This is a genomic window from Microcoleus sp. LAD1_D5 (assembly GCF_036702115.1).
In the GTDB taxonomy this organism is placed as follows: domain Bacteria; phylum Cyanobacteriota; class Cyanobacteriia; order Cyanobacteriales; family Microcoleaceae; genus Microcoleus.
In genome coordinates this window covers 5,956-50,806 of the sequence record NZ_JAUBSA010000021.1, presented here as the reverse complement: position 1 = coordinate 50,806, position 44,851 = coordinate 5,956, and the positions used below count along the sequence as shown (strand labels likewise).

The 44,851-nt window shown below is 45.6% G+C and carries 41 protein-coding genes and 2 pseudogenes; 24 read left to right on the top strand and 19 right to left on the bottom strand.

Going from position 1 to position 44,851, the window contains the following annotated elements; translation table 11 throughout:
- Window positions 1–879: tetratricopeptide repeat protein (locus QUA70_RS11640; RefSeq protein WP_333347096.1), on the top strand; the 879-nt coding region annotated here is incomplete at its 5' end.
- A gap of 243 nt (window positions 880–1,122) precedes the next feature.
- On the opposite strand, the gene QUA70_RS11635 is transcribed toward QUA70_RS11640, so the two are convergent.
- Window positions 1,123–1,395 (bottom strand): hypothetical protein, encoded by a 273-nt coding sequence (locus QUA70_RS11635; protein WP_333347094.1) that lies wholly within the window; start codon window positions 1,393–1,395, stop codon window positions 1,123–1,125.
- A gap of 382 nt (window positions 1,396–1,777) precedes the next feature.
- Between QUA70_RS11635 and QUA70_RS11630 the strand changes: the two genes are divergently transcribed.
- Entirely contained in the window at window positions 1,778–2,056 is a 279-nt protein-coding gene (locus tag QUA70_RS11630; RefSeq protein ID WP_333347091.1) for a hypothetical protein, read from the top strand.
- Entirely contained in the window at window positions 2,043–2,201 is a 159-nt protein-coding gene (locus QUA70_RS11625) for a hypothetical protein (RefSeq protein WP_333347088.1), read from the top strand. The genes QUA70_RS11630 and QUA70_RS11625 overlap by 14 nt, the downstream gene beginning before the upstream one ends.
- Before the next feature lie 158 nt (window positions 2,202–2,359).
- On the opposite strand, the gene prfC is transcribed toward QUA70_RS11625, so the two are convergent.
- A complete protein-coding gene (gene prfC / locus QUA70_RS11620; protein ID WP_333347086.1) occupies window positions 2,360–3,988 on the bottom strand; it encodes a peptide chain release factor 3 in 1,629 nt (542 codons plus the stop codon).
- A 102-nt stretch (window positions 3,989–4,090) separates the two neighbouring features.
- On the opposite strand from prfC, the gene QUA70_RS11615 reads away from it, so the two are divergent.
- Window positions 4,091–4,435, top strand: a complete 345-nt coding sequence (locus tag QUA70_RS11615) for a DUF4870 domain-containing protein (protein WP_333301372.1) — start codon at window positions 4,091–4,093, stop codon at window positions 4,433–4,435.
- 758 nt (window positions 4,436–5,193) lie between these two features.
- Here QUA70_RS11615 and QUA70_RS11610 read toward each other — a convergent pair.
- Complete coding sequence (locus QUA70_RS11610; protein ID WP_333347135.1) at window positions 5,194–5,616, bottom strand: DUF2127 domain-containing protein; 423 nt, start codon at window positions 5,614–5,616, stop codon at window positions 5,194–5,196.
- 167 nt (window positions 5,617–5,783) lie between these two features.
- Complete coding sequence (locus QUA70_RS11605; RefSeq protein WP_333347083.1) at window positions 5,784–8,711, bottom strand: CBS domain-containing protein; 2,928 nt, start codon at window positions 8,709–8,711, stop codon at window positions 5,784–5,786.
- A gap of 316 nt (window positions 8,712–9,027) precedes the next feature.
- Between QUA70_RS11605 and psbZ the strand changes: the two genes are divergently transcribed.
- The 7 genes from psbZ to QUA70_RS11570 all read left to right on the top strand — a co-directional run bounded on the left by psbZ (window position 9,028) and on the right by QUA70_RS11570 (window position 16,247).
- The gene (psbZ, locus tag QUA70_RS11600) at window positions 9,028–9,219 is read left to right on the top strand and encodes a photosystem II reaction center protein PsbZ (RefSeq protein WP_190735314.1); all 192 of its coding nucleotides are present in this window, start codon (window positions 9,028–9,030) and stop codon (window positions 9,217–9,219) included.
- Between the two features lie 220 nt (window positions 9,220–9,439).
- A complete protein-coding gene (gene ribH / locus QUA70_RS11595) occupies window positions 9,440–10,030 on the top strand; it encodes a 6,7-dimethyl-8-ribityllumazine synthase (RefSeq protein WP_333347080.1) in 591 nt (196 codons plus the stop codon).
- 561 nt (window positions 10,031–10,591) lie between these two features.
- On the top strand, window positions 10,592–11,020 hold the full coding sequence (locus QUA70_RS11590) for a hypothetical protein (protein WP_333325591.1): 429 nt from the start codon (window positions 10,592–10,594) through the stop codon (window positions 11,018–11,020).
- A gap of 12 nt (window positions 11,021–11,032) precedes the next feature.
- Window positions 11,033–12,172, top strand: a complete 1,140-nt coding sequence (locus QUA70_RS11585; RefSeq protein ID WP_333325594.1) for a pentapeptide repeat-containing protein — start codon at window positions 11,033–11,035, stop codon at window positions 12,170–12,172.
- 134 nt (window positions 12,173–12,306) lie between these two features.
- Window positions 12,307–12,546 carry a hypothetical protein gene (locus tag QUA70_RS11580; RefSeq protein WP_333325598.1) on the top strand — a complete coding sequence of 80 codons (240 nt, stop codon included), beginning with the start codon at window positions 12,307–12,309 and terminating at the stop codon, window positions 12,544–12,546.
- Between the two features lie 127 nt (window positions 12,547–12,673).
- Window positions 12,674–13,984, top strand: a complete 1,311-nt coding sequence (gene rimO / locus QUA70_RS11575) for a 30S ribosomal protein S12 methylthiotransferase RimO (protein WP_333325601.1) — start codon at window positions 12,674–12,676, stop codon at window positions 13,982–13,984.
- 778 nt (window positions 13,985–14,762) lie between these two features.
- Window positions 14,763–16,247, top strand: coding sequence for a DEAD/DEAH box helicase (locus QUA70_RS11570; protein ID WP_333325604.1), 1,485 nt, complete (start codon window positions 14,763–14,765; stop codon window positions 16,245–16,247).
- Window positions 16,248–16,810: 563 nt separating this feature from the next.
- On the opposite strand, the gene QUA70_RS11565 is transcribed toward QUA70_RS11570, so the two are convergent.
- Window positions 16,811–17,371, bottom strand: coding sequence for a hypothetical protein (locus tag QUA70_RS11565; RefSeq protein ID WP_333325607.1), 561 nt, complete (start codon window positions 17,369–17,371; stop codon window positions 16,811–16,813).
- 318 nt (window positions 17,372–17,689) lie between these two features.
- Between QUA70_RS11565 and QUA70_RS11560 the strand changes: the two genes are divergently transcribed.
- The 4 genes from QUA70_RS11560 (at window position 17,690) to QUA70_RS11545 (ending at window position 21,751) form a co-directional block, all read left to right on the top strand.
- Entirely contained in the window at window positions 17,690–18,892 is a 1,203-nt protein-coding gene (locus tag QUA70_RS11560; protein ID WP_333325610.1) for a Coenzyme F420 hydrogenase/dehydrogenase, beta subunit C-terminal domain, read from the top strand.
- A 98-nt stretch (window positions 18,893–18,990) separates the two neighbouring features.
- Window positions 18,991–20,025: a M28 family peptidase gene (locus QUA70_RS11555; RefSeq protein WP_333347071.1), complete on the top strand. Its 1,035-nt coding sequence runs from the start codon at window positions 18,991–18,993 to the stop codon at window positions 20,023–20,025.
- A 211-nt stretch (window positions 20,026–20,236) separates the two neighbouring features.
- Window positions 20,237–21,214: a leucine-rich repeat domain-containing protein gene (locus QUA70_RS11550; RefSeq protein ID WP_333347068.1), complete on the top strand. Its 978-nt coding sequence runs from the start codon at window positions 20,237–20,239 to the stop codon at window positions 21,212–21,214.
- Window positions 21,215–21,262: 48 nt separating this feature from the next.
- On the top strand, window positions 21,263–21,751 hold the full coding sequence (locus tag QUA70_RS11545; RefSeq protein ID WP_333347065.1) for a leucine-rich repeat domain-containing protein: 489 nt from the start codon (window positions 21,263–21,265) through the stop codon (window positions 21,749–21,751).
- 141 nt (window positions 21,752–21,892) lie between these two features.
- On the opposite strand, the gene QUA70_RS11540 is transcribed toward QUA70_RS11545, so the two are convergent.
- From QUA70_RS11540 to QUA70_RS11525, 4 genes and pseudogenes are all read right to left on the bottom strand, one after another.
- Window positions 21,893–24,085: an alkaline phosphatase D family protein gene (locus tag QUA70_RS11540; protein WP_333347062.1), complete on the bottom strand. Its 2,193-nt coding sequence runs from the start codon at window positions 24,083–24,085 to the stop codon at window positions 21,893–21,895.
- A 373-nt stretch (window positions 24,086–24,458) separates the two neighbouring features.
- Window positions 24,459–24,710: pseudogene (locus QUA70_RS11535) on the bottom strand (ABC transporter ATP-binding protein); the annotation flags it as partial.
- A gap of 116 nt (window positions 24,711–24,826) precedes the next feature.
- Window positions 24,827–25,198 carry a DUF2237 domain-containing protein gene (locus tag QUA70_RS11530; RefSeq protein ID WP_333347059.1) on the bottom strand — a complete coding sequence of 124 codons (372 nt, stop codon included), beginning with the start codon at window positions 25,196–25,198 and terminating at the stop codon, window positions 24,827–24,829.
- A 33-nt stretch (window positions 25,199–25,231) separates the two neighbouring features.
- The gene (locus QUA70_RS11525; RefSeq protein WP_333347057.1) at window positions 25,232–25,708 is read right to left on the bottom strand and encodes a GNAT family N-acetyltransferase; all 477 of its coding nucleotides are present in this window, start codon (window positions 25,706–25,708) and stop codon (window positions 25,232–25,234) included.
- A 320-nt stretch (window positions 25,709–26,028) separates the two neighbouring features.
- On the opposite strand from QUA70_RS11525, the gene QUA70_RS11520 reads away from it, so the two are divergent.
- From QUA70_RS11520 to QUA70_RS11495, 6 genes are all read left to right on the top strand, one after another.
- Window positions 26,029–26,610: a TetR/AcrR family transcriptional regulator gene (locus tag QUA70_RS11520; RefSeq protein WP_333347054.1), complete on the top strand. Its 582-nt coding sequence runs from the start codon at window positions 26,029–26,031 to the stop codon at window positions 26,608–26,610.
- A gap of 9 nt (window positions 26,611–26,619) precedes the next feature.
- A complete protein-coding gene (locus QUA70_RS11515; protein WP_333347051.1) occupies window positions 26,620–28,125 on the top strand; it encodes an HlyD family efflux transporter periplasmic adaptor subunit in 1,506 nt (501 codons plus the stop codon).
- Window positions 28,126–28,159: 34 nt separating this feature from the next.
- Window positions 28,160–28,792, top strand: coding sequence for a Vat family streptogramin A O-acetyltransferase (locus tag QUA70_RS11510; RefSeq protein WP_333347048.1), 633 nt, complete (start codon window positions 28,160–28,162; stop codon window positions 28,790–28,792).
- 46 nt (window positions 28,793–28,838) lie between these two features.
- Window positions 28,839–29,174, top strand: coding sequence for a DUF2834 domain-containing protein (locus QUA70_RS11505; protein ID WP_333347045.1), 336 nt, complete (start codon window positions 28,839–28,841; stop codon window positions 29,172–29,174).
- Between the two features lie 34 nt (window positions 29,175–29,208).
- On the top strand, window positions 29,209–30,363 hold the full coding sequence (devC, locus tag QUA70_RS11500) for an ABC transporter permease DevC (RefSeq protein ID WP_333347042.1): 1,155 nt from the start codon (window positions 29,209–29,211) through the stop codon (window positions 30,361–30,363).
- 61 nt (window positions 30,364–30,424) lie between these two features.
- Entirely contained in the window at window positions 30,425–31,162 is a 738-nt protein-coding gene (locus QUA70_RS11495; protein ID WP_333347040.1) for a DevA family ABC transporter ATP-binding protein, read from the top strand.
- Here QUA70_RS11495 and QUA70_RS11490 read toward each other — a convergent pair.
- A complete protein-coding gene (locus QUA70_RS11490) occupies window positions 31,152–32,399 on the bottom strand; it encodes an aminotransferase class I/II-fold pyridoxal phosphate-dependent enzyme (RefSeq protein WP_333347037.1) in 1,248 nt (415 codons plus the stop codon). The genes QUA70_RS11495 and QUA70_RS11490 overlap by 11 nt on opposite strands.
- An 80-nt stretch (window positions 32,400–32,479) precedes the next feature.
- Here QUA70_RS11490 and QUA70_RS11485 point away from each other — a divergent pair, with 80 nt between their 5' ends.
- Window positions 32,480–33,292: an acyl-CoA desaturase gene (locus tag QUA70_RS11485; RefSeq protein WP_333325639.1), complete on the top strand. Its 813-nt coding sequence runs from the start codon at window positions 32,480–32,482 to the stop codon at window positions 33,290–33,292.
- A gap of 357 nt (window positions 33,293–33,649) precedes the next feature.
- Window positions 33,650–34,468, top strand: coding sequence for a fatty acid desaturase (locus QUA70_RS11480; protein WP_333347034.1), 819 nt, complete (start codon window positions 33,650–33,652; stop codon window positions 34,466–34,468).
- Window positions 34,469–34,617: 149 nt separating this feature from the next.
- Here QUA70_RS11480 and QUA70_RS11475 read toward each other — a convergent pair whose 3' ends face one another.
- The 4 genes from QUA70_RS11475 to QUA70_RS11460 all read right to left on the bottom strand — a co-directional run bounded on the left by QUA70_RS11475 (window position 34,618) and on the right by QUA70_RS11460 (window position 39,092).
- Window positions 34,618–35,463 (bottom strand): ABC transporter permease, encoded by an 846-nt coding sequence (locus QUA70_RS11475; protein WP_333347031.1) that lies wholly within the window; start codon window positions 35,461–35,463, stop codon window positions 34,618–34,620.
- 84 nt (window positions 35,464–35,547) lie between these two features.
- Complete coding sequence (locus QUA70_RS11470) at window positions 35,548–36,459, bottom strand: ABC transporter permease (protein WP_333347029.1); 912 nt, start codon at window positions 36,457–36,459, stop codon at window positions 35,548–35,550.
- A 155-nt stretch (window positions 36,460–36,614) separates the two neighbouring features.
- Window positions 36,615–37,745: a spermidine/putrescine ABC transporter substrate-binding protein gene (locus tag QUA70_RS11465; protein WP_333325651.1), complete on the bottom strand. Its 1,131-nt coding sequence runs from the start codon at window positions 37,743–37,745 to the stop codon at window positions 36,615–36,617.
- 216 nt (window positions 37,746–37,961) lie between these two features.
- On the bottom strand, window positions 37,962–39,092 hold the full coding sequence (locus tag QUA70_RS11460; RefSeq protein ID WP_333347026.1) for an ABC transporter ATP-binding protein: 1,131 nt from the start codon (window positions 39,090–39,092) through the stop codon (window positions 37,962–37,964).
- A gap of 77 nt (window positions 39,093–39,169) precedes the next feature.
- Between QUA70_RS11460 and QUA70_RS11455 the strand changes: the two genes are divergently transcribed.
- The gene (locus QUA70_RS11455) at window positions 39,170–39,505 is read left to right on the top strand and encodes a hypothetical protein (RefSeq protein WP_333410418.1); all 336 of its coding nucleotides are present in this window, start codon (window positions 39,170–39,172) and stop codon (window positions 39,503–39,505) included.
- Here the strand turns inward: QUA70_RS11455 and QUA70_RS11450 are convergent.
- The 5 genes and pseudogenes from QUA70_RS11450 to QUA70_RS11430 form a co-directional block, all read right to left on the bottom strand.
- On the bottom strand, window positions 39,480–40,145 hold the full coding sequence (locus QUA70_RS11450; RefSeq protein ID WP_333347023.1) for a DUF4340 domain-containing protein: 666 nt from the start codon (window positions 40,143–40,145) through the stop codon (window positions 39,480–39,482). The two genes, QUA70_RS11455 and QUA70_RS11450, sit on opposite strands and share 26 nt — an antisense overlap.
- 142 nt (window positions 40,146–40,287) lie before the next feature.
- Window positions 40,288–42,282 (bottom strand): Gldg family protein, encoded by a 1,995-nt coding sequence (locus tag QUA70_RS11445; protein ID WP_333325662.1) that lies wholly within the window; start codon window positions 42,280–42,282, stop codon window positions 40,288–40,290.
- 44 nt (window positions 42,283–42,326) lie between these two features.
- Window positions 42,327–43,229, bottom strand: a complete 903-nt coding sequence (locus QUA70_RS11440) for an Rpn family recombination-promoting nuclease/putative transposase (protein ID WP_333325665.1) — start codon at window positions 43,227–43,229, stop codon at window positions 42,327–42,329.
- A gap of 115 nt (window positions 43,230–43,344) precedes the next feature.
- Complete coding sequence (locus QUA70_RS11435) at window positions 43,345–44,136, bottom strand: ABC transporter permease (protein WP_333325668.1); 792 nt, start codon at window positions 44,134–44,136, stop codon at window positions 43,345–43,347.
- Window positions 44,137–44,389: 253 nt separating this feature from the next.
- Window positions 44,390–44,851: pseudogene (locus QUA70_RS11430) on the bottom strand (ATP-binding cassette domain-containing protein); the annotation flags it as partial.

Here is a 44,851-nt window from a genome sequence, read left to right as displayed (position 1 = left end):
CTAAGTGAATTTGAGGCAGCAAAACAGTCTTACTCAGAGGCGATCGCAGCCTTTAATTCTGCTTTACTTATTGCACCGAATTCTATCGCTGCTCTCAACAACAAAGGGATTGCGCTGCAAAGTCTGGGTGATTTGCAAGCACGGCTAAGTGAATTTGAGGCAGCAAAACAGTCTTACTCAGAGGCGATCGCAGCCTTTAATTCTGCTTTACTTATTGCACCCGATTCTACCGCTGCTCTCAACAACAAAGGGAATGCGCTGCGAAGTCTGGGTGAATTGCAAGCACAGCTAAGTGAATTTGAGGCGGCAAAACAGTCTTACTCTGATGCGATCGTAGCCTTTAATTCTGCTTTACTTATTGCACCGGATTATAACTATGCTCTCAACAACAAAGGGACGGCGCTGCAAAGTCTGGGTGCTTTGCAAGCAGGGCTAAGTGAATTTGAGGCGGCAAAACAGTCTTACTCTGATGCGATCGCAGCCTTTAATTCTGCTTTACTTATTGCACCGGATTATAACTATGCTCTCAACAACAAAGGGATGGCGCTGGGAAGTCTGGGTGCTTTGCAAGCAGGGCTAAGTGAATTTGAGGCGGCAAAACTATCTTACTCTGATGCGATCGCAGCCTTTAATTCTGCTTTACTTATTGCACCGGATTCTCTCGCTGCTCTCAACAACAAAGGGACTGCGCTGCGATGTCTGGGTAATTTGCAAGCAAAATTATCTAATCAACAGGAAGCACTCAAAAATTGGCAAGAGGGGCTGGAAATGTGGAATCGATGTTTGGCCATTGCTCCTAACAACCATCGCCTTCGCAATTTTCGTGATTCGCTGCAACAATATGTCGATAATTTGGGTGACGATACTGCCAGCAGTTAGCTCGATCGAAATCAGTAAAGACGCGACTTTAAGGAGGAAGACGTGTCGAGTTAACTTAAACCGAAAGGCCGCCAGGGAATGAATTTCACGGGGCTAATAGCAAAAGTTCTCGATCAAGGACTGAAGAATTCATTAGTCCTCATAGCGAGGACTTTAGCTTTGAGGCAGGGGTTTCAACCCCTGCCGGACTAAGGGCTGAGCGTTAAAGGCCCGCCCTCGAATTTAGCTACTTAACCTTGCAGCTTACCGCCCAGATTGTCTCGGCGATGTACCGTCAGCCGATCGCGAACGACGGATCAGCACGCTCATCACCTGCTTCGGATTCGCTGCACGCTGTGGGGGACTCCAATCGCCCACTTCTGCAAATCCCAGCCGGTACAAAGTGAGTATGGTTTCCCGGACACCTTTGGGCGAACCGACAACCGTTAACAGCACCACTTCCTGTTCGCATACTGCTGCTGAGTCGTCATTTGGGCGATCGAATTTGTTGTCGTCAGGCACGAATTCCTGTGACATAATATGTTCTCCTGGTTTTGGGTTTTCTAGAAAAACCCAAAAACCCAGCCGCCCCGCATTTCAAGACATAGCAGGGCGGCTACAGAGGATGTTAAAATGCTCCGTTAGCCTCCAGACTGCTGATTCCAGTTTGGCGGTTATGCTGTCCATTGCTGTTAGCGCAGCTTTGGGCAGTGCAACTAGATTTTTGGGCGACGCGGGCTGCCTCCTCTACAAGCAAGCAACCTCTCACTTCAAAGCGTAGCCGCACAGGGGGGCCGCCGTCAATCGATTTTGGATTTTAGATTTTGGATTTTGGATTGAAGATCGGGATTGGGAGGTTTTGCGCGATCGGGCTGAGGATTTAGCGTTATAACTAGACAAAGAGAGCCCCAGGATAATTATGCTGCACGATCTTCAGCAATCTCACCAACAAGACATACAGACTATTACTCAGGTTTTGGCAAAAATCACCAACCGCACGCCGGCTCAGATTAAACCATTACTAGAGGCGATGCTCAAACGGCTAATAGAACCTCAACAACCTCCCTTTTACGAAACAGCTACCCCAACAGAATGGTCAATAGCATTTCAAGAATGGGTTGACAGTCATAGTACCCTAAATCTCCCCACTCTTTCAGATGAAGCTATTAGCCGAGAGAGCATTTATGGAGACAACTGATACTGAAGTTAAACTCAGATTTGGCGATCGCAAAGGTTCGGCCAAGCGACTCAGAGGGCTAGCAAAAACTGATATGCCACCTCCAACAGATGCGGAAGTTGCACTCATGTTAGAAAAGCGTTTGGTGGATAAATACTTAAAATGATTGAACCGCGAAGACGCGAAGCACACGAAGGAAGAATTAGGAAGAAGATTAACAGGAGTTACGCACTCCGACAAAGAAACCGGGTTTTTTACCGAATTTACGGTATGTAATGCGTCTTCTCGTAAAAAAACCCGGTTTCTGGGCGCCATGCGTAAGCCCTACTCCTCGCTAACAGCCAAACCCGAAACCACAGGGGCGATCGCATTTAACTTCAACACAGGATGCTCTCCTTCCACCTGTCGGCAATTCCACTCATTTCTAAACAGCAAAACCGGCCTTCCCCAAGTATCTTTCACTGTCACCGTATTAAACAGCCGCCCAACTTTTTCCAGCGCCTCCCAACCGCCGTCAACCCAACGAGCTACACTGTAAGGCAACATATCGATCGTCGTTTCCACATTATATTCCGACTGCATTCTGAACTGCACAACTTCAAATTGCAACTGTCCGACAGCCGCCAAAATAGGCTCGCGTTTCGACTCATCAACCGAGTACATAATTTGCACTGCGCCTTCTTCCTGCAACTCAGAAACGCCCTTGCGGAACTGCTTAAACTTAGAAGGATTGGGATTTCTCAAAAAAGCAAAAAGTTCAGGAGAAAAACAGGGAATCCCTTCATATTCCAGTTTTTGGCCGGTGTAAATAGTATCCCCGATCGCAAATACTCCCGGATTGTTCAAACCGATCACATCGCCCGGATACGCAACCTCGATCGACTCACGATCCTGAGCAAATAACTTTTGAGGTCTTGACAAACGCACCGTTTTACCAGTGCGAGCGTGAGTCACGTTCATGTCCTTTTCAAACTTGCCCGTACAAACCCGAATAAACGCCACCCGATCGCGGTGTCTTGGGTCCATATTCGCTTGCAATTTAAACACAAACCCGGTAAAGTCTTCATAAGTTGGCGGCAAGTCTCCGGCGCTGCTCTTGCGGGCGATCGGCTTCATAGCGTAATCTAAAAACGCATCTAAAAACAGTTCTACCCCAAAATTGCTCATCGCGCTGCCAAAGAAAACAGGCGTCATTTTTCCAGCCCGAACTAAATCTAAATCGAGTTCAGTTCCCAACTCATCAAGCAGTTCTAACTCTTCTTTGAGCTGATAGTAAAGGTCTTGTTCCAACAAATCTTCAATGCGCGGATCGCCCAATTCAATGACGGTATCCACAGCAGCACGAGAACCGTGTTTAGCCCGCTCGAATAAGTGAATTTTGCGCGCCCTGCGATCGAAAACACCTTTAAAGCGATCGCCCGTACCTATCGGCCAATTTACCGGATAAGTCTGCAATCCCAATTCCTTCTCAATTTCGTCCAATAAATCCAAAGGTTCTCTGCTAGGGCGATCGAGCTTATTAAAGAAAGTAAAAATAGGCAAACTTCGCAGCTTACAAACTTCAAATAACTTCCGAGTTTGCGGTTCCAAACCCTTAGCAGCATCCTCAAGCATCACCGCATTGTCAGCCGCCGCCAGAGTTCGATAAGTATCTTCGCTAAAATCTTGGTGTCCCGGAGTATCGAGCAGATTAATGTGATATTTTTTATACTCAAACTGCAAAACAGTAGAAGTAATAGAAATTCCCCGCTGCTGTTCCATCGCCATCCAGTCAGAGGTAGCGTGTCGCTGAGCCCGCCGCGCTTTCACAGAACCTGCTTCGTGAATTGCACCTCCGTACAGCAGCAGCTTTTCTGTCAAAGTAGTTTTTCCCGCGTCAGGGTGCGAGATAATAGCAAAGTTGCGCCGGCGCTCAACAGCAGTTAGCAGTTCAGTTTCGAGTTCTGTTGTCATCACAAATTAGGTAGGGGAATCATCACCCGATCGCCATTATAGCCTGTGCTACAGTTGCTATTAAAGGTAAAATTATCACTAAAGTCAAGGAAGAAAAATAATATGTACGACTCTGACAAGCGAAAGCTGCTATCACTGGTGTGCCACGGGGCGATTTTTTTCAGTACATTAGTGTTCTCGATCGGAGCGCCGATCGCTGTATTGTTAGTATCAGATGACCCCGTTGTCAAAGAAAACGCCACAGAAGCCATCAATTTTCACCTTAATGTATGGCTTTACAGCACCGTGATTGTGGTGTTAACTGTCGTCACTTTCGGTCTTGCTGGCTTTATCCTAGTGCCAATAGGTTATCTGCTGCATTGGGGACTGACAATAATGGCTATCCTCCACGTTTTGCAAGATCCTAACCAACCTTACCGCTACCCTTTTATTTTCCGAATAGTTTAGACAGAAAATCGCGCTTCACCATCGATTTCAACAACCCGATTTCTTCAAGAAGAAACCGGGTTTTTAATTGTTTTCTAACTCACATTCCTTACCCCCAACTGGCAAATACACCGCTTAAGTGACAAAGAGGGTTGATTATCGGAGACAAGATTCAGTAAAAAAACTTAAAAGTTTGTGAAAGTAAGCATCATCCAGTTGGGGCTTCCAGAAAATTGACCTAACATCATGCGTGAAATATTGTTAATCCATAAGACTTCAAAAATTAGAGCACAATCAACTATTAATTATGGTGTCTTCGCCCTGTTGCAGCGCTGTTATGAACGCTAAGTTGAGCTTCCATTGATGCCGTTTCCCACAACATACTAACGCCTTTGGGTTATTTCGCAGAGTTAGGGCAGATGTTCGCTCGCTCCGAACCATCGTTTTTGCTTTAGCTGTGCTATTTTTGCATCGGGCGATAGTTTTATTGGAATATTCCACCAATTCTATCTCTACCAGGTGTATTAAAACTTAATACAATATTTTTCCAATAAAAATCCCGCTCTTGTGGAACGGGAAAGCCATCAGGGTGCATCTATATATATGTCACTATAACTCATAGGGGGTATAACCCCTCGTAGCTTTATCGAATCTTTACAATCACAAAATTTTTGTAAAGATTGAGGTTTTTATTTGACTGATCAGCCGTTTTATGAAATTAAAATGGAAAATGCGGACATTTATAAAATCAAGTGAGTTTCCTCTGAATAATCAAAACTTTAAGCTCCTTTACCATGCTTCGGCCAATGGTGGAGCAAATACCATAAGATGGCTACATTTGTGATAAATACCGCTACCTTAAGTACCGTGACCCCCTGAACTAATTCATATATTTCAGGGGGTATACTGATGCCTACCAACACTAAAACTAAGATTGTTGCCCAGTCTTTTTCGTACCACAAACCAACGGCTTCAACAGCAGTTAAAGTTGCATAAAGTGCTGCGGCAAGTCCGCCAAAAAATAAGTTGTGAGGGTTCAGAATTAGAAGTTTTTCTAATGTGAATTTACTGATTTTTAGTTGGCTTTCTAACAAATAAGATTGCGAAAATTCTTCTAAAATTTGATGATTTTTTAAGGCAAAAAGCAAAGCAATCGAAGTTACTGTCAAGAGCGAAGCCACAAATGTTTTGTAAAGGACAATTGCGATTAAAGCAGGAGCGTGATGTTTTTTAACCTTAATTCTCGAAATATCAATAATGTGCGATCGCCTGGTTAGCCTGTTTAGGATTTAAAACTTAAAATTTGTACATTGCGTCAGCAATTAGCTAATCAATTATATAAAAAATAACGCGCTGCTGACGCACCTTACTAAGCTTGAGGATAACGTTGTGCTAAGAAAGAGATAGCAGCAGCCCGATCGCCCAAATCGCCATCCAACCTCGCCGCCAACAAATCATCCAACATTCGTTTAAACCCAGGCCCCGGCTTATAACCCAAAGCCTTCAAATCGTTGCCATTCAAAGGCGGCTCAACATTCGCCCATTTGGTGAGATATTCCCAGATTTGGCGGCGTGCACTTCGCGGGCTTTGTAGGGCGATCGCAATTAACACCGGCAATTCATAATTCCTCAATAGCAACACCAATTGACTCGGCAACTCGCACTTAGGCAAATTCTCTGCTAACTGGTTCTTTCCGGCTTCCAAAACTTCCAACCGCTTAATGCTGTCAGCAGGTAACTGAAGATTTGCAGCTACCTTGCCGCGATATTCCGGTGCTAAATAAGCTATCAAAACTTCCAGCCGCATCTGCCAATCGGGAATATTGATAATTGGAAATGGGGAATGGGGAATGGGGAATGGGGAATGGGGAATGGGGAATAGGGAATTATCTCTTCCTTCTTCCTTCTTCCTTCTTGTCTCTTCCTTCTTCCTTCTTCCTTCTTCCTTCTTCCTGACATCCGTTACATCCGTTACATCCGTTACAGAATCCGTTGCCGAACTTCCTTCTTCCTTCTTCCTTCCTTGCAAACACCGATCGAGCAAACGCAGTTGCCGCCACAACTCCCGATCCAACTCCAAAGTAGGATGAATGCAGCGCAAAGCCTGCAAATCTCCCAGCATTTGCAAAGCAACTTTCCAGTAAGGAGCTTGCAAAATGTATTTCAATTCGCTTTTGAGCCGAGTTTCCAAAGCCGGAGCTCGGCCGTTTTCCCCCTGAATTCGGTAATAAATCCCGCTGGCCAAAGCGTGGCGGATGTATCCTTCCGTCTGCGGCTCAATTTCAAATCCCAACCGCACCGCAAACCGCACAGCGCGATAAATTCGCGTCGGATCTTCGATAAAACTATTGGCGTGCAAAACTCGAATTTGCTTCGATTCCAAGTCCAGCAAACCGCAAAAAAAATCTAACAATTCGCCACTGCGAGGAACACCCAACCGCACAGCCAGCGCATTAATTGTAAAATCCCTGCGGTACAAATCTTGGCGAATTGAACTTGCTTCAACTTCAGGATTTGCAGCCGGATAAGGGTAAAATTCAGTGCGAGCCGTAGCGATATCCACCCACAGCGAGCCGAAAGCAGAGTCTTTGTGCCACAAAAGCGCGGCGGTTTGAAATTGACCGTGAACGTCCAAACGCGATTCTGGGTAAAGTTTTTGCAGCGATGAAGCTAACTCGACACCAGCACCGGAATCGTCGGAACCGCACTTTCCATCCACAACCAAATCGATATCTGTTAGCGCCAGTGTATCATCCGTGGTTAAGAGTAAATCCCGGACTGCTCCACCCACAATATAAAGTTGCCAGCCGCGGTTTTGGGCAATATTGGCAGCGATCGACAATAATTGCCATAATTCGGGACTGATGCGCGATCGCAACAACTGCTCAACCGATTCGGGCACAGGACAATTAGAAAATTCTGCATTACTTCCCCTGTCCCGCGCTTTTTGCTGGTGCAATTCCCGCAACACATCAGTCCGGGTAACAATTCCCACCAGTTGACCGTTTTCCAATACTGGCAAGCGCCCGATATCGTATGTCACCATTAAAGATTCAATTTCCGGCAGCAAGGTATCTGGGGCGATCGTTTTTAACTGCGGACTCATGTAACCCTTGACGGGGGCGTGGCTGAAACCGTGGTGCAGGGCAATGTCAATGTCGCGGCGCGAGATAATGCCAGCCAGTCGATCGTCCGCATCAACCACAGAAAGCCCCGAATGTCCGTAACGTAGGAGGATACGGTGAGCTTCCCCCACCGATGTTTCCGGGCGAATACTCCGCACTGGAGACGACATTAACTCGCGCGCTGTCGGAGGGTGGGGAATTTGAGCTTTGAGTTCGTCAGCTAACTGATTTAAAGTCAGCAGGGGGTCAACATCGCGGGTGGCGAGGGAAGCGGCGCGGGCGTGGCCTCCGCCGCCGAAGGGTTTGAACAATTCGCTGAGGTTTGTGCCTTCGATGCGCGATCGACCGATAATAGTTAATCGATTGGAAACTGGCGATTGGGGATCGATGTTGCGGTTGTTTTCGTTTTCGCCAAATTTATAAACATTGCCTAACAGCAGAGCATCGGTTTCAGTCAAATCGAGCAAGCGAGAAGCCAGCGAAGAAAGTCCCGGAACATAAGCTTCAGTAGATAGCAGCACCCACGCGACGCTGTAACCGTGCAAAGTTTCCGATCGCAAATTATTCAGCGCTTCTCTCAGCAAATCTTGCAATTGAGGAGACAAACCCGGTTCTACATATTCAGCTATTACCCGCAAACTCGCTCCCTGTTCCATCAACCACGCTAAAGCTATGGCATCTCGCGCAGTTGCGCCCTCAAAGGTGAGGGAACCTGTATCGACGTGGATGCCGAGGGCCATTACTGTTGCTTCCGAAGGCAGAAGGCGAAATTCTGGATCGCTCTTTTCCCTGAGCTTTTCGACAATTAATGTCGTGCTGGCTCCGACTGCTTCGATTTGGGTGACAGTTGCGGGGATGTCCAAATCAGCTTGTAGGTGATGGTCAAAAACCGCTATTTCGTTGAGGTGTGGCAAATCCAGCCACTCGGCGGCTTTTCCCAAACGATCGCGCTGTGAGGCATCAACTATACTAATCGATCGAATTTGTTGCGGATTGACCGATCGGCGTTCAATCAGTGGGTACTCGTCGCGGTGTAGCGCCAAAAAATCCCGCACCGTCGGATGACACCCGCCCGTCAATACGATCCTGCTACCGGGGCGCAGCACGCAAAGTCCCACCGCCGCCCCCAAGGCGTCAAAATCTGCTGTTGTGTGGCACAAAACTAAGTCCATAGCCGAAAATCCCGCATCTCTAACTCAAACAGTAGCAATTTCTCGCCCTCTGAAACCGGATGTGTCGATCGGGCTTTAAGTTAACCTTTCCAGTTTTCTGTGCTGTAGCGAACAATGATAAAATTGATAAAAATCTTAAGAGCCGCTGACGCCTGTTCGCGCAACGCCCGAATTTGCCTGGGTTCTTTCGTATCAATCAACCGACAATTTCTCGATCAAGTATCGGGAAACTGTCAAAAACTAGAATTTGGAAAAATTTTTTCGGTTCTGGGAAACTATTTCTGATCAACGCACGGTTATATCGAAAGGAGAAAAGATGTTATCAATTCTGTTTCAAGTGGTTTTACTGGGTCTGGTACTGCTGTCTTTTGTGATGGTCGTTGGCGTGCCAGTTGCTTATGCCTCTCCCCAAAACTGGAATCAGTCTAAATCCCTGATTTATGTCGGGTCTGGTCTCTGGTTTTTGCTGGTTATTGCAGTGGGTGTATTGAACTTTTTAGTCGTTTAATTTCACCCAAGTCTATCGAATACAGAAGGTAAAAGATAGAAGGATGAAGGCATTCACCAGGGATTGAAAGGCATTCGACAGAAGCTAGGAAATTTCCAGACCGCGCGATCCTGTATGTTTTTGCACTTGAGATTCAGATGAGATGCTGCTGCTTTCTGACTTTTGCCTTCTCAAAAACAAAAATCTAAAATCTAAAACCTAAAATCTAAACTAGAGCAATATGACTGTTTTCGAGGGAACTTTTACTCACACCGAATCTTTGCGATTTGCGATTGTCATCGGTCGTTTTAACGATTTGGTGGTTAACAAACTTTTGGAGGGATGTCAAGATTGTTTGAAACGCCACGGGGTTGATATTAATCCTCATGGCTCTCAGGTGGACTTTTTTTGGGTTCCGGGAAGTTTTGAGATTCCTTTGGTGGCGCGCCAAGCTGCTCTTTCTCACCGCTACGATGCGGTAATTTGTCTGGGTGCGGTAATTCGGGGCCAAACTCCTCATTTCGATTTTGTGGCTGGTGAGGTTGCTAAGGGAATTGCTGCGGCTGCTTTTCAAACAGGGGTGCCGGTGATTTTTGGGGTGGTGACGACTGACACGATGCAGCAAGCTTTGGAAAGGGCTGGAATTAAAAGCAATTTGGGCTGGAATTATGCGATGAGTGCTTTGGAAATGGGCACTTTGATGCGCCAAGTTAAGGGTTTGGGCGGAAATTCTTACGATCGATTAGCTAGTGGATCTGCTGGTAAAGTGCTTTCGGGCGAAGGAAATTTGGCGATAGCCCCGGATGTATCGTCGGATCAAATCCCCTCGTAAGTTCGGCTAGCAGTATTTTTAAGAAGCTAAAAAAACATCAAGATTTGCATCGGGAAAAATCTTAAGACTCTTGTGGGGTGGTGATTATGCCCGCCCCCAAGGTAAGAATTCCACTCGGGGCAGATCGACAAATTAGACCCATATTTTGCCAATTGGAAATGAAAACTTTGATGCCTCAAGTTCATGCTTTGGGCGGAAATTATGACGATCCATTACCTGCGTCTGCTGCTGTTCAAGTGCTGTCGGGCGATCGGGATTGATGTATGTTCCCAAAAAATTTCGTAATCTAAAATCCAGGTTCATTATTCCCTTTATGAACTCGGTATTAATCGGCTGATTGGATATTTAATTTGGTTGATAATCAACTGGAAATACACAGCGAACCTTATAAAAAACAGACAAGGTGATTTCAATTATCGCTCGCAACGAGTAGTTCTGTCCGATGAGACTGTCGTAATTCCGGGTTGCCCCGATTTATCTCTGGAGCTATCTTTGGTGTTTCCAGCCTAATCTAAAAGTGCGATATAATCGAGATCTATAATAAATTTATACCGTGCCGTAATGACTGCGCCACCGCCTCCGACACCGACACCGACACCACCCCCATCGAGTCCAACTCCTGTAGAGCCATCTCCTCCAGTAACTACGCGATCGGGTACATTCACGAAAAAGGTCGTGATGAATGTTTTGGAGTTTGTCGATCAGGTGTTCTATGCGTTAATGGGTCAACTTGGAAGAACAGTTTATGGGTCAATTCAGGATGCCCTCGCACTGGGTATTCTTTTAAAACTTCCCAGTTTAATCGGTGAAATTATTATCGGTAAAGATTTCTCAAGTTTCGATATTTGTCTAAAAGAAAGCCCTTTCGGTGCATCTCGTTATGCTTGTTTCATTATTGTAGCTTCTGATTTTTTGTTGTGGATAGTTCTCGCAGGTCGAATTATTGCTCGGTTTTGGGCAGATTTAAAAGATTTGAAAAACAATCCGTAGGAGATATCTGATATGACTTTAGTCAACCGCAAACAAATTAGTCTTTATGAAGAAGCTGAATCTGGATTAAATTCTTTAGTCAAGCAAACGGCTCAAGTTGGTGTTGGTTTGTTGGGGATGCTGTTGCTGACAGGGGGAAATCCGCCAGCTTTGACAGTAGGCTTAAGTGTAGTTGGGGGAATTGCTTTTGTTGCTTGGAGCGAAGAAAAGCGACTCACTAAATTTTATGCGCGACAATCGCAACTCAAACACGATCCTGTCATTGCGAGTGAAACGTTAGCGGAGCGATCCGAAGGAAAGCAATCGCCACCTCTTAACTCTAGTGAGTCTGAATCGCTTAATAACATTAAGCAAATTCTTGAATTAGATACAAATAATTTATCTGAATTGGTAAAACAGGCTGGTTTAAATCCGTATGAAGATTTAGCAGGAGCTGATTTAAGTGGTGTTAAAGGAGTTGGCGGCAAATTGAGCAGATTCAATCTCAGCGGTGCAGACTTAGATGGTGCTGATTTAAGTCGTGCCGATCTGAGTTTTGCTAACTTAAGCAATGCTAAACTGAGCGATGCCAACCTGAGCGATGCCAACCTGAGCCATGCCAACCTGAGCCATGCCAACCTGAGCCATGCCAAACTGAGCGGTGCCGACCTGAGCGCTGCCCACCTGAGCAGTGCCGATTTGAGTTTTGCCAACCTGAGCGGTGCAAAACTGAGCAGTATCAACCTGAGTCATGCCAACCTGAGTCATGCCAACCTGAGCGGTGCCAACCTGACCGGTGCCAACCTGAGCGGTGCCGATTTGAGTTTTGCCAACCTGAGCAGTGCCAACCTGATCTTTGCCAACCTGAGCGGTGCTAAACTGAACGGTGCCAAATTGAGTGATGCAGACTTGTGGAGTGCCCAATTGAGCGATGCAGACTTGTGGAGTGCCGAATTGAGCAATGCCAATTTAAGCAGTGCCAATTTAAGCAATGCCAATTTAAGCAATGCCAATTTAAGCAATGCTAATTTGACAGCAACAAACCTGAACACTGCAAAAGTAGAAAGTGCTCGATTTGGTAAAAATGCCGGACTGTCTGAAGATGCAAAGTATGAGCTGAAAAAGCGAGGTGCAATCTTCCCACAAGATGAACGGATCGCAGCAGTGCTGTAAAATTTTTGTTGAGACGGTAAAACATCGGTCAAGTTATAGAGTTTCCGTCATCTGTATTGAGTCGCTTAAGGAAAATGTGTCTTCAATACGAGCTATAATAGTTGGGTAACGTTGGGGTAAGTAAAAAAACTAACATGAATCAAACTTCTACAGTTACGATCGGCAACACATTTTATAAAATCCTCGCAGAAATCTCCGCAAGCTCTGGAAAATCACTCCAAGCAGTTCTCGAACAAGCCATCGAACCATACCGAAGACAACAGTTTTTAGAAGCAGCAAACCAAGCTTATATTGCTCTACGCAATAACTCCGAGGCTTGGCAAGAAGAACTTGAAGAACGATCGCTCTGGGATATCGCTTTAGTTGACAGTTGACAGTAAAAACCCGGTTTCTTTGGTTTTGATGCTGAATTCCCGGTTCAAATCCACCCAACCTTGCAATTTTTGAAATTGTGTGATACCATAAAACGTTCTCAAAAAGCGCAACACTAACTATTACTGCATGGCAACGAAGCCAACGATCGCATTTACTCACCTCGGCTGCGAAAAAAATCGCATCGATACCGAACACATGATTGGCTTGCTGGCTCAAGCGGGCTATCAAGTGGATTCTAATGAAGAATTAGCTGATTATGTTGTAGTCAATACTTGCAGTTTTATCCAAGCTGCGCGAGAAGAGTCAGTCCGCACCTTGGTAGAATTGGCAGAAGCTAATAAAAAAGTAGTGATCACGGGCTGCATGGCACAGCATTTTCAGCAGGAATTGCTGGACGAATTGCCCGAAGCAGTCGCAATTGTCGGCACTGGCGACTATCACAAAATAGTCAATGTTATGCAGCAGGTCGAAAAGGGCGATCGAGTTTCCCTCGTCTCTTCAGAACCTACTTACATCGCTGACGAAACTACTCCCCGCTACCGCACCACATCGGAAGGTGTCGCGTATCTGCGTATAGCAGAAGGCTGCGACTACCGCTGTGCATTTTGCATTATCCCGCACTTGCGCGGAAATCAAAGGTCGCGGACGATCGAGTCTATCGTCGCCGAAGCTAAGCAATTAGCCTCCGAAGGGGTAAAGGAAATTATCTTAATTTCTCAAATTACCACCAACTACGGCAAAGATATTTATGGCGAACCGAAACTAGCCGAATTGCTTCGCGCTTTGGGTGAAGTAGATGTACCTTGGATTCGGATGCACTACGCCTATCCTACAGGTTTGACTCCGCAAGTTGTCGAGGCAATCCGGGAAACACCAAACGTTTTGCCGTATTTGGATTTACCCCTGCAACACTCGCACCCGGAAATTCTGCGGGCGATGAATCGGCCTTTTCAAGCTGGGATTAATGATGCCATAGTCGATCAACTCAAAGCAGCACTTCCGGGCGCCGTAATGCGAACAACTTTTATTGTTGGGTTCCCCGGCGAAACCGATGAACACGCAGCACACTTGCTGGAATTTGTCAAGCGCCACGAATTCGATCACGTAGGAGTTTTTGTATTTTCGCCAGAAGAAGGAACCCCAGCCTTCAGCTTGCCCCAGCAAATACCTGCAGAAATAATGGAAATGCGGCGCAATTCGGTAATGGCGGCACAACAACCTATATCATTGAAGAAGAATCAAGAGTCTGTCGGTCAGGTAGTTGATGTCCTGATAGAACAAGAACAACCAGAGACAGGCGAGTTGATTGGTAGATCCGCTCGGTTTTCCCCAGAAGTAGATGGACTCGTCTATGTGACAGGAGAAGCGCGACTGGGTTCGATCGTATCTGTGAAAATTACTGGTGCAGATGTCTACGACCTCTACGGTCAAGTGTAAGTATTGCTGGAACTGTTGCCTGAGACGGTGCGGCGAACAAAAACCGGACACGAACCAAAAATGATTAGTAGATTGTGCAGAAAAAGTAACGTTTAGTACACAATTGTGCAAAGATATGTAGCAAAGGGGTTCTAAATTTTTTTAGCCCCTATCTGGCAATCGACCCTCCCCGTCGGGGTGTGGTAATCTCTACAGAACATCGGAAAATTTTAACGAATTTAATGTTTTGTTTCTGAATGTAAAGAGTTATGATGATAACAAGCCAGAAATAAGCGGGGATAATTTGAGATTGCTTCGCCGTCCGCCCTACACCACAACGGTATCCCGAAAGAGTGTTGAGATGGATAGGCGGTAACGGTCGCCCCATCCCCTGCTCAATCCCGCAGGCGACGGATTGCGGGATAGCGCCTGAACCAAACAACCTGTTACTACTATTTATGTAGTGAAGTGGGGCTGGTCATGATCCTCACTATAAAATGCCTAAGAGGGAAAGCTTGCAAGTACCTCAAAGGAAGTCCAATGTCCTGTTTTAAGAATGTTGGAAGCCTATAACCCGACCCCTGGCGGTTGGTATCGGTGATGTCACAAAATCAAAGACGGCTGTCGAATTGGTAAATTTAGTCACCATCGACGGAGCTGCCCTATACTCGATTGCTATTTAAGAAGGTGCGCGCAGGCGCAGCACCATAAAGAACTCTTATGAGTTCCTGCCCTAGAGCAGAAATCCGCATCCGAGTTGGGCAACTTAGAAGGCTAAGACTCGTTATTAGGAGCATTAATGAATTTATTGTTTGAAGGCTTAGGTCTTTCGGAAGAACTCGTTCTCCATCTGGAAACACTAGGCTTTACAGAACCTACTCCCATCCAAGTACAAGCAATTCCGCACCTGTTAGCAGGTCGCGACGTTGTGGGTCAAGCCCAAACAGGGACAGGCAAAACGGCAGCATTCTCGTTGCCCATCTTGGAGCGGATTGATTTAGATCTGACTGCGGTGCAAGCACTGGTGCTGACGCCGACTCGCGAATTGGCGATGCAAGTAACTGAAGCCATCCGTGATTTGAGCGGCATCAGCAGCGACGGCCCGGTAAAAGTGGGTCGCTCTCTGCAAGTTCTGACAGTGTACGGCGGTCAATCGATCGATCGTCAAATGCAGCGTTTGAAGCGCGGCGTTCACGTCGTTGTCGGTACACCCGGACGCATATTGGATATGCTGAGCCGCGGCAGCCTGAAACTAGACAAGGTAAAGTGGCTGGTTTTGGATGAAGCTGACGAAATGCTGAGCATGGGCTTTATCCAAGATGTGGAAAAAATCTTGGATGCTGCACCAAAAGAACGTCAAACGGCATTTTTCTCGGCGACGATGGAAGCTTCCATTCGGAAATTGGTGGCGCGGCATTTGCGTAACCCAGTCAACGTCACCGTAGAACAGCCAAAAGCAACGCCGAAGCGCATCAGCCAAGGCGTGTACATGATTCCCCGTGGCTGGTCGAAGGCAAGAGCTCTACAGCCAATCCTAGAAATGGAAGACCCGGAATCTGCACTGATTTTTGTGCGGACTCGGCAGTCGGCGGCAGAACTCACCAGCCAACTGCAAGCAGCAGGTCACAGCGTTGATGAGTATCACGGTAATTTGAATCAGGCACAACGGGAACGTTTGTTGCATCGGTTCCGCCAATGTCAGGTGCGCTGGGTAGTGGCGACTGATATTGCGGCGCGGGGTTTGGACGTGGATCACTTGACTCACGTGATTAACTACGATTTGCCCGACAGTGTGGAAAGTTACGTTCACCGGATCGGACGCACGGGCCGGGCTGGTCGCGAAGGAACGGCGATTACGCTGATTCAACCGGTCGATCGCCGCAAACTGCGCTTGATTGAACGCCACGTGCGATCGAGCTTGACGGTGCGAAACATTCCGACACGGGCGCAAATTGAAGCTCGTCAGTTGGAAAAGATGCAAGGTAAAGTTCGCGAAGCTTTGGCTGGCGAACGGATGGCATCTTTCTTGCCTCTGGTGTCTCAGTTATCCGAGGAGTACGACTCCCACGCGATCGCCGCTGCTGCTTTGCAAATGGCTTTCGATCAAAGCCGTCCTGCTTGGATGGGCGCGGATTACGCTCAACAAGAAGATCCCCCGATTGGTGGAGAAAACAGCGTCAAGCCAATCTTGATCAAAAAGCGGGCTAAGACTGGTGCGCCAAGTAATTCTGTAGCGCCGACTTTTTCTGGAGCGCCGAGTGCTCCTGTTCCCCAGAACAGCTAATTGGTAGGGTGCACAATGTGCACCTTATTTAGAATTTTTGTAGAGGTGCGATCGATCGCACCTCTACTTTTTTTTAGGGGTGTGATCCCAAATCCGAGCTCGGCGGTTGAAACCGCGAACAAACTTTCGTCCACTCCTAGCGGACTGAGAATTGGATAAGTAAAGATGCAAGGAAAGCGATCGGACAATTTCTGTAACTAATTCTACGCTGAGAACGTTAATTGATGAATTGGGTACTGAGTGTCAAAATGTGATTACTTTAATCCATCAGCTTCAGTTGCTTGATTTAAGCGATCGACAAAAAGCTGAAATTATAGCAGAGTTCCTTCCTCTCTGCAATCCATCTCAAAGTTCACTGCGGAGAGGATTTTCAGACATTAATTCCTGAGGAAATGACAAAATTGTCGGATGATGATGAAGAGGATTAAAGAGACGCGGGCGATCGTACATCAGGAAAAAGCCCTCCAGTCAACTTACAGAAAGGCTAAAAATCCTCATAAATAAGGAAGAAAGTCCTGACTACAAACTGGTGAACCGGGACTTTTGCACTGTTGTTTAATATTTCAGTTTAGCTGCGTGCCCACAATAATTTTTTGCACGCGATCGCCCTTAATTTCCCCAATCAAATTAGAAGCCTTTTGGTCATTGCTGTAAGTCAACCGAGTCACTCCACCCTGCACAGATTGCGACCCATAACCGTAAGTTTTAACAACTTTTTGGCTGTTATCTCCTACCTTCACACCATCAATTGTCAGAAACTTGGGATTGGTAGTATAAATTAAATAAACTTTGCCCTCCCATGCTGCTACCGTCAATCCTGAGTAGGTTAGCGTGCGAATCTTGCCGCCGATGCCAGACGCAGCAGGTTTAGTTTCATCGCGCTGCGGTTTTCCCAACTTACGTTTTGCCTCTTCTACAGACATCCCCAACCGAACGCCGCCAATCCCCAGGCGCGAATAGTTCAGCGCCGCCGGCTTTTGTGTCGCGCTGAGCATTCTTTCTAGAGTCGCAACAGTTTGATTCATAGCGGGAACAGGGCGAAGTAAAGCAGCAAATCCTAAGCTAGAAATTGCGAGATTCATCATGATGCCAGCGACGGCTGTTGTCACAAATATTTTTACCATTTTTTTATAGCTTTATTTGGCAATGTATTCGCGCGATCGCCGGCTCGATCCGGATCTATACTAATAATCCCCGGTGTAGAAAATTCACTCCTACACAAGCAAAATCCGCCTGGGCGGACTAAAAGAGTAAAGATATTGATCCCCAAAAATATAACGCCTAGAAACTCGGTTTCTGTAGAAGCAGTGCCAAGATATCTCGCCATGACGGATTTCTGAATACCAAACAAAGTTTTACGTTTAATTAAAGCGACTACTTAATAACCGGAATTGCTGTGATATCCTAACAAAAGCCATATCTGCATAAAATAAGTAATTTAGATGACCGCAACAGATTCTACTAAACACCAAAAATCCAAAGCCCTGAAACCGGGTAGCCGCCGCCCCGCTAAAGAACTTTGCAGCGAGTGCGGTTTGTGCGATACATATTACATCCATTATGTCAAGGAATCTTGTGCTTTCTTAACACAGCATATCGCGGAACTGGAAGAAGAGATTCACGGGCGATCGCGCAATCTCGACAATGCCGACGATTGGTATTTCGGAGTCAGTCAAAACATGATGGCGGCTCGCAAAAAAGAACCAATTGAGGGTGCTCAGTGGACGGGGATCGTCAGCACAATTGCGATTGAAATGCTCGAAAAAGGAATTGTAGAAGGCGTTGTTTGCGTCCAAAATACCGAAGCAGACCGCTTTCAACCGATGCCGATTATTGCTAGGAATCGTGAAGAGATTCTCGCAGCCAAAGTCAACAAACCCACTCTCTCTCCCAATCTTTCCGTATTAGAACAAATCGAAGAATCGGGGATGAAGCGGCTGTTAGTAATTGGTGTCGGCTGTCAAATTCAAGCCTTGCGAACAGTCGAGAAAAAACTCGGTTTAGAAAAGCTTTACGTTTTGGGAACTCCCTGTGTCGATAATGTCAGCCGCGCGGGCTTGCAGAAATTCCTAGATACGACTAGCCGTTCTCCCCAAACAGTTGTATCTTATGAGTTTATGCAAGACTTTAACGTTCACTTCAAACACGAAGATGGTTCGGAAGAAAAAGTGCCGTTTTTTGGCTTGAATACTAAGGAATTGAAAGATGTTTTTGCTCCTTCTTGTTTGAGCTGTTTTGATTATGTCAATTCTTTAGCAGATTTAGTTGTGGGCTACATGGGCGCACCCTTTGGCTGGCAGTGGATTGTGGTGCGAAATGACACCGGGCAAGAGATGTTAGATTTGGTAACGGATCAGTTAAATACTCAGCCGGTGATGTCTAAGGGAAACCGAAAAGAAGCGGTTCAGCAAAGTATTCCGGCTTATGAAAAAGGGGTGACTTTGCCAATGTGGGCGGCGAAGTTAATGGGAGTTTTTATTGAGAGAATTGGGCCGAAGGGTTTGGAATATGCTCGGTTTTCGATTGATTCTCATTTCACTCGCAATTATCTGTACGTGAAGCGCAATTACCCGGAGAAATTAGAGGCTCATGTGCCGGAATATGCTAAGCGGATTGTGGGACAGTATAAGTTACCAGATGTGTAAACTTGTAGGGTGCGTCAGTCAGGAGTTGTTGGATTATAGAAAAAATAATGCTAACTGACGCACCCTGCTACTCAAGGATAGCAAAAGATAGAAAACAAATGCACTTGGGAACAATCGAATTATGGAATCGCAGAACGTTAACTAGACTGGCTATCCTTAGTACAATCTTAATTAGTCTGATTAGTGGGATATGGTTGAGTATGATTGCAATGCCAGGGAAAAGCTACAGCGGGACAATTCCCCCTTTAACAGCAAAGGAAATATCGCTCAGAGATGCTTTACAGCGCGATGTGGAAAAGCTCTCTGGTGAAATCGGAGAGCGCAACTTTATACAATATCAAAAACTTGGAGAAGCCGCTGACTTTCTCGAAGCATCTTTTCAAGCTGTTGGCTATAAAGTTGAACGACAAGGATATAAAATTGATGATAAATTTTATTATAACATAGAAGTGGAGATTCCAGGGGGAAAAAAGGCAGATGAAATAGTTGTAATTGGGGCACATTATGATTCTGTGGTGGGGAGTCCAGGGGCAAATGATAACGCAACTGGGGCGGCGGGAGTGCTGGCTTTAGCGAGAATGTTTGCAGGTAAAAAGCCTGAAAAGACTGTGCGTTTTGTTGAGTTTGTGAATGAGGAACCGCCTTTTTTCTGGACTGCTGATATGGGGAGTTTGGTTTATGCGAAAAGATGCAGAGAACGTAATGAAAAAATTGTTTCGATGCTCAGTTTAGAAACAATTGGTTATTACTCAGATGCCAAAAACAGTCAGAAATATCCAGCACCATTAAACCTTTTTTATCCTACATCGGGGAATTTTATCGGATTTATTGGCAATACATCCTCAAGTAAACTGGTTAGAGAGGCGATCGCATCTTTCCGTCGCCATGCTGAATTTCCCTCGGAAGGTGCAGCAATTCCGGGTGGCATTCCTGGTGTGGGTTGGTCTGATCAATGGTCTTTTTGGCAACATGGTTATCCAGGGCTGATGGTGACAGATACTGCTCCCTATCGCTATCCTTACTATCACACGGCGCAAGATACACCCGATAAGGTTGACTGGGAAGGGACGGCCAAGGTGATAGCTGGATTGGAAAAAGTTGTGGCAGATTTGGTGGGAGTTGATATTAATTAGTTGCGTAGGGTGCCCAGCGGGGAAATATCCTCGCTGGGAACAGAATATTATGCAAAATGACGCACCTACTAATTACTATAAGTTGCCTGAGTGAGGTGATTAAGAGAGTTTGTAATAGATGTTTTGCAGGGACACGGTAAGGCAGTCTCTTTGTTGTATACGGTTGAGAAAATTAGAGAATATTATCACAGTCATAGTTGCACAGAAATACATGAATTTACCAAAGTCGATCGCATTTACTTGTTGTGTGCTTCTAGCATTATCTGGAAATGGAGTGTCGGCGAAAGCAGCAGAAGTGCGATCGGGAAACAGTAGACGAACATTTGCCGATTGGTGCCGCCAAAAAGCTGATTTGAGTCCTCAAGCTAAACATACAGTTGAGGTGCTGTTGGAGCGAGCTGAGACTACTGAGTGCGATGCGGCTAATCAGAAACTTTCGACTCTCACCGAACTCGCTCTCAACAACTATGAAATCAGCGACATCAAACCGCTAGAATCCTTAACTAACCTGACTGGACTCCTCCTCCACAACAATCATCTGGGCGACATAAAACCGCTAGAATCGTTGACTAACCTGACTGTGCTCTACCTCGACAACAATCATCTGGGCGACATCAAACCGCTAGAATCCTTGACTAACCTGACTTCGCTCAAGCTCGACAACAATAAAATTAGCGACATAAAACCGCTAGAATCCTTGACTAACCTGACTTCGCTCAAGCTCGACAACAATCATCTGGGCGACATCAAACCGCTAGAATCCTTGACTAACCTGACTTTTCTCAACCTCGCCAACAATCATCTGGGCGACATCAAACCGCTAGAATCCTTGACTAACCTGACTTGGCTCTACCTCGACAACAATCATCTGGGCGACATCAAACCGCTAGAATCCTTGACTAACCTGACAGATCTCGACCTCGATAACAATAAAATTAGCGACATCAAACCGCTCGAATCTTTGACTAACCTGACTGTGCTCCACCTCGATAACAATCTTCTTGGCGACATCAAACCGCTAGAATCCTTGACTAACCTGACTGTGCTCCACCTCGAAAAAAATCAAATCAGGGACATCAAACCGCTAGAATCCTTGACTAACCTGACTTTGCTCTACCTCAGCGGAAATCCGATCGCCCCCAAAACTTGCCCTCTCAAGCCAGAGTCTATCTGTAAGTGGGAACCCTGAAATTAAATGCTCAAACTTTACTGTTGGGAAAATTAGAGGTACAAGATTATGACATTTATAGTTGCACAAAAACACATGAATTTACCAAAGTCGATCGCACTTACTTGTTGTGCGATCCTAGCATTATCTGGAAATGGACTGTCTGCGAAGGCTGCAGAAACGCGATCGGGAAACATGAGACGAACATTTGCCGATTGGTGTCGCCAAAAAGCTGATTTGAGTCCTGAAGGTAAACATACTGTTGAGATGCTGTTGAAGGAAGCAGGGACTACTGAGTGCGATGCGGCTAATCAGACACTTTCGAGTCTCACGGGACTCCTCCTCGAAAAAAATCAAATCAGCGACATCAAACCGCTAGAATCCTTGACTAACCTGACTTTGCTCCTCCTCGAAAAAAATCAAATCAGCGACATCAAACCGCTAGAATCCTTGACTAAACTGACTGAGCTCCTTCTCAGTGGAAATCCGCTCACTCCCAAAACTTGCCCACTCAAGTCAGAGTCTATCTGTAAGTGGGCACCACAAATAGAACCATAAAACTTTACTGTTACGAAAATTATAGCTACCCCATTAGGACAGAAATCGCCATAATTATAATTTGAAAGTCCGCGTTGGCGGACTTAGTTTGTGTCACCGCGATTTCAATCGCCTGGATATTTTTGCAATAAGTCTATTTCATCACTTAGGATTAACAACAAACTCACTGACAATAAACGGCTTTTGATTGATAATCGCACTGGGATTAGCATCAAGCTGAGACTGCGTGTAAGGTTCAATACCATAAGTTATTACCCGCAACTGCTGACTCTCAGGAGCAATTTCAAACTCATTCCAGCCGTAGGTATGCACTCCTAAATACTCTCCCTGAATCAGTCTAGCGTCAATCCCAGAACCTTCCAAACCAACTGGATCATATCCTAGCGGCGCTGTCCGATTATCCAGAATATTGCGGACAAAGGCATCTTTTTCTTCCCTTGTCGGCAATGAATTATAGCGATCTTTTTCCGATTGTGGCAACAACGCGGTGGGCGTAAAAGCAACTGTTGCTGGACCAAAGGGGGCGGCAAACGGCCCTTGCCCGATGTTCAACTGAATAGCAACAGGACTCGTCATTACATCAATAACATCCGTAGGGATTTGCGGCTGACCTGCGGCTTCTTGATAGGTGACATTATTCACGACATATCCGTGAAAATCTCCGGTGGCAAAAACCACATTTTTAATGTTATTTTCTTTGATGAAACGCAGCAAATCTGTTCGTTCAGCAGCATAACCTTCCCAGCGATCGCCTGCAACCGGAATACCAAAATTTTGTATCGGATCGCTTGACATAACAAACTTCCAAGTGATGCCGTTTTGTTGAGCTTTCAGTAAGTCATTTTTTAAGTCTTGCAGTTGCGCTGCCCCTAACAGCGTGCGATTCGGCGCAAAGGCATCATTGAGAAACTTATTAACAGTAGCTTGGTCGGAAGTTTCTGCAATACTTTTCAAAGAATTATCTCGGAAAGAGCGCAAATCTAACACAAATGTAGCTGCATCACTGCCGAAGGTATTATAGCGATAAAGTTTCTGCTCATTAGCAGTGCGAGAGTCGCCCGTATTGCCATAAAAATCATTTCGCACGGGATTGTAGGCTTGAAATGCTTGTAAAGCCGTGTCAAATACAGGCGTATCATTGACAAAGCCTCCCCCCGTCCCGAAAATCCCCTCTTTTTGCGGTGACTCACTAGGTGTGGCACCCCCGGCAAAATCATTCGTGAGTTCGTGGTCATCCCAGCTAGCATAGATGCTGGTAGAAGCCTGCAAATCAGCCCAGGTATTGAGGCCATAACGTTGAGCGTAGACTTCATTGTGCTTGGTGTTAAACTCTTCAAAAGTTTTAGGTTGTCTGACTCCCGGCAAATCCGGCGATAGATCGTCTACATAAGCGCTGTCGCCGAGGCGAACAAAAAAGTCGAGATTGCGTTCCGGCGCATTTGCAAGGGCCGGGAAAGGAGTAAGTTGACCTTGCCAGTCGCCTGCTACCCCAAATCGTAAACCCTGGCGATTTCCCAACTCAGCAGCAGTGCGGAATTGCCCAACTGCTGAAGTGCCAGCGGCATCACGCACTCGATAAAAATATTGAGTACCAGGCTTTAAATTCGTCAGTTCGGCTTTCACGGGTACGGTAACATCGGTGACGGTATCTGTGAGAGTGCCGAGACTGTTACTGAAGTTTGGATCTGTGGAGTATTCAAAGACAACATTACCCAGAACTGTGCTGCGAGTCCACAAAACCGTTGAAGTTTGGGTGGTATCTCCAGAAGCAATGCCATTTGGCAAGGTTGAGTCACCAGACTTAATAAATGGGGTGACATCTCGCCCTTCAGCAGCGCCAAACTTGATAAAGTGTTCAATGCCAGTAAGTTCGTCGCGTTCCACAGCGCCAGTAATACCGGGGTTTGTGGCCAAATAATAGCTATCGTTATACAAAGGGCTGGGACTGCGGTTTTCCGATTGACCAAATTGGAGGAAGTGACCAATGCCAGTAATTTCATCGCGATCGACAGCCGCAGCAACATCGGGATTTTTCCCTAGATAATAGCTGTTGTTATAGAATGGGCTAGGATTGCGGCCTTCAGATTCTCCAAAATTAATGAAGTGTTGTAATGCTGTCGTAGCTTCGCTATTGACAGCGGCAGCGACATCAGGGTTATTTAGGAGATAATAATTAGTATCGAATAGGGCGCTAGGGTTGCGGCCCTCAAATTGACCAAATTTGCTAAAGTGTTCAAATCCGTTTTGGAAGTTCCCTTTGGCTACAGCAGCAGCCACTTCTGAGTTTTTAGCCAAATAGTAGCTTTCTTGAAATAGAGTTTTAGCGTCTAACATAAGGGAAAATATGAAGTTTGGTTGTTTAATGACCCTGCTGGCTCAAAATAGCCTTCACAGGATTATACAGTGTCGCGATCGCGATCGTTAAGTAGAAGGAAGAAGGAAGAAGACTTACACAGCAAGATTTTTAATGAGACTTAAACATTTTCCAGCCCCTTTAGAAGCTGAAATCCCATCTAGACCATGCAAAAAAATGTCTGGAACCCTTGGTCTAACTAGATTCATGGCCATTTGAGCTAAAAGTATTTCTCTATCTGCGTTTGAAGCCATTTTGGCTTCAGTTTTTGTCTAAGCCCCGTTAGTCATCCTTGTTTTACCTTTAATATCACGTCCGATGAAATGCGATCGCTAATTCTGCAAACTTCACCCGCTAAACTTCCCGAATTTGCATCAACCGCTGCTTTAACCTTGGTGGATGGCCCCGATCGACCACTTCACACTTCTCCAACAAAAAAGCCCCATCGCCATAATTCAACTTATCCAAACGGTGAGTCACCCACAAAGCCGTCAGCCCGCAATTTTTGACCAAACGCTGCACCGCCGGCACCAAGTTTAACTGAGAATCACGATCGAGTAAAGCCGTAGGTTCATCTAATAGTAAAACCTCGAAATGACGAGGGATTAAACTTAAATATTTGAGTGGCGATCGATCTCAAATCTCAAATCCATTGACTTGATGTTCATCAGAAAAAGACGATCGCCCTTATTGACTAAAAGCGATCGCACACCAACATCTTCCTACAAATCAGCAGCGTGCTGCTTCAATTCATCCAAAGAAACGTATTCCAAAGTCAAGGCGTGAGTCGCAGCCAAAACCACAGGTGGCGCACATCCAGCATCCATTGCTTCCTTCCACCGAGGGGCGCACAAACACCAGCAATCCCCAGGCTTCAAACCGGGAAAGTTAAATTCGGGAACCGGAGTGCTCAAATCATTTCCGTTTGACTTGGTGAATTGCAAAAACTCTTCTGTCAGTTGAGCACAAACAGTGTGAGCCCCAAAGTCGCCACCACCTGTATTGCAGTTGCCGTCCCGATAATATCCTGTCATTGGCGAAGTGCAGCAAGTCTCTAACTTTCCGCCCAGCACATTTGTAGCTTCCGTCACCATCGCAACTCCTGAGTAAAACTCTTCGATCTAATTTTACACAACTCGTTGTTTATATATTTTTTTCATGACAAAGTTGATTAATTTTTGTCCTCTGCATTCTACTTCTTGTTTTCTAATCACAATAAATCCCTGGCTTTCAAAAAAAGGTCGCGCTGTAATGCTGACTTCGGCAAATAACTTGTTAATTCCTAAGTCTTGGGCTTTTGACTCAATTTGTTTTAAAATTAGCCGGCCGACTCCTTGCCTTTGAAAATCTTGATGACAGAAAAAGCAATCGATATGGCCGCTTGCTTCTAATTCCCCAAAACCTGCAATTTTCTCACCCTCTTCTGCTACGAAAGTAAATTTACTGCTTAAACTTTTAGTCCAACTTTCGATATCGATATCGGCTGGCGCCCAAGCATCTACTTGTGCTTGTGTGTAATCGCGGATGTTTACTTCGTGTACGGTGTTGTAAAACAGTTTTACAATTTGTTGGGTATCACCGATTTCGTAGGTTCGTACTCTCATAAATTATCTCACTGCGATCGCTTCTTTAATATTAATTTGGGATTTTTAACCGCTTCGCAACACGGATGGATGTTGGCTTTTACCATTTTGTCTCATTTCTTGCAGGGCGATCGACCAAAAAATTCTTCCCTAGCCCTTGACAAACTCTACGACTCTGTGTTCTATTAAATATAACGATTGTTCGATATATATCAATCCTGCCCGCTGACCCAAAAAATCAATTTTGTAGTGATTGATACTATATCGCACGTTCGATATAGAATTATCAGACCAATAAATTTTAGACTTTAGATAATCTAAAATCTAAAATCTATTCACCCATGCCAAAAATAGTTGACCGCGATCGATACCGTAAAGAACTACTAAACAAATGCTTTGACATATTTGCCGAAAAAGGTTACTCATCAGTAACTATGCGGGAAATTGGGTCAGAAATCGGAGTTTCTACAGGAACCCTTTATCACTACTTCCCGAGTAAAGAAAGTTTGTTCGAGCAGTTAATTGAATACTTGAGCTATGAAGATACAAAAGAAGAAGCAATTTCCGAACTGGGAAATCCGCCAACTTTAGCAGAAAGAGTTGAAAAACTGATGGATTACATCAGCAAAAATGAGGATTACATGCTAAAAAATTTGTTAATGACATTTGATTTTTGCCACCAAAAGACTCGCAAAGAGATTGACAGCAATCAAGCTCTCCAGGAAGCAGGAAAGCGTTATGAAGAGGCAGTCATTTGCTACTTAGGTATCTCCGATCCAGCGCTCGCTAAATTTATCATTTGTTATATTGACGGTTTGCTGGTAAGAAGGTTTTATCAAGGTGAAAGAATATCTGTTGCAGAACAATGGACTTTATTAAAAGAGATGTTGCTCGCTTATTTAGACAAAAATAGCTGCAAGTAGAGGACAAGTATGAATTTTCAATCTTGGATAGAACCTAAAAATAGATTAGTAATCGGAATGGCAATTGCTGCCACCATCATTACCAGCGGTACAGCTTTTTACGGGATTTCTCAGTTTGCACCGTTGGCTCAAAATACGGAACCTTTACGTGCGGAAATACCACCACCGAGGAAAATAACGGCTTTAGGAAGATTGGAACCGCAAGGAGAAGTGGTTCGCTTGGGAGTATCGCAAACTTTAGATGGCGATCGCATTTCCCAGCTTTTAGTCAAAGAGGGCGATCGAGTCAAAGCAGGACAACTAATCGCGATTTTGGATGCGCGCGATCGGCTGCAATCTGTTTTAGATGAAACTCAAGAGAAAGTCAAAGTTGCTCAAGCCCGTTTAGCACAAGTAAAAGCTGGTGCAAAGTCGGGAGAACTTGCCGCACAATCTGCCACAATTGGCAAGCTAGAAGCGGAATTGCAAGGCAACAAAACTGCACAACAAGCCACAGTCGATCGCCTGCAAGCACAATGGCAAGGCGACAGAACCGCACAGCAGGCAACTATCAGCCGAATCACGGCCCAGTGGCAAGGGGAGAGGAAAGCACAACAGGCAACAATTAGCCGAATAGCGGCACAATGGCAAGGAGAAAAAACTGCACAAATAGCAGCGACCGACAAATTGCAAGCCGAGTTTAATAATGCTAAAGCTGAAGATTTCCGACATCAGCAACTCGCGGGTGAAGGTGCAATTTCTCAATCCGTAAGAGATACTAAGCGGCTGGCCTTAGAAACAAGTCGCCAGGAAATTAAAGAAGCACAAGCTAATCTCAGCCGAATTAATAATACGGCAAAGCAGCAACTTGAAGAAGCGCAAGCAAACCTCGATCGCATTAACAATACAGCCAAACAGCAAATTAACGAAGCAGAAGCAAACCTAACTCGCATTAACAGTACATCAATCCAGCAGCTTAACGAAGCTCAATCAATACTCAAACGCATTCAAGAAACTGGCATCGAACAACTAGAAGAAGCGAAATCAACTCTTGATAAAATAGCCGAAGTGCGCCCCGTGGACGTGCAAGCAGCCGAAGCTGAGATCGAAAGTGCGATCGCCCAAGTGAAGCGCGCCCAAGCCGAGTTAAATCAAGCTTCCATCCGCACGCCCAATGCTGGAAAAATCCTGAAAATTCATACTCGCGCTGGTGAAAAAATTAGCGATGACGGCATTGCAGACTTAGGAAAAACTGATCAAATGGTAGTCGTTGCGGAAATTTATCAAACCGATATCAACAAAATTAAGATGGGACAAAATGCAGCGGTGATCGGCCAAGCATTTTCAGGAGAGTTGCAGGGAACAGTCAAAGAGATTGCGTTAAAAGTAAGCAAACAAAATGTGTTTAGCAACCAACCGGGAGAAAACTTGGACAGCCGAGTAGTGGAAGTAAAAATTCACCTGAATCCTGAAGCTAGCAAACAAGTGGCGGGATTGACCAATTTGCAGGTACAAGTAGCAATTAAACAAAACTAAAGTCTTTACTAAAAACCTTGGAGGATTGAAAGTTATGGTAGAATTTGGCCCCGATCCTAACCGACCTTATCCGATGGCAGACCAGCGCAGGGTTTGCTTTATCAAAAACTTCATCAAATCCCCCAATATTATCGTCGGCGATTACTCATATTATGACGATCCAATCGAGCCAGAAAACTTTGAGAAAAATGTACTTTACAATTATGGCAGTGAGAAATTAATTATTGGTAAATTTTGTGCGATCGCCACTAACGTCAAATTCATTATGAGCGGTGCAAATCACAAATTAGACGGCATTTCTACCTATCCTTTTCCCGTATTTGGGAATGGTTGGGAAACAGCCATGAATCTATTAATCGAACTGCCAAGTAAAGGCGATACTGCGATCGGCAATGACGTTTGGATCGGCTATGAATCGGTGATTATGCCGGGAGTCAAAATCGGCGACGGTGCAATCGTGGCCGCCAAAGCAGTTGTAGTAAAAGATGTTCCCGCTTACACCGTTGTCGGTGGAAACCCCGCACATTCAATCAAACAGCGTTTCAGCGATGCTGAAGTTGCACAACTATTAGAGATTCGGTGGTGGGATTGGGAAATTGACAAGATTTCTCGCAACATTAACTTAATTATGCAATCTGATATTAAAGCGCTCAGTAATGCTGAGTAAACTCGCAAATATAGCGATTTAAAATTAACAACCAGGAGGTTTTCCAATGCTTCAAATTGCATACTTAGTTCTCTGTATTCTGGGCACTGCTTTACCGTATTCCCAGTTTGTCCCGTTTCTCTTAGAAAAAGGGTTGAATATTAACGCTTTCTTCGGACAATTGTTTGCCAATCAAATATCCGGCTTTTTTGGTATGGATCTAATCGTCTCTTCCATAGTTTTTTGGTTTTTTGTATTTAGCGAAGGTTCGCGTCTGAAAATGAAAAACTTGTGGATTTATATTGCCAGTAACTTAGTGGTGGGTGTTTCCCTGGGTTTGCCTTTATTTCTCCTAATGCGGCAACGCAAACTTGAAGAAACAGCTTTAAATAACCAACAATAAATTCCCAATTCCCAATTCCCAATTCCCAAAATTTATGTTTCGCAAAACACCCCTTGCATGGTTGCAAGTAACTAGAGAAAAAACCCGCCTCGCTGTTGCTATTGCAGGAATTGCCTTTGCAGATATTCTGATTTTTGTGCAACTGGGATTTCGAGATGCACTATTCGATTCTGCCGTTAAGCCGCACCAAAGTTTACAGACAGATTTAGTTTTAATCAATCCTCAATTTGAAACTTTTGCTGCGGTAAAAGATTTCAACCGAGAGCGACTTTACCAAGCACAAGGAGTAGAAGGAGTAAAATCCGTCACTCCCTTATATATTGGTATGGGACAGTGGCGAAATCCCACAACCCGCACTACTCGATCGATTTTAATTTTTGGAATCGACCCCGGAAACATAACATTTAATTTGCCTGATGTCAATCAAAAATTGCCTCAAATTCAAATGTTTAATCATGTGTTGTTTGACCAATCTTCTCGACCTGAATACGGCGAGATTGCCAATATTTTTAACAAACAATCTACCCTCGAAACTGAACTCAATAAACGCAATATTAAAGTAGGAGGAGTCTTTACTCTCGGTACTTCCTTCGTGGCTGACGGCAATGTGATTGCCAGCGATTCTACATTCATGAACTTATTTCCCGATCGCACACCCGATCAAGTTGATGTCGGCTTAATCAAGCTACAACCCGATGCCGATATCAAAAAAACCCAGTCAATGCTCAAAGCTATATTGCCCGATGATGTCAAAGTTTTAACCCTAGCAGAATTTGCAGAAATTGAAAAAGCTTATTGGGCCAATGCTACTCCGATCGGCTTTATTTTCGGATTCGGTACAATTATCGGATTCGTTGTTGGTCTGATTATTGTTTACCAAATTCTTTACTCGGACGTTTCCGATCACTTAGCGGAATATGCGACTTTAAAAGCAATGGGATATAGCGATCGCTATTTAGTCGGAGTCTTAATTCAGGAAGCTCTGCTATTAGCTGTATTAGGTTTTATGCCGGGAATTGTTTTAGCCAACGGACTGTATTCGCTAGCACAATCTGCCACTTTACTGCCAATTGCGATGACAACAAATCGAGCGGTTGTAGTGTTAAGTTTGACGATCGTGATGTGTACCGGTTCCGGCGCCCTCGCCCTCCGCAAACTCCAATCAGCCGACCCCGCAGACATCTTCTAATCTGGGTTCATCAGCGTCAATCTGCCTGCATCTGCGGTCAAAAAAACTCCCAAAAATCACCATGCAAACCCTAAATTTTCCCGCTAACCCAACTACCGCAACCGAACCAGTAATTTCAGTCCAAAACCTCAACCATTACTTCGGTCAAGGCTCTCTCAAAAAACAAGCCTTATTTGACATAAATCTCGACATCAACCCCGGAGAAATAGTCATTATGACGGGGCCCTCTGGTTCCGGCAAAACAACTTTATTGACAATGTTAGGCGGGCTGCGTTCGGCTCAAGAAGGCAGTCTCAAAATTCTTGGGCAAGAAATACACGGAGCTAGCAAAACTCAGTTAACTAAACTCAGAAAGCAAATTGGCTATATTTTTCAAGCACATAACTTGATGACATTCTTGACAGCCAAGCAAAACGTGCGAATGTCTTTGGAACTGCACACAGAAATGCTAAATCAGAATATGGATGCTTTGTCAATAGCTATGTTAGAAGCAGTGGGTTTGGGAGAGCGGGCTAATTATTACCCCGAAAATTTGTCGGGAGGGCAAAAACAAAGAGTTGCGATCGCCCGGGCGTTAGTCAGCCGCCCTAAAATAGTATTGGCAGACGAACCAACCGCCGCTTTGGACAAAAAATCCGGGCGAGATGTCGTAGAAATTATGCAAAAACTAGCAAAAGAACAGGGTTGCACGATTTTGCTAGTCACGCACGACAACCGCATTCTCGATATTGCCGATCGAATTATCTACATGGAAGACGGTCGTTTGGCAACAAATCCGCGTCTGGTAATTAGTGATTAGTCACTTTATTTGCTGGGCCCACAGCCTCGATCGCATCCTCCAGGGCGATCGATACATGAGTCCAATTAGTCCCCCCCTGACAAAAAGCCACGTAAGGCGGACGCAGAGGCCCGTCAGCGGAAAACTCCGACGTACTCCCATCAATAAAAGTACCCCCAGCCATCACTAACTGACTTTCATACCCGTGCATCGGAGCCGGCACCGGATCTAAATAGGAACCGACGGGGGAATTTTGCTGAACAGCCCGACAAAAAGCAACTAACTTATCAGCAGAACCGAATTCGATCGCCTGAATCACATCTCGTCTTCTAGCCAAAGGCATAGGATTCACTCGATAACCCAACTTATAAAAAACATAAGCCGTCAAATGATTGCCCTTCATCGCCTCGCCCACACAACCCGGAGCCATAAACAAACCCTGAAACAGCAACCGATTCAAATCAAAAGTTGCGCCGCCGCTGCTGCCAATTCCTGGCGCCGTCAAGCGACAAGTTGCCGCCTCCACCAAATCCGCCCTGCCGGCGACGTAGCCTCCAGCAGGGACGATCGTACCCCCCGGATTTTTGATTAGAGAACCAGCCATCAGATCTGCACCGACAGCAGTAGGTTCGCAATCCTCGACAAACTCCCCGTAACAATTATCAACAAAGCAAATTGTGTTAGGATTCTGATGTTTAACTATGGCGACGATTTTTTCAATCTCAGAAATAGACAAACTCGACCGCCAAGAATAGCCGCAAGAGCGCTGGATAAAAACCAGGCGAGTCTTTGCTGAAATAGTAGAGCTTAATGCCGCCCAATCCAAACTTCCTTCGCGAGTTAGAGGCAACTCACGGTAACTAATGCCAAACTCAATGAGTGAACCTTGACCTTGCCCCCGCAAGCCGATCACTTCTTCTAAAGTATCGTAGGGAGAACCAGCCACTGCCAACATTTCGTCACCAGGACGCAGGATGCCAAAAAGAGCACAGGCGATCGCGTGAGTACCCGAAACAAACTGTACCCGGACAGCCGCGGCCTCTGCCCCTACCACTTCGGCAAATAACCCGTCCAAAGTTTCTCGACCCAAATCATCGTGGCCGTAACCCGTAACCCCTGCAAAATGGTGGACTCCAACCCGGTGGCTGCGAAAAGCTTTTAACACTCGTTGAAGATTTTGCTTGACTGTAGTGTCAATACCAGAAAAAATCTGAAAGAGTGCCTGTTCTGCTTCCTGTAGCCGTGAAACGCTATTCATCTATACCTCGCTCACCCTTTGCGTGCGCGCTGTTCATTATGGCGTAGATGCGGCCCCTAGTTTGTAAACATAATATATTCATGACGATTGCAACTTCCAAAAAAACTTCTCCTGATTGGCCTGTCGTAGGCTTTATGGCCTTTCTGCACATCGGTGCTTTATTTGCTTTGCTGCCGAGTAATTTTAGCTGGTCTGCTGTCGGGCTAGCAGTCTTCCTGCATTGGGTAACAGGTGGTTTAGGAATTACTCTCGGATATCACCGCCTCGTCACCCACCGCAGTTTTCAAACACCGAAATGGCTAGAGTATTTTCTAGTTATTTGCGGTACCCTTTCCTGTGAAGGTGGCCCGATCGACTGGGTAGGAATGCACCGGTTACACCACATACATTCCGACACCGAAACAGATCCCCACGATTCCAATAAAGGCTTCTGGTGGAGCCACATGGGCTGGATGCTCTCGGATCTCCCGATCAGAGTTGAAATCCCCCGCTTTACTAAAGACATCGGTGACGACCCAGTATACAAGTTTCTCCAGGCATATTTTATCCCCATCCAAGTTGTCTTCGGTGTGTTGCTTTATTTATTAGGCGGCTGGTCTTTTGTGGTTTGGGGCGTGTTTATGCGGATCGTGGTGGTGTTCCACTGCACTTGGCTGGTTAACAGCGCTACCCACAAATTTGGCTACCGCACCTACGAGTCGGGCGATGGATCGACGAACTGCTGGTGGGTTGCCCTGCTCACCTACGGCGAAGGCTGGCACAACAACCACCACGCCTTTCAATACTCGGCTCGCCACGGTCTCCAATGGTGGGAAATCGACTTCACCTGGATGACAATTCAACTGCTGCAAGCACTGGGTTTGGCAACCAAAGTGAAATTAGCAGAAAAATAGCTGGGCAATTAGTCCTTGGTTGTCGGTCATCAGTTCTGGACTAATGGCTCTTGACCAATGCCTAATCCTGTTTTTGCGGTCAGGTTTTGGTTGGGTTGAAGTAAGTTCGCATCCTCGGGTGCGATCGACCCAACCAAAACCAGAATCAGTTATAATATAATTGGGAACAAAAAATTTTGTTTGGCAGCCAAATTTTTTATTTTCAAAATACAACCGTAAATCTTTTTCAATCCTAATCCCCAATCTATCATTGATTCTTTATTAGTTTGGGCAAGAGTGCAGGAAAAAAGTTCACTGCTCAATCCCAACTATTATGCGTGAATCTAGCTCGGCATCTCATCAGAAATCAAAAAGAGAATGACAATTGCAACGCAAGAAAAACTCCAATACAATTGGAAGCACGTTATTAGTTTAGCAGGACTTCATATCGGCGCTTTGTTCGCACTGCTACCCAGTAACTTCAATTGGACAGCAGTTGGTTTAACAGTATTCATGCACTGGATAACCGGCGGTTTGGGAATAACTCTGGGATGGCATCGTATGCTCACCCACCGCAGTTTTCAGACACCAAAATTCGTAGAATACTTTCTAGCATTTTGCGGAGCCCTTGCCTGTCAAGGAGGAATAATTGATTGGGTTGGGCTGCACCGATTGCACCACACCAACTCTGACCAAAATGCGCTCGACCCTCACAATGCCCAAAAGGGTTTTTGGTGGAGTCACATCGGCTGGATGCTATATAAAGGTCCAGCTCACGCTGAAATTTCTCGCTGCACAAAAGACATTTCGAGCGACCCCTTTTACCAGTTTTTGCAAAACTACTTTCTCCCCATTCAAATCGCATTTGGCGTGTTGCTTTACTTAGCAGCAGGCTGGCCGTTTGTAGTTTGGGTAATTTTTGTCCGCTTAGTTGCGGTATATCACTGCACTTGGTTTGTTAACAGCGCCACTCACAAATTTGGCTACCGCACTTACGAAACCGAAGATAGTTCTACTAACTGTTGGTGGGTTGCGGTTTTGACTTACGGCGAAGGCTGGCACAACAACCACCACGCTTTTCAATACTCTGCGCGTCACGGTATGAAATGGTGGGAAATTGACTTCACTTGGATGACAATTCAAGTTTTGGAAGCACTAGGTTTGGCTACTAAGGTGAAATTACCAGCAGCAAAATAGCAGCCATTGAGTCCTAGACGCAGAACCTCTGTAGGGTGTCAACTGCGTACCTTACCGCTTCAGAAACCCGGTTTTTCAAAGAAACCGGGTTTTTGGGTGACTAATAACCAATGACTAATGACTAATGACTAATAACCAATGACTAATGACTAATGAGCCCGTTTTTGCTCGCCCCGGCCGCGCAAATATTCCGCTAAAAACGCCAATCCTCCCGAACCTACTATCAACAGCACGCTCAGAGCATTAATATCAGGTTTTACCCCAGTCCGAATCCGGCTAAAAATTTCCATCGGCAGAGTTGTAGTCCCGCTACCTGCGGTAAAACTCGCAATCAAAAAATCGTCCATGCTGAGGACAAAAGACAGCAGACAACCTGAAACAATTCCGGGTATTAATTGAGGGAGCAAAACCTGAATAAAAGCTTCAACAGGCGTTGCACCCAAATCCAAGGCAGCCTCTTCTAAATACGGGTTTAAATCTGCCAATCTAGTAGAAACAGCTAGAGCGATGTAAGCCAGACAAAACACAATGTGAGCGGCGACAATTGTCCACAAACTCAGAGGAATAGCTAGCGCCGCTAAAAATACCAGAGTAGCAACCGCGGTCGCAATATCTGGAATAATAATCGGCAAGTAGGAAACTCCCTGATATAAATTCTTGCCAGGAAAGCGGTAGCGGGCTAAACCAACGGCCATCAAAGTGCCGAGTACAGCCGAGATTGCAACTGCACAAACAGCCACTGTTAAACTGTTTCTTAGGGCAATTAAAATTCGCGTATCGCTAAATAATTTAACGTACCAATCTAAAGTAAATCCTTCCCAGCCGGCGCTAAAACGCGATTTGTTAAAGCTGTAAAATGTGAGTACCAGGATGGGCAGGTACATATAAAAAAACATCAACACGGCAAATATTACCTGCCAAGAAACCTTAAATTTAGGTTTTAAGTACATATCGGCTTGTATTTCCTCCTGTGGATTTTCTGCGGTCTTTTCCATTTCTCGGTAATTGGTAATTGGTAATTAGTAATTGGTTATTGGTTATTGGAACAGTCAACAGTCAACAGTCAACAGTCAACTAACTTAGATTGCATTACGATCGCCATATTTGAGCAAAAGGGCAATTCCGATACTCACTGCAAAGATTAATACCATACTCAGAGCCGAACCCAGCCCCCAATTTTGAGTCGCACCCAAAAACTGATTGTAAATCAAACGAGCCGCCGTCATACTCGAAGCTCCACCGAGCAACTCCGGATCGACAAAATCGCCCAAACTGCTAATAAATACCAGCAAAGAGCCCGCAGCAATTCCCGGCATCGTCTGAGGTACTGTCACTTTCCAGAAAGTTTCCACTGGATTCGCGCCCAAATCCTGAGATGCTTCTAGCAACCTGCGGTCTAACTTTTCCAAAGAAGCGTAGAGAATGGTCACGATATAAGGCAAATAACTGTAAGCCATACCGATGAGAACTGCGGAACTTTGATTGAGCAATTCCAGAGGAGGAATGCCTACAAGTGCCAGCAGCGAGTTGAGAACCCCCGTAGGACGCAGAATTGTAATCCAAGCATACGATCGCAACAGCGAAGAAGTCCACAGCGGCAACACAAAGCCTAACAAAGTTAAATTCCGCCACTTTTTCGAGACATTGAGGGCGATCCAGTAAGCGACGGGAAATCCCAGCAGCAAACACAGAATAGTAGTCCCCGTTGCGAAAAAGAGCGATCGACCAATCACCTGCAAATTCAGTGGCTCAAACACTCGCAGGTAGTTGCCGATTCCCGAAGGATTCACCAAATCTCCCGGTTTAATATTCGGCACCAAACTAAGCTGAAAAATCACCAGAGTTGGTATTACTAATAATAAAAGCAGCAACAAGCCAGAAGGGCCGAGCAATGTTAGTGGCCCCGCCCAAGCAGACCACGGGGAAACCGTTTCAGCCTTCAAAGAAGAATGGGGAGGAATAGGAGGGGGAGTTCTAGTTGAAACAGCCATAGATCAATTTTTTTGAGTTTTTAACCGCTGATGAACGCGGATTAACGCGGATATAATACGGATAGAGTGGGCGATCTGCTGTGCGGGGGCGAGTATTGTGTAAATATTGGGTTATAATTAGAGATTGCCTGTAAAACCCGCCCTCGGTTTGATGATTAGCCGCTGGTTAATTGAGTCCAATAGCGATCGTACACGTCTATAAATTTTCCTACCGGAGCAACACCTTCGCAATTTTTCAAAGTAGCCTCAGAAGGGAAAAGAATTTCATTTTCGCGGACTTCCGGCGTCAGCAAACTAAAAGCATCTTCCGAAGGAGTTGAGAAACTGAGCCGTTCTACTAAAGAAGCAGCGACATCCGCTTGCAGCATAAAGTTAATCCACTTATAAGCTGCTTCGGGATTGGGAGCACCTTTAGGAATTACTAAAGTGTCAGTCCACAGAGAAGAACCGCTTTTTGGCACAACATAGCGCAATTTGTCATTATCTGGAATTACCTCATTAGCATCAGAAGAATAACACATAGCTACCTTCAAATCCCCCGTCAGCATTTGCGGCCGCCAAGCATCAGTGGTAAAAGATGCGATCGCCGGTTTTAACTCCACCAACTTTTCGTAAGCTTGTTTCACTTGCTCTTGGTTCGTAGAATTGAGAGAATAGCCCAACATCCGCAGCGCAGCACCCATCACTTCTCGAACATCATTTGCCAGCGTCATTCGCTTTGCTAACTCCTGTTTATGCTGCCACAAATAGTCCCAATCTTCTGGCTCTTCTTTGAGTTGTTCGCTGTTGTAAATTAAGCCTGTGGTTCCCCAACTCACAGGCACGCTGTAGCGGTTTCCTGGGTCATAAACAGGGTTTTGGAACTGTTTTTTGAGCCGATCGAGTCCGCCCAAAATCGAGTGGTCTAATGGGCTCAACAGCCCCAGTTCCGTCATCTGAATCACCATGTAGTCAGACGGGTAAATGATGCTGTAGGCCCGGCCACCGCCAGCTTGAACTCTAGCCAGCATCGCCTCATTGGAGTCAAATACATCTGCAACCACGCGAATGCCGGTTTTTTCGGCAAAGCGATCGAGCAAAGCGTTATCGGTATAGCCTGCCCAAGTATAGATGAAAAGTTGGTCGGCATTACCTTTGACGGGAGGAGCAGATTGTACGTCTGCAAGTCGCCAGCCACAACTCGAAACAGCTAAACCGGAAATTGTCGCCGCCGAATTTTTTAGGAACTGACGGCGTGTAGAATTAGCCGGAAAAATCCTGGAAATTGGTAAGTTAGTCGGAGGCACAGTTCGATTTTAGATTTTAGATTTTAGATTTTAGATTTTAGATTGGGGAATTGGGGATTGGGAAATTCGATTTTAGAGTTGAGAATTTGTAATAAGGAATAATGGGTAATGGGGAAATTCTCCCATTCTCCCCCTCTTCCTTCTTCCTTCTTCTTGACATCCGTTACATCCGTTACAGAATCCTTTGCCGAACTTCCTTCTTCCTTCGTTTCCCAATTATGCTCGATCGCCCAAAGCGAGACAATCAGTAGTTCCCCAGTAAGCGTAAATCGGCGTGTGCGGGTCTGGCAAAGAGCCGCCGGTATTTGGCTGGCGCACCGTAATTTTATCGCCCGACGCCAACTCAACGACATAATGAACGTGCGTGCCCATGTACATAGTATTTTTGAGCCGCCCTTCAAAACAGTTGACCGACACTTCCGGCTGGTAGAGATTCAAATATACTTTTTCCGGCCGGACGCTGACCACCACAGAGTCGCCGGTGACACCACTCCACATATCCGACTGCTGAACGACTATTTTCAGATTGGCTGAGGTGCGAACTGTGAGAGTCGATCGGTCGATCGACTCCACCGTACCAGAAAACAAATTCGTATCGCCAATAAAATCGGCCACAAAAGCCGTCTGCGGGCACTCATAAATTTCTTCAGGAGAGCCAATTTGCTCAATCCTCCCCTCGTGCATCACCGCAATCCGGTCAGACAGACTCATCGCCTCTTCTTGGTCATGAGTCACCATCACAAAAGTCAAACCCAATTCTTGATGCAAATTCGACAGTTCCAACTGCATCTGCTTCCGCAACTTCAAATCCAGAGCACCCAGAGGTTCGTCCAGCAGCAAAACCGCCGGTCGATTTACTAGAGCTCTCGCCAAAGCCACCCGCTGCTGCTGGCCGCCCGACATTTGACCGGGAAACCTGTTGGCGAAAGATTCCATTTTCACCAATTGCAAAACTTCCCGTACCCGTTCTTCAATTTCCGCTTTCCCCAGCTTTTTGATCCGCAATCCAAAAGCGATATTGTCCCAGACATTCATGTGTCCGAACAAAGCATAGCTTTGAAACACAGTATTTACCGGACGGCGGTAAGCTGGAGTGTTGGTCATCGACTGGCCACGAATCATCAATTCACCCGCCGAGGGAGTCTCGAACCCAGCGATTAAGCGCAGCGTCGTAGTCTTGCCGCAGCCACTGGGCCCGAGGATGCTAAAAAATTCTCCTTGGCGGATGTTGAGGTCAACTCCGCGGACTGCGGTTTCGCCGTTAAATACCTTAAAGACCTTGCGGAGTTCAACGTCAAGCGCTGTATCCGTTGCTGTCGTACCTTGGTTGAGTGCTGTCTGAAACATATTCGCCCTTTCCTGGGGGTAATGCACGCCACTTAAATACAGTTTAAGTTTAGACTTTTCTGTATTTTAGGTGAGGAATGTTGGATGTAACAGGTTTTGGGATTTGTTCTTTAAATTCTATCCCAGAGCGCACCATTGTCAGCAACAGGCTTTCCGGCCTGTTCTACAAGAAAATTCACTCTTTGTGGAACAGGCATCTTGCGTCAGCAACAGGCTTTCCGGCCTGTTCCACAAGAAAATTCACTCTTTGTGGAACAGGCATCTTGCGTCAGCAACAGGCTTTCCGGCCTGTTCCACAAGAAAATTCACTCTTTGTGGAACAGGCCGGAAAGCCTGTTCATAAAAGGCTTATTGAGAATGGTGCAACATCTCAGATAGATCGGCCATCTATTGATTCTCAGGACTTGGCGTAGGAGAGGGTTTTTGCGGTTTCTCTGTTTTGGGTGCTTCTGCTTTTTTCCACTCTGACAAAGGTCGCTGGACGGCATTTTTAAAGTCAAAAGGCACTAGCAGCACGGGCAAATTTTGGGCGGAATTTTGAGGGGGCGCTTCCGGCGGATTGGCTTGAGCGTACAAGAAGCGGCCGCTAAAGTCTGTTTTGCCTAAAACTAGGCGGTGAGTTTCCTGGTTGTCCAGTTTTACTGTGACTGTAGCTTGGGGTTGGTCTAGACCGAATTCTGGCAGTTGAGCAGCAGTAATATTAATCGTGCGATCGCTCTTTCCTGTTGCTAGCCTGTCTAATAAAAAATCCACCGATGCCTGACTCGCGTGTGCTTGCAGTGGCAATTTCATTTCCCAGCTAGACTTGCCTCCTTTTGTAGCATAAACTCTTTCAAAAGTCAAGATTTTTTCGGGAGTTTTAACTGTAAAGAATTGTATGCGATCGGAGTTAAAAGCAAAAATTTTCTGTTTTTCTTCCTTAGCGGCTTCTTGTTTCGGAGACACTTGCATCTCGAACAAAGCAACCAGCCCAGTCATGCTCAACGCGACGGCTATCAATACTAATGTATTTTTCTGCAATTTCATAGTAACAGCGAATTGGGCATTGGGCATTGGGCATTGGGCATTGGGCATTGTTGACTGTTGACTGTTGACTGTTGATTAATGTTATTGGTTATTTGTTATTAGCCACAGCAAAGGATTAACAAATGACAACTGACAACAGTCAACAGTCAACAATCAATAGTCAACTAACTTATCTTCTCTTCCACCAGATAGCGCCACCAATTCCCAGTCCGAGTAAAGGCCAAATTAGCCAAGCTAAAACCAGCAATCCTACTTGAATGGCCGTCATGTTAATGCGGCGGTTGGTAGCTTTTTTCGGACTAATAGAAAAGCTTTGCTGGTCTGGTTTACTCAACCAACTGACTGAATTGAGAAACACGTCGCTATTGAGTTGTTGGTCAAACCAACCGTTAGTCACAAATTGAGATGTGCCAATTACTACCATTCGCGATGTTTTTCCAGAAGCTGAAGGCACAGAAGGAGTTGCGGTTGGACTGGGAGATGCTGTGGGAGATGCTGTTGGCGAAGTTGTCGGTGTTGGCGAAGTCGTCGGTAATCCTGGAGGCGTTGCTTCTTGCGAGACAATCACCGAATAGCTGATTGGGGAAGCTGTTGGCGAAGTTGTCGGTGATGGGGAATCTGTCGGCGATGGGGAATCTGTCGGCGATGGTGAATCGGTCGGCGATGGGGAAGTTGTCGGTGATGGTGAATCTGTCGGTGATGGGGAAGTTGTCGGTGATGGTGAATCTGTCGGTGATGGGGAAGTTGTCGGTGATGGTGAAGTTGTCGGTGATGGTGAATCTGTCGGTGATGGTGAATCTGTCGGTGATGGTGAATCTGTCGGCGATGCTTGGGGTGAAGGCGAGGGCGAAGTTGGTGTTGGTGAAGGTGAGGGCTTTAAGGGAGTGCTGTCAGTGGACGATCGAACTAAAGCTACACCTAATAATAGCGGGCCTTGTCGATCGGTCTTCTGATCAAACTCCAATTTCTTAGTCGTCAAATCGCTTTCCGCCCAACTTTCCTGACTTGTCCAAATCAGCGGTTTTTCCTCTATCCCTTGTACTGGCGAGGTTTCCAAAGCACGCGCAAATGGATAAAATGAAATACCGTTGCCAAAACTTTGAGTAATCGGATGTTCGCCGTAGCGCCTGACGGTGGGAACCGTGGGGCCCAGGCCAAATCTTTGACCAGTACCCGAAGCATCGATGGCCAAACGGGTGTCTAGTTTGACCCCCCATTCTTGCAGAAGTTTGTCCAATCCCGTATCAATTGCCGGGTCTACCATTAACAATAAACTGCCGCCGCGATCGAGATAAGCTCTTAGTGCTTTAATTTCTGTATCGGAAAACGGTTTGTCCTGGCCGGGAATGATTAAAGCATCTGCATCTTCTGGCACTTCTTTGCGTTCGGTCAAATTCAGCGTTTGGGCGTTGTAGTATTTATCTTTCAGAGCTTTTTCAGCTTGCTGAATTCCGCCTTGACCTTCCTGTAGCGGGCGGGCTCCTTTGCCTTGCAAAAAGTAAACTGTAGCAACGCGAGTGCTCAGGATTTCTTCTAAGCCATTTGTAAGTTTGATCTCTGAAAGACCTTGATTTGGGTCGCTACCAAAAGCAGTGCCACCTTTTTGCAGAGCTTGTTTTTTGTCACCGGATTGCAGGTAAACTTCTCCGATGCTGGTAATGCTAAATTCCCGCGCTTTTCCCGGTTGGGTCTGCGGGTCAACAAACTCGAATTGGAATTTTTCGCCTCCCTCGCGTTTGTAGCTTTGCAGCAATTCTTTAATTTGGGGGTTTTGGATGGGGTCAAATACCCAAACTTTGACTGTTTGTTGCAGGTTTCGCAGTATTTGTTGAGTCTGCGGGGCAAGGGTAAATTGTTGGCTTTCGGTTAAGTCGATGCGGACGGGATAGCGAACTGCTATGAAGTTAATTACTCCGAGAATCACAAAGACGGCGAGGGTGGCAATCAGGGCGTTGGTGCTGGCTTGAGTGGAACGCTGCCCCCAAAAGCTTTGTTCGTAACTCAAATATAGCAGCCAAAGGGCGATCGTCACTGCTCCGGCAATAACTAAACCGACTGTCAGGGGGTCCCATACTCCAGATACAAGTGCTGCTGTTACCCCCGCTGCGATGAGGAGGGGACCCAGCAAAAAAACGTATTTCCAATTTGTTTTGCTAATTTTCATAAGGTAAATATTGCGTGACAAAATTCCGGGTCGAGGATGTTATTCTATATCGCATTAGCCTGCAACCATGCTGTTAAATCTGACGGCTTGTTGAAATCGATCACGGCATCTCCTAGTTCTTCTAATTCCTGTATACCTAATTGACGGATGCAGTTTTCGGTTTCTGGTTGTATTGTGCCTAAGCGCTTCACTAGCTGACGCAATATTAACGATAGTTGAGCGGCTTTTATCACCTGCTCTCTTGCTACATCTATGGCAATCTGCTGGTCTTGAATCCACAGTTCTTGCTTCTCCAATTCATTTAATTCTTGCTGCGTGAAGTTGTCCTCGTTGGCAATTCTCAAAGCTTTCTGAAGTTCGGCAACTGTACTCAGTCTTTCTGGTACTGTCTCCAGAGTGCTGGTGTTTTTGAGAAAGTAAATCCATTGGTCGGCGGTTGTTTCTAATTCTGCTAATTCCTTGCTAAATTTTGGCAGTTCGATAAATACTAATTCTATTTCAGTATCGGGACACTCAAACTGTTGCTCTTTTTCTTGGAAAACAAACCGCGACATAAATTCCGGCTGATTTTCAAACATTTCAAAGTCGGCAATTTTCAAAGAAATTACTGTTTTTAGTCTTTCGTAGCGTTCTTTTCCTGTTAATTGCTGGCTGTAGCTTTTGGCAGCGTTGTACAAAACTCTGTTCCCGAAGGAAGGCACGTTGATCAGTTGAATTTCAACTAGGGCGATTCTGCCGCCGTTAATTGTGGCTTTGACATCTAGGTGTGTGTCTTGGGTTGCGAGAGTTTGAGGTTCTGGTTGGGAGTCGATTATTTCTAAGTCTTCGATGACCGGCTGTGCTTCATAAAGGATGGCGTTTAAAAAATTAATCAGGATGTCTTTGCTGTCGCTGGAACCGAATATTTTTTTGAACGCAAAGTCGATTTTGGGATTGATAAATCTCATTGTTTGAGGTGTTTTGTAGAATGATTCGCAGGGAAAAAATAACCTTCCCTTTGCTTTTTACTTGTCTTTACTTCGGCAAAAATAACCTTCTCTATCTCTGTCTTCCCTAATGTTTTTAAGAACGCTGATATCGCAAGGCATCGATGGATTGGGCGGTCAGAAATACTCCTAAAATGATGTAACTGGCAAACATAATTAAACTGCTGGTATCGAAAACTCCCTTGACAAGATTGGTGTAATTTGTTAGGAGCGACAAATGTCCTAATGCCGTTCCAAAGGGGCCACCGATACTGACGGCGACTGCATCGATCACCCAGAGAAATAATACTAGAGCGAAGGTGAGGATGGCTGATAAAATTGTGCTGTCGGTGAGGGACGAAATAAACATTCCGAGCGACAATACTCCTGCTGCTAGTAAGATTAAGCCGCCGTGTCCTAGCAGAAGAACTCCGGGGGGTACGGGTGGGGTTGAGGAACTGAGGGCGATCGCCTCGCAGAACAGCAGGGGCAGCAACATTGTGGTATAAAATGTTAAAACACCGAGGAGTTTGCCCGTAGCAACGGCCCAGTTTGTTAAGGGCGATGTGGCTAATAGTTCTAAGGTTCCACGTTTGCGTTCTTCTGCGTAAAGTCCCATTGAGAGTGCGGGTAGTACGAACAAGGAAAGGGAACCCATTATTCGCAGGAAGAGTTGCAGGAATTCGTAGGCTACGTCGATGGGAGGTTCGGTAATTCCCATTTGGTCTCGCTGACCAATTTGGGGAATTAACCCGTCGGGGGCGAGGAGGATGGCTATCAAAAAGTAGCCGGTGATTAGCCAAAAGACTGCTGCTATGGCATAGGCTAATGGTGAGGCAAAATAGCTTTGTAGTTCTTTGCGGTAAATTGCGACAATATTACTAATCATTACTAACCTTGGGAATGGGGAATAGGGAATGGTGTCAACTTAAGCCTGAAAGCCTTTGTATCTCTCGTTTATAGCCGAGTCTAGATCCCCCTAAATCCCCCTTAAGAAGGGGGACTTTGAGTTGTTCCAGTTCCCCCCTTCTTAAGGGGGGCTAGGGGGGATCGGGGCTTAATCGTCAAACAGCAGTCTGTGACTACGTTTGACCTTAAGTTGATACCAATGGGGAAGGGGGAATGGGTAATTGGTAATTGGTTCATTCTGAGTCGCCTGCGGGTGGTGTTTCGCGGTCGTCGCTATCCTGTGGCTTTCTTTCTATTTGTCGCTTTTTGGTAAGAGGTGGCTGTTCTGGTCGAGAATCGCTAGTCGGTTGTGGCTTTTTTTTAAGTGGCCGATTTTTGACCACTGGTGGGGATTCTGGTTGAGAAGGTTGGCTCGACTTTGGTGTTTCTGAAACTTCGAGATTTTCGACAATCGGTTCTGGCTGAGAAAGCTCGATCGACTTTGGTGAATCTAAAATCGCTTCGGGTTCTGGTGCAGAATACTCGATCAACTCTGGTGTTTCTACAATGAGCAAGTTTTCGACAACCGGTTCTGGCTGAGAAAGCTCGATCGACTTTGGTGTATCGAAAATCGGTTCGGGTTCTGGTTGAGAACGTTCGATCGACTTTGGTGAATCTAAAATCGCTTCGGGTTCTGGTGCAGAATACTCGATCAA

What these genes read in the sequence shown, in the direction of transcription:
- QUA70_RS11540 (WP_333347062.1), bottom strand. Translation starts at nt 24,085, where the DNA reads ATGTTAGACGCTAAAACTCTATTTCAAGAAAGCTACTATTTGGCTAAA.
- QUA70_RS11580 (WP_333325598.1), top strand. Translation starts at nt 12,307, where the DNA reads ATGAATCAAACTTCTACAGTTACGATCGGCAACACATTTTATAAAATC.
- QUA70_RS11525 (WP_333347057.1), bottom strand. Translation starts at nt 25,708, where the DNA reads ATGAGAGTACGAACCTACGAAATCGGTGATACCCAACAAATTGTAAAA.
- devC (WP_333347042.1), top strand. Translation starts at nt 29,209, where the DNA reads ATGTTTCGCAAAACACCCCTTGCATGGTTGCAAGTAACTAGAGAAAAA.
- QUA70_RS11635 (WP_333347094.1), bottom strand. Translation starts at nt 1,395, where the DNA reads ATGTCACAGGAATTCGTGCCTGACGACAACAAATTCGATCGCCCAAAT.
- QUA70_RS11605 (WP_333347083.1), bottom strand. Translation starts at nt 8,711, where the DNA reads ATGGACTTAGTTTTGTGCCACACAACAGCAGATTTTGACGCCTTGGGG.
- QUA70_RS11590 (WP_333325591.1), top strand. Translation starts at nt 10,592, where the DNA reads ATGACTGCGCCACCGCCTCCGACACCGACACCGACACCACCCCCATCG.
- psbZ (WP_190735314.1), top strand. Translation starts at nt 9,028, where the DNA reads ATGTTATCAATTCTGTTTCAAGTGGTTTTACTGGGTCTGGTACTGCTG.
- QUA70_RS11615 (WP_333301372.1), top strand. Translation starts at nt 4,091, where the DNA reads ATGTACGACTCTGACAAGCGAAAGCTGCTATCACTGGTGTGCCACGGG.
- rimO (WP_333325601.1), top strand. Translation starts at nt 12,674, where the DNA reads ATGGCAACGAAGCCAACGATCGCATTTACTCACCTCGGCTGCGAAAAA.
- ribH (WP_333347080.1), top strand. Translation starts at nt 9,440, where the DNA reads ATGACTGTTTTCGAGGGAACTTTTACTCACACCGAATCTTTGCGATTT.
- prfC (WP_333347086.1), bottom strand. Translation starts at nt 3,988, where the DNA reads ATGACAACAGAACTCGAAACTGAACTGCTAACTGCTGTTGAGCGCCGG.
- QUA70_RS11545 (WP_333347065.1), top strand. Translation starts at nt 21,263, where the DNA reads ATGACATTTATAGTTGCACAAAAACACATGAATTTACCAAAGTCGATC.
- QUA70_RS11630 (WP_333347091.1), top strand. Translation starts at nt 1,778, where the DNA reads ATGCTGCACGATCTTCAGCAATCTCACCAACAAGACATACAGACTATT.
- QUA70_RS11510 (WP_333347048.1), top strand. Translation starts at nt 28,160, where the DNA reads ATGGTAGAATTTGGCCCCGATCCTAACCGACCTTATCCGATGGCAGAC.
- QUA70_RS11455 (WP_333410418.1), top strand. Translation starts at nt 39,170, where the DNA reads ATGTTGGATGTAACAGGTTTTGGGATTTGTTCTTTAAATTCTATCCCA.
- QUA70_RS11480 (WP_333347034.1), top strand. Translation starts at nt 33,650, where the DNA reads ATGACAATTGCAACGCAAGAAAAACTCCAATACAATTGGAAGCACGTT.
- QUA70_RS11495 (WP_333347040.1), top strand. Translation starts at nt 30,425, where the DNA reads ATGCAAACCCTAAATTTTCCCGCTAACCCAACTACCGCAACCGAACCA.
- QUA70_RS11505 (WP_333347045.1), top strand. Translation starts at nt 28,839, where the DNA reads ATGCTTCAAATTGCATACTTAGTTCTCTGTATTCTGGGCACTGCTTTA.
- QUA70_RS11555 (WP_333347071.1), top strand. Translation starts at nt 18,991, where the DNA reads ATGCACTTGGGAACAATCGAATTATGGAATCGCAGAACGTTAACTAGA.
- QUA70_RS11550 (WP_333347068.1), top strand. Translation starts at nt 20,237, where the DNA reads ATGAATTTACCAAAGTCGATCGCATTTACTTGTTGTGTGCTTCTAGCA.
- QUA70_RS11515 (WP_333347051.1), top strand. Translation starts at nt 26,620, where the DNA reads ATGAATTTTCAATCTTGGATAGAACCTAAAAATAGATTAGTAATCGGA.
- QUA70_RS11440 (WP_333325665.1), bottom strand. Translation starts at nt 43,229, where the DNA reads ATGAGATTTATCAATCCCAAAATCGACTTTGCGTTCAAAAAAATATTC.
- QUA70_RS11530 (WP_333347059.1), bottom strand. Translation starts at nt 25,198, where the DNA reads ATGGTGACGGAAGCTACAAATGTGCTGGGCGGAAAGTTAGAGACTTGC.
- QUA70_RS11470 (WP_333347029.1), bottom strand. Translation starts at nt 36,459, where the DNA reads ATGGCTGTTTCAACTAGAACTCCCCCTCCTATTCCTCCCCATTCTTCT.
- QUA70_RS11450 (WP_333347023.1), bottom strand. Translation starts at nt 40,145, where the DNA reads ATGCCCAATGCCCAATTCGCTGTTACTATGAAATTGCAGAAAAATACA.
- QUA70_RS11475 (WP_333347031.1), bottom strand. Translation starts at nt 35,463, where the DNA reads ATGGAAAAGACCGCAGAAAATCCACAGGAGGAAATACAAGCCGATATG.
- QUA70_RS11485 (WP_333325639.1), top strand. Translation starts at nt 32,480, where the DNA reads ATGACGATTGCAACTTCCAAAAAAACTTCTCCTGATTGGCCTGTCGTA.
- QUA70_RS11460 (WP_333347026.1), bottom strand. Translation starts at nt 39,092, where the DNA reads ATGTTTCAGACAGCACTCAACCAAGGTACGACAGCAACGGATACAGCG.
- QUA70_RS11625 (WP_333347088.1), top strand. Translation starts at nt 2,043, where the DNA reads ATGGAGACAACTGATACTGAAGTTAAACTCAGATTTGGCGATCGCAAA.
- QUA70_RS11445 (WP_333325662.1), bottom strand. Translation starts at nt 42,282, where the DNA reads ATGAAAATTAGCAAAACAAATTGGAAATACGTTTTTTTGCTGGGTCCC.
- QUA70_RS11560 (WP_333325610.1), top strand. Translation starts at nt 17,690, where the DNA reads ATGACCGCAACAGATTCTACTAAACACCAAAAATCCAAAGCCCTGAAA.
- QUA70_RS11585 (WP_333325594.1), top strand. Translation starts at nt 11,033, where the DNA reads ATGACTTTAGTCAACCGCAAACAAATTAGTCTTTATGAAGAAGCTGAA.
- QUA70_RS11490 (WP_333347037.1), bottom strand. Translation starts at nt 32,399, where the DNA reads ATGAATAGCGTTTCACGGCTACAGGAAGCAGAACAGGCACTCTTTCAG.
- QUA70_RS11565 (WP_333325607.1), bottom strand. Translation starts at nt 17,371, where the DNA reads ATGGTAAAAATATTTGTGACAACAGCCGTCGCTGGCATCATGATGAAT.
- QUA70_RS11570 (WP_333325604.1), top strand. Translation starts at nt 14,763, where the DNA reads ATGAATTTATTGTTTGAAGGCTTAGGTCTTTCGGAAGAACTCGTTCTC.
- QUA70_RS11435 (WP_333325668.1), bottom strand. Translation starts at nt 44,136, where the DNA reads ATGATTAGTAATATTGTCGCAATTTACCGCAAAGAACTACAAAGCTAT.
- QUA70_RS11520 (WP_333347054.1), top strand. Translation starts at nt 26,029, where the DNA reads ATGCCAAAAATAGTTGACCGCGATCGATACCGTAAAGAACTACTAAAC.